Genomic DNA, 41,329 nt, shown 5'->3' with positions numbered 1-41,329 from the left:
GGACGTTTAGCTCAGCTGGGAGAGCACCTGCCTTACAAGCAGGGGGTCACAGGTTCGATCCCTGTAACGTCCATTGGGTCGTTAGCTCAGTTGGTAGAGCAGTGGACTTTTAATCCATGGGTCCTGGGTTCGAGCCCCAGACGACCCATTATATATTGCACCTATAGCGCAACTGGATAGAGTGTCTGACTACGAATCAGAAGGTTGAAGGTTCGAATCCTTCTAGGTGCATTAACAATAGAATAGTTGTTAAATTTTCGGGACGTAGCTCAGCTTGGTAGAGCACCTGGTTTGGGACCAGGGGGTCGCAGGTTCGAATCCTGTCGTCCCGATTATATGACATGTAGTTGTCATAGTTCGCGGTGTAGCTCAGCTGGCTAGAGCGTCCGGTTCATACCCGGGAGGTCGAGGGTTCGATCCCCCCCGCCGCGATATTATCATAATGCGGATGTAGTACAATGGCTAGTGCTCCAGCCTTCCAAGCTGGGAATGCGGGTTCGATTCCCGTCGTCCGCTTAGTTATGATTATCTCTAAAATTCTCTAATGGAGGATTTTAGAGATTTTTTTTACTTTAATTTAATATTAAAAACATTAAACTTGTTACTCAGATGCATGAATTTTATTAGTGTTATATAATGAGTAATATCAATTATTTTTTTGGGGGGATTATGAAAACAATTATTTTTGATGTCGATGGTACCTTATTGAGTACTGAAGCGATGTATATGCAATCTCTTATTCAAACATTTAAGGATAGAGGTATTGAAAAATCATATGAAGAAGTATATAGAGTTTTTGGATTACCATCATTAGATGGTCTGATTAAAATGAATGCTCCTGAACCCGAAAAAATGCAACTAGAGTGGCAAAGTCATTATAAAGATTTTTGGCATGAAGTAAAAGTGTTCAACGGTGTAGATGAGATGTTGGTAAATCTAAAAGCAAATAAATTTATACTAGGAATTGTAACATCTAATACAAAAGAAGAATTTAGGGATAATACGAGCCAATTTGATCTTGCTAAATATTTTGATCAGTTTGTGTTTGCTGGTGAAACACCTAAAATGAAACCTGCTGCTGATCCAATTTTAAAATCATTAAATGATTTACAAGCTGATCCGCAATTTGCAATGTATATTGGTGATTCGATCCATGATATGCAAGCAGCTCACAATGCTGGTATAAAATTTGGTATGGCTGCGTGGGGAGTACGTGATCAAATGATTTTTTATAATCAAGCTGATTATATTTTTAAAACGCCACAAGAATTATTTGATTTTGCGATGAGTAACAGATGATTTTTTAATAATTTTTTGAAAGAAGTGATTACAATGGATAACCGAGCAATAGGTTATATAGATTCTGGCATAGGTGGTTTGTCTGTTGTTAAAAAAGCATTAGAGCAATTACCAAATGAGCAAGTATATTATGTTGGTGACACTGCCAGAATGCCATATGGACCAAGACAACCTAAAGAAGTCAAAAAATTCACTTGGGAATTAGTTAATTTTTTGACAGACAAAAATATTAAATTGTTGGTGATAGCATGTAATACTGCAACAGCAGCAGCGTTAGATGAATTAACTGCTAACTTAGACATACCAGTAGTTGGTGTTATACAACCTGGTGTTCAGACGGCAAATAAGGTGACGAAAACACAGGAAATTGGTGTGATTGCAACACAGGGAACGGTGAATTCGCAAGCGTATTATAATGGGTTAAAGAAAGTAAATAAAGCTAACCATATTACACAATTAGCAGCGCCACGATTGGTTGAAATTGCTGAACAGCCTGTTAAAGATACAGGTGTAATACAACAGGAAATAATAAAAATATTATCGCCAATTAAACAAGGCAATGTTGATACATTAGTTCTTGGATGTACCCACTTTCCATTATTAGCATCATATATTCAACGGGCAGTGGGTGAACAAGTTAAACTTGTTGATGCTGGTGCAGCTGCAGTATCAGTTGTTGCCAATATTTTAAAAGAACAAGATATACAGCATGAATCATTAACAGTCACCCCACAAAAACATGATGAATATTATACAACGGGTAATCAAAAAACTTTTTTGAAGTTAGCACAAAGCTGGCTACAAACAAATAGTTTAGATGTCAAACATTTGGCTATACAAGATGGTTGTTTAATACTTAATAAGTAATCGATAATTAAATAGGAGTATTTAAAATGGCGAAAATTATTTTTGCATCTAAAAACAATGGTAAAATCCGTGAATTTCGTGAGTTTTTAACACCATTTGGCGTGGAAGTTATTTCATTGAATGATTTAAAAAATGTTCCTGAAATAGAAGAAAATGGCGCAACATTTGAAGAGAATGCAACGATTAAAGCACATACGATTGCCCAATTTTATCATTTACCCGTGGTCGCTGATGATTCTGGTTTGAGTGTGGATGCTTTGCATGGTGCTCCAGGAGTTCATTCTGCTAGGTATGCAGGAGACCATGATGATTTGGCTAATAATAAAAAATTACTTGCTGAATTAATTAATGTACCATTTCCTAAGCGGACAGCAACTTTCCACACTGTCATTGTTGGGTTAAAACCTTCTGGTGAAAAAATTGTTATCGATGGCGCAGTTAATGGGCATATTTTAACGGCATTTCGTGGTAATAATGATTTTGGTTATGATCCATTATTTTATTATGATGCTTTAGATAAAACCTTTGCCGAAATGACCCCGACAGAAAAGAATGATGTTTCACATCGTGGAAATGCCTTACGTAAGTTCATAACAGTCTTTAAAGAATGGTGGGAGGATTAAAAATGGATTATTTAATTATTTCTGATACACATGGTGATCGTCAAATTTTGGTGGATATCGTAAATCACTATCAAGGACATGTTAAGTCAATGTTTTACAATGGTGATTCAGAATTAAAGCGATCAGACGAATTATTTGATACTTTACTACCCGTTATTGGTAATATGGATACTGATCCAATGTTTCCTGATGACCGTGATTATCAAGATAAATATTTAAAACTTTATCAAACACATGGACATCTTGTGCATACTGAATTATCACTTAATCATTTAAGAGAAGTAGTTGCGCCAAAAGATGTTGATGTAGTTACTTCAGGTCATACACATATGTTAGGTGCTGAAATGATTGATGGTAAATTATTTGTTAACCCTGGATCAATTTCATTACCTAAAGGGACCTATGCTTATTTAAAAGGAACTTATGCTCTTTTGTCAGTTGAACCTGAACAATTTCATGTTCAGTTTTATACACGTGATATGCAACCAGTACCAGAATTGGTATTTGAATTTAATCGTTAAATAAAAATTACGTAGAGGACATGATAGCATGTTATCTACGTAATTTTTTTGAATGTTAATTACTGCCTTCTTCATAATTAATTAAATGAGGGGTAGAAGTTAAACCATTTGGTTGGTGAACCGGATTAAAAATGAGTGATAGTTCGTTAGTTGAAAAGTCTGACGTTTTAAACGCATATTTTTCTTGATTTGAGTCACAAACAATCATTGTTGGATAATTCGTAATATCCATAGTAGCTGCCATATTTTGATCTTGCTTTAGAGCTAACATGGTAGCAGGTGTATTATAGTCTTCTAAAAAAAGATTAGTATCTAAATTTAATTTAGCTAAAGTTGTGAGTACTAATGATTTAGAATATGGTGTGTTATTTAAGAGTAATTCCTGCATTTTTGCGTAGAACATTCTAGCTGCTTTTTTACCTTGCGACTGCACAGCTTTGGTATCTAATGCAAGTTGTGATAAATTTCGAGCCACAGTAGCATAGTCAACTTTTAATTGATTACGCCGCTTTAATTCTATATAAGTATCTCTGACTGATTGCATTGTGACGACGGGTATCATACGGTAAGAAACAAACTGTGAGGTTTGCTTAATATAATTAGTGACTTTCTTTTCTGACAGGATACTATCAGCTGAAAGCGGAGTTACGAAGTGGTACACTTCTAACATGACAAGCGATAACCTCCAAAAAACATTTTTTACATACCAAACAATGGTACGCTATTATTACTAGTGTGTCTATATAATTGCTTTATTCAATATAACATGATTAATTAAAAAAAGCGGGATATGATTATTATTTAAATAATACTGGTAAGAACCGCATACTAATTGTAAAATTAAGTCATTGTGTTATTTGTTATATCAAGCTAATTTGATTATATAATTTTTGGACTGAGTCCGACAATTTTTTTGCTTATAGCTTGTGCTTTCAGTATTAGTAGTTTGGTAGTATATATGACGGGATACGTATTTTGTAACGATTAGACACAAAGCAAATAATTGGGGGTTTGGAAATGACACGTGAAGAATGGGAAAAACTGTTGCAACCATATGTTCAGACAGTTGATGAATTGAAAGTGAAGTTACGGGGAATGCGTTCTGAGTTTGAAATAGAAGGTATTCACACACCCATTGAATTTGTAACTGGGCGTGTCAAAGAAATTTCAGCCATTGAAGAAAAGCTTGTTCGTCGTCATATTAGTGTGGATCGTATTGAACAAGATATGGAAGATTTAGCCGGCGTGCGTATTATGACGCAGTTTACTGAAGATATTTATAAGGTAGTTGACTTATTACGTCAACGTAAGGATATCGTTATTTTAGAAGAACGAGACTACGTTACTAATGAAAAGCCATCAGGATATCGCTCATATCATATTGTCATTGAATATCCAGTACAATTAAGTAGTGGTGAAAAGAAATTATTAGCTGAAATTCAAGTTCGAACGATGCAAATGAATGTTTGGGCAACGATTGAGCATGCTATTAATTATAAATACGATGGTGAATATACACCAGAGATGTCAGAAAAATTAAAAAAGGCTGCTACATTAAGTATGGAAGTCGATAAATTATTTTCACAATTACATAATGGTCTGGCCAATACGTCAGATAAACCGCAAGATAGTTAAAAATAAAGGATGGACTACTATATGAAGATTTCTATATATAGTAATAATGTGCCACATTCACGTGCTGTTGTCTCGTTGTTAAAAGACAAATTATCAGTACGGAGTAATGGTAAAGTAATATTTGATGATGAAAATCCGGAAGTGGTTATTACTGTTGGTGGTGATGGTACTTTGTTAGGTGCCTTTCATCATTATACAAATCAATTAGATAAAATTAGATTCATTGGTGTGCATACTGGTCATTTAGGCTTTTATGCAGATTGGCAATATTTCGAACTGGATGACTTAGTCGAAAGTTTAATTAACCAAGAAACTACGGCTAAAACAGTGAAGTATCCGCTATTAAATGCAACTTTGCATTACACAGATGGACACGAAGAAACAGTGTTAGCGTTAAATGAAGCAGCAATTAAGCGACCACTTGGTACGTTAGTTGCAGATGTTTATATTCAAAATGAATTGTTTGAACGCTTTCGTGGTGACGGGTTAACAGCCTCAACGCCAACTGGTTCAACCGCCTATAATAAAGCCATTGGTGGTGCAGTGATGCACCCAAGCTTACAAGCTATTCAATTAGCAGAAATTGCTTCAATCAATAGTCGTGTATTTCGAACGTTGGGATCACCGTTAATTATTGGAAATCATGAAGTTATCAAAATTCAGTTAGAAAATGATGGTTCAGCGGTTACATTCAGTTATGATCATTTAAATAAAATTTCTTCTAATATTGATTGGATTTCATTTAAAGTTGCAAATCAAAAAATTCAATTTGCTGAGTATCGACACATGCATTTTTGGCATCGTGTGCAGGCTAGTTTTATTGGCACGGAGGTAAAATAAATTGGCCCATTTTAGTTGGCAAAATCAAAGTGATGAAACATTACGAATCAAAAACTTTTTGGCGCAGCGTGGTGTTTCACATCGTATGTTTTCAATCATTAAACGTGGTGGCGGACAAGTATTATTAAATAAAAAACCAGTTTTAACTTTGGATGAGGTTGCACCTGGCGATTTTGTTGAAATAAATATGCCACCAGAGACATCCAATGCTGTTGTTGCTGCATCTAATTTACCAATCAGAATTTTGTTTGAAGATGAAAATTGGTTGTTAGTAGATAAAGAAGCAGGTATGACATCTGTTCCTGGTAAAGCTGATCGTGAAACAACAATGGTTAATCGGGTTAAAGGATATCTGATTTCAACCGGGGCAGAGGATCTTGTACCACATGTTGTGACACGTTTGGATAGATTCACGTCAGGGGTCGCTTTGCTAGCGAAGCATCGTTTTGCCCACGGTTTATTAGATAAGCAACTACAAAAGCATACAGTTGATAAGCGCTACTATGCAATAGTTGATGGTGTTTTGGATGATGATCACGGCCTTATTGACGCCCCTATTGGTCGTATGGATGATGATTTCATTCGACGTGAGGTAAGAGAAGATGGGCGTTCATCACAAACAGAATATTGGGTTGTTAAAAGAATGCCTAATCAAACACTGGTCCGTGTCCAATTACATACTGGGAGAACGCATCAAATTAGAGTGCACTTTAAGTATCTTGGTCATCCATTAATTGGTGATGAAATTTATGGTGGACCAATGGATAGAGGGATTTCAAGACAAGCATTACATGCATATTGGTTAGAGTTTTATGATCCATTTATTCAAAGTAAATTACATGTAAACAGCGCTGTACCAGCAGATTTAAAAGAAGTTTTATTAAATGATATGTCAGAAGAGGAAATTGACAAATTGTAATAGTATGGGGAGAAGATGAAGGAAACATTACAGGATTTAACGATACGCGATGAATTATCAGAACAGGCTAATCATTTAGTATTTTATATTGAAAATAATGAAAAGAATGCTTTTTTAGATAGTTTTGATGAATTACACACATATGATCAAGCAGTTTTTTATATTTCACTAACAACTCAATTGCGTCATCAAATCATTAAATGGGTAACACCGACAGAATTAGCTGATATTTTTGATGAAATTGATCCAGAAGATGTTGATTTTGAAAATCTTTTGTCAGAAATGGCGCCTCGTTATGCAGCAAATATGCTATCTGATATGTATACTGATAATGCGGTTGATTTACTTTCACAGGTCGAACCAGAAGAATTGGCCATGTACTTATCTTTGATGCCCAAAGATAGTATGGATGAAATTAAACGCTTACTAAAGTATGAAGATGATACTGCCGGTTCTTTGATGAGTACAGAATTTATTTCTATTAATCAAAAGTTGACAATTGGCGAAGCGATGGTTGTTGTCAAAGAGGCTGCACAGGGTGCTGAACAAATCAATTATATTTATGTACTTGATGATGAGGGTGCCTTAGTTGGTGTTATTTCATTAAAGTCATTGATTATTTGGCCCGATGCAGCCAAAATATCTGAAGTCATGGACACCAATTTGATTACGGTTGGCCCTGTTGATGATCAAGAAGATGTTGCTAAAATTATGGCAGATTATAATTTCGTTGCATTACCGGTTGTCGCAAAGCATAATATGATTGGTATGATTACAGTTGACGATATTGTTGACGTTATTGATGCTGAGGCTGCCGAAGACTACTCTCGTCTAGCTGGTGTTGACGTGGTAACGTTAGAAGATAATCCTTTAAAGTCAGCGCTAAAACGTCTTCCTTGGTTAATCGGATTAATTTTTTTGGGGATGGGTACGGCTTCTGTTATTGATGGTTATAATTATTTAGTTGCTGAAACCTCAATTTTAGCAGTTTTTATTTCATTAATTACAGGAACTGCAGGAAATGCCGGTACGCAATCATTGGCCGTTGCAGTCAGAAGAATTGCTTTGAAAGAGAAAAAAACGTTAGCTAAATCATTGTTAGTGGAAATTCTGATTGGGTTAATGATTGGCATAATTGCAGGCGTAACCATTTTCTTAGTTATTTTGGTTTGGAAACATAATTTATTGTTAGGAATTGCGGTTGGTCTAGCAATGGGGGTTGCTATTTTGGTAGCCAATGTTGCAGGTGCATTTATTCCAATGATTATGGATAAAGTTGGTGTTGATCCAGCGGTTGCTTCAGGTCCATTTATTTCGACATTGTCTGATTTAACTTCTGTTATCATTTATTTTAATGTGGCAAAATTATTTATTGATAAATTTATGATGCACTAATTTGGCGTATAAGGCTGGTTGCTTGCCTACTTAGTGGATTCATGATAAAATTAAAATTGTTATTGAATATGCTCTTAATTGAGTGGCCGGATTTTTTCTCGGCCGCTCATTTTTTTAAGGAGTTTATTAAGTTAATTAGAAAAGATAAATGAAGGGAGGTTTAGAATGGCGAAAGTTATAGAGGATGTTCAAGCAATTTTAAAACCTGTATTAGTTAAAAAAGGTTTTGATTTATGGGATGTTCTGTATGAGAAACAAGAAGGTGATTTTGTTCTTCGTGTATTTGTAGATCGTGTTGAGGGTGAAATTAATATGGATGACTTGGTGATGTTAACTGAAGTCATTAGCGAGGAACTAGACAGTATTACGCCTGATCCATTCCCACAAGCATACCTTCTAGATGTCTCATCACCAGGGGCAGATCGTGAATTAAAACAACCACAAAATTATTTGTGGGCAATTGGAAAATTTATTGAGGTTGATTTATCAGTTGCGTCTTCGGGTGTTGATAATTATATTGGCCAATTAGTATCATTTGCCGATGATGAATTAACATTGGATGTATTTTCAAAGGCTAAACATCAGCTCATTAATGTACCACTTACCAATGTGAAATCTGCTCGACTTTCAGTGAGTCAAGATCGCATATTAGTAAGCGATGAAGATTATGATTGGGCACTTAATAAATTAGTACACGTCTCAACTTATCAAAAAATTGATGGTCAAAAAGAATTTTCGGGTGAACTAAGCCAAATAACAAATGATAATTTAATTGTTAAAAACGATGATGATAGTGAGTTTGTTATTCCACGTCGTGCAGTAGCCCAAGCAAGACAATCAAATGATTTTTAAAAATACGGAGAAACAAAATGAGTAAGGAATTAGTGTCAGCTCTTGATGCATTAGAAGAAGAGAAGGGAATTAAAGCAGAAGTTCTAATTGAAGCTCTTGAAGAAGCCTTGAAAAAGGCTTATGAGAAAAATTATGACGAATCACAAAATGTTGAAGTACAATTCGACAATAAAAAAGGAAACATTAAAGTTTACGCAGTAAAAACTGTTGTTGACGAAATTGATGAACCTTATGAACAAATCACTTTGGAAGACGCTCTTGATATTAACAAGGCTTATGAAGTTGGGGATGAAATCCGATTTGAAGTAACACCAAAAGACTTTGGTCGTTTAGCAGCTCAAACTGCTAAGCAAATTATTATGCAAAAAGTACGTGAAGCAGAGCGTGGTGCTGTCTATGATAATTTTGTTGGTTATGAAGATGAAATTGTTACTGGGGAAGTTGAACGTGAAGATTCTCGTTACCTATATATCATTTTGCCTGGAAATCAAATGGCTGCAATGAAGCCAACTGACCAAATGCCTAGTGAATCATACCAAATGGGTGATAAAATTAAGGTTTTGGTTGCACAAGTGCAAAATGAAAAGAAGGGGCCACAAGTATTTGTTTCACGTACGCACCCTGGTTTGGTTAAGCGTCTTTTTGAAGCCGAAGTACCTGAAGTTTTTGATGGCACTGTTGAAATTAAATCAATTGCCCGTGAAGCTGGTGACCGCTCAAAAATCGCTGTATATTCACACAATGAAAATCTAGATGCAGTTGGAACAATGGTTGGACAAGGTGGCGCCCGTGTCCAAACTGTTGTTACAGAATTGTCTGGTGAAAATATGGATATTGTGGAGTGGACGGAGGATCCAGCTGAATTTATTAAAAATTCATTGAATCCGGCTGAAGTTGTTGAAGTTATTTTTGATAAGAATAACGATCGTGCTGCTACGGTCCTTGTACCAGATTATCAACTATCATTGGCTATTGGAAAGCGTGGTCAAAATGCCCGTTTAGCTGCCCGTTTAACTGGTTTTAAGATTGACATTAAGCCTGAATCAGCTCGTGATGAAGTTATTGCGACACTCAATGAACAACCAGTTTTTAAAAAAGCTGATGATTACAATACAGGATTTGAATTAGACGACGATTCAGAAGAATAGGAGATACCGTTTATGAAACCACGTAAGATTCCAATGCGTAAAGATATTGTTACTGGGGAAATGGTACCCAAAAAGGAACTTGTTCGTATTGTGCGAACACCAGAAGGTGAAGTCACCTTAGATCCATCAAATCGAGCAAACGGTCGTGGTGCGTACATCTCTCTATCAGTTGAAGTAGCAGAAACTGCGAAGAAAAAGCGTATTTTTGATAAAGTATTTGAAACAAAACTTGATGACCAATTTTATGATGACTTAATTGCATACGTCGACCATCAAGCAGCACGTAAGGAGTTATTCGGTGATGCAAAATAGGCAAAAATTATTAAACTTATTGGGTCTTGCTAGGCGTGCAGGAAAATTAGTAACTGGTGAAGATTTAGTTTTGAATGCAATTCGTTCTGGCAAAGCAAGTTTAGTATTTTTTGCAGCTGATGGTGGTGAATCAAGTAAAAAGAAATTCACTGACAAGACAAACAGTTATAAAGTTGCGTTTTCAACGACATTTACACGCCAAGAATTGGGTGATGCAACAGGGTTAGCACGAACGGTTATTGCTGTTGCCGATCAAGGCTTTGCGAAAAAAATGCGAGAATACTTAGATAATTAGGAGGAAGTTATATGACCAAGCGAGTTTATGAGTTGGCAAAAGATTTAAATATTTCATCAAAGGATCTAGTGTCAATTGCAAATGGGGTTAATATACCAGTTAAAAATCATATGTCTACATTAGATGATAAGACGGTTAAAACATTGACAACTGCTGCAAAAAACAAGAAGAACAACCAATCACCAAAGTCACAATCAGGTGATCAAAATAAGAATGTAAAGCGTGAAGGTAACCAAACGCCACGCAATAAGGCAAATGGTTCTCAACCACGTACTACTAGCGACAGTAACAACGGTCGTAATAACACAAATAACAACCGTAATTCACAAAATAAGAACCGTCGTTTTAATAATAACAAAAATAACAACGGTAATCGTAACAATAATCGACGCGGTAAGAAAGGTCCTGGACGTAACCGTAATAATAATGAAAACCGTCCAGCACCAACTGTTCGTAAGGAACAACCATTACCAGAAACACTTATTTATTCAATTGGTATGAACGTACAAGATATTGCTAAGTTGATCCATCGTGATGCAACTGAGATTATCAAAAAGATGTTTATGTTGGGTGTGATGGTTAACCAAAATCAGTCATTAGATGCTGATACAATTGAATTGTTAGCAGCCGATTATGGTATTGAAGCTGAGCAAAAAGTTGAAGTTGATATTGCCGACTTAGACAAGTCTTTTGAGTCTGAAGACGATGATAAAGATAACATGTCACCACGTGCACCAGTGGTTACAATTATGGGACACGTTGATCATGGTAAAACAACTTTGCTTGATTACCTACGTAATTCACACGTCACTGATGGTGAAGCTGGTGGTATTACGCAACATATCGGTGCTTACCAAACTAAATTAAATGATCGTGTTGTAACATTTTTGGATACTCCTGGACACGCAGCCTTTACCGCAATGCGTGCACGTGGGGCAGATATTACCGATATTACTGTATTGGTTGTTGCAGCTGATGATGGTGTTATGCCACAAACAGTTGAAGCAATTAACCACGCCAAGGCTGCGGGTACGCCGATTATTGTTGCCGTTAACAAGATTGATAAGCCGGGAGCAAACCCAGAAAATGTTATTAATCAATTAATGCAATATGAATTGATCCCTGAAGCATTGGGTGGAGATACTATCTTTGTTAATATTTCAGCTAAGTTTGGTCAAAACATTGATGAATTATTAGAAATGATTCTATTAACGGCTGATGTTTTGGAACTTGAAGCAAACCCTAACAAGCAAGCCGCTGGATCAGTTGTTGAGGCACGTTTGGATAAGGGCCGTGGAACTGTTGCAACTGTGCTTGTTCAACAAGGAACAATGCATGTTGGTGACCCCATCGTTGTTGGTAACACGTATGGTCGTGTACGTACAATGACTAATGATCGTGGACGCCGTGTTAAGGAAGCTTTGCCATCTACGCCGGTTGAAATTACTGGATTAAATGATGTACCATCAGCTGGTGATCGTTTTGTTGTCTTTGCAGACGAGAAGACAGCGCGTGCAGCAGGTGAAGAGCGTGCAAAGCGTGCTGTTATTGCAGAACGAAACCGTAATAACATCGTTTCAGTTTCAGATCTATTTAACAAAATGGCTGAAAAGCAAATGAAGTCTGTGCCTGTTATTATTAAGGCAGATGTTCAAGGTTCAGTTGAAGCATTGGCAGGTTCATTTAATAAAATTGATGTTGAAGGTGTTAAGGTTGATATTATTCACACAGCCGTTGGAGCAATTAACGAGTCTGATGTGACGCTTGCTGAAGCATCAGGAGCTATCATTGTTGGATTTAATGTTCGTCCTACACCACAAGCTAAGCAACAAGCTGATTCAGATAAGGTAGAAATTCGTCTACACAGCGTTATCTATAACGCCATTGATGAAATTGAAGCTGCAATGAAGGGGCAATTAGACCCAGAGTTTGAAGAAAAGATTGTTGGTACTGCCGAGGTTCGTGACCTATTTAAGGTATCTAAGGTTGGTACAATTGTTGGTGGTATGGTGATGTCTGGTAAGATTACCCGTAATTCTTCAGTTCGTTTGATTCGTGATGGTATTGTTATCTTTGATGGTAAAATCGGTTCACTACGTCGTTACAAGGACGATGTTAAAGAAGTTAAGAACGGTTATGATTTCGGTCTAACTATTGAAAAGTACAATGACGAAAAGGTTGGCGATGTTATTGAAGCTTACGAAATGGTAGAAATTCCACGCTAATCCTCGTTATATAACAATATTGATAGGAGGAAGTTAATATGGCACGACAAAACTTTCGTGTTGGTCGGTTGGAACAAGAAATTCAACGTGAAGTCAATGACTTATTACTAAAGCGCATTCGTGATCCACGAGTAGAAGGTGTAACAGTAACCGGAGTTGAAGTAACCGGCGATTTACAACAAGCAAAGATATTTTATAGCGTGTTATCTGAATTGGCTTCTGTTAATAAGAAGGCTGCAGATGGACTTGATGCCGCAACTGGTTTAATTCGTAAAGAATTGGGTTCACGGTTGCGTATCTATAAAACGCCCGAGCTAAAATTTGTTAAAGACGAATCAGTACAGTATGGTGATAAAATTGATGATTTAATTCGTCAATTACATCGAGATTAATTGATTACACTTTAGCTAAGCCAAATAATTAATTAAAGGGTCTTTCTTTGCTACAAGATTGTGGTATGAGAGACCCTTTAATATACATATAGTTTTTAGGATAAAGGAGAATGATATGGACGGAATCTTACCAATCTATAAAGAAGCAGGCATGACTTCGCATGATGTCGTTTTTAAATTACGCCGTATTTTAAACATGAAAAAAATTGGTCATGCAGGAACTTTGGATCCGAATGTTGATGGTGTATTGCCAATTGCTTTAGGGAAAGCCACTAAAACGATCGAATTTTTACAAGAGGCAGGTAAAACTTATACTGGTTCAGTCACCTTAGGGTTTGCAACAACGACAGAGGATTTGGATGGGGAAGTTATTGAAACCAAAGCCTTAGAGTGTCCTTTTTCAGTTGATGAAATACAAACCGCTATGGCTTCATTAACTGGTGAAATTGTACAAATTCCGCCTATGTACTCAGCGGTAAAGGTTAATGGTCGTCGTTTATATGATTATGCACGTGCTGGAGAAATAGTTGAACGACCACACCGACAAGCAACAATATATGAGTTTAATTTAACATCAGAACCAGTTTTTGATGTTAAAAAACAGACGCAGTCATTTACATTTGTTGCGAAAGTTTCTAAGGGAACTTATATTCGAACTTTAGCCGTTGATTTAGGTAGACAATTAAAGGTACCTTCTGTTATGAGTCAACTGACCCGCGTTAACGCTGGTGGATATGAGATTAAACAGGCACATAGTCTAAATGATATCGCTAATCGAATGAAATTAGATAGTGAATTAGGTGAGTGGCTAATGCCTCTTTCAACAGCAGTTGAGCAATTTATACATGTTGAATTAAGTGATGAACAATGGGAACAAGTAAAGCATGGTATTGGACAACCAGCTAGTTTGTTAGAACCAATACAAGATAAAATTGTTTTGACGTATCATGGTGAGGTTAAATCGGTCTTCCATTGGCGAAAAGATAAAAATCAGTATCGGGCATATCGAACTTTCTCAATCGAGTAATGGTGCAATACCATATTATGTTATGATTGGTATATTGAATACAAAGAAAAGAAGGTCTTAGCGATGGAAGTTATTTATTTGCATCATCCATATAAACCTGATCAAATTAAAAAAGATCCAATTGTGTTAGCAATGGGTTTTTTTGACGGTGTGCATGCCGGACACCGGATGGTTATCAAAAAGGCAGCACAAGAAGCGAAAAAACGTGGCCTTAAATTAGCAGTGTTAACTTATGATCACCACCCATCTGTGGCATTTAAAACGTATACAACACCACTAACTTATTTAACAACTTTACCAAAAAAGCTGGAAATATTGGCATCGTTAGGGGTGGATATTGCTTATGTTGTGAGCTTTACATCTCAATTTTCAAAATTAGATCCACAAGATTTTGTTAACCAATATATGGTTGGGCTACACGCAGCTGCAGTTGTGGCAGGATTTGATCATACATATGGTCCTAAAAATGCTGACATGATGCATTTACCAGTCTATGCCGAGAATCGTTTTGACGTCATTGAAGTACAACAAGTTAACGTTGATGGTCAAGAGAGTGCTTCCACACGAACACGGCAATTGATTGATAATGGTGACTTGGATGAAGCGCAAAGATTATTGTTGCGTCCGTATGAAACAACGGGTCTAATTGTGCATGGTGAGGCTAGAGGTCGTGAATTAGGTTACCCTACCGCAAATGTTGAAACAACATCTGGTGAAAGATTACCAGGTATTGGTATTTACGTTGTAGAAATGAAAATTGGTGATACTTGGTATCCTGGAATGGCGTCAATTGGCTATAATGTTACTTTTGGTGAAAACCGACCAAAGACTGTTGAAATTAATTTATTTGATTTTCATAACGCCATCTATGGGGAAACAGTCCAAGTAAAGTGGCATCATTTCTTACGTGGTGAGGTGAAATTTGCTAATAAAGAAGAACTTATTAAGCAATTAGCAAAAGATGAACAACAATCACGATTATTCTTAAAAGACAATAAGTGAAAAGGAGGTAAGTAGCTAATATGTCATTTGATGGACTATTTACACACGCAATGGTTAAGGAGTTAAATGAGACGCTTTCAGGTGGACGGATAATGAAGATTCATCAGCCATATGCAAATGAAATTTTCTTAGTTATTCGTAGTAATCGAAAAAATTATCCGGTACTATTAAGTGCTCATCCGTCTTTTGCACGTGCTCAAATTTCCCGAATTAAATATACAAATCCACAGACTGCACCAAATTTTGCGATGATGTTGCGCAAACATTTGGAAGGATCAAGACTAATACGTGTGGAGCAAGTTGAAAACGACCGTATTATTCGTTTTGTGACTTCAGGACGTGATGAATTGGGGGATGAGGAGCAAACGACTTTAATTCTTGAAATGATGGGACGCCATTCTAATTTATTTTTAGTTAACGAAGCGACGCAGCAAATTATTGATTTAATTAAACATGTACCAGCAGATCAAAATCGTGTACGTACTTTAATGCCAGGTGGAACGTATGTTTTACCACCTAAACAAGATGTTATTAATCCGTTCAATAGTTTAGAGGGGTTGGCCAATTTAATTTTGGATAATCCTAAAGTTGGTGATTTGGCTAAAGAAATTCAGCATCATTTTCAAGGTTTTGCACATGATTCAGCCAATGAATTGGCAACAGTTTTACAAGAATCAGGAAATGCATTAGCAATGGCACAAGCTTGGTTAGATAAATTTAACCAGCCAAAACCACAGTTAATTACAACTGAAAGAAATATTGCATTTGCACCATTCGATTGGTTAACGCTTACTGGCAATACGGCAACTTTTGAGATGCTTAGTGAAATGTTGGACGCATATTTTTCAGAAAAATCTGAACATGATCGTGTACAACAACAAGCAACAATTGTTTTACGGACAGTGCGTAATGAATTGAAAAAGAACAAAAATAAAATTAAAAAACAACATGCAGAACTAGAAAATGCTGACCATGCTGATGAATTCCGAATTAAAGGGGAGTTATTAACGACTTACATGTCACAAATACAGCGTGGCACAACAGAAATCACATTACCTAATTATTATGATAATAATGCGATGATGGTTATTCCATTGTCTAACCAGATTGGGCCATCACAAAACGCACAAAAGTATTTTACTAAATATAATAAATTGAAAAATTCAGTAAAATATTTGAATTCACAGATAAATTTAGCACAAAAAGAAGTCGATTACTTTGAAACATTGATTGCGCAAATTGATATTGCCTCACCAAAAGATATTGCTGAAATTCGAGAAGAATTAACGCAAGAAGGCTATTTACGTGTTCAAAGTAAAAAGAAGCAAAAAACTAAGGTCAGCCAGCCAGAAAAATTTTATGCCACTGACGGTACGTTAATCGAAGTTGGTAAAAATAATCTACAAAATGAACGTTTATCAATGAAAACGGCGAATAAATCAGATATTTGGTTACATACTAAAGATATTCCAGGATCACACGTAATTATTCATAGTAGTGATCCTTCTCAAGATACATTATATGAGGGAGCTATGTTAGCAGCGTACTTTTCTAAAGCACGTGATTCAGCTAATGTACCAGTTGACTATCTACCAGTACGTCGTCTGAGAAAACCAAATGGCAGTAAACCAGGTTTTGTTATTTTTGAGGGACAAACGACAATCGCAGTAACTCCTGATAGTCAAATTGTTCAAAAATTACGCCAAAATAATTAATAAAACACTTAAGGTCGGACTAATCACGTGTATTAGTTGGCCTTTTTTAGTATCTTATAATAGATGAGTTATTAAATAAAAATTATATAACGGGGACGTTTCATGAAAAGAGAAATTGCATTGGGTGATATACCTACCATGAAATCAGCAATTGCTAGTGGTATAAATCGGGTTGAGTTAAATGCTCATTTAGAATTGGGGGGGTTAACGCCAGCGTGGCATATAGTCGCACAAGCTGTTGATATAGCACGGGCCGCTAAAGTTGAATTGGTTGTGATGATTAGACCACGAGCGGGTAATTTTAATTACAATTATGCTGAAATTGAAAATATGCGTCAATCAATTTTATTGTTTAAAAGTTTAGGGGTCAAAATGGTTACTTTTGGTATTGTTGATGTTAAAGGCCGGTTAGATAAACACAATATGATTAAATTAATTGAGGCAGCAAAACCAATGCGAGTTGTTTATCATATGGCATTTGATGCAATTGATAATGCATATCAAGGTCAAGCATTGCAATGGCTATATCAATATGGCGTTATTCGTATTTTAACGCATGGTGGTCAACTTGATAAGAAAATAGATGAAACTATCGACCACCTACAAGAAATCGTTGCTATGGCACCTGATAAGCTGATTATTATGCCAGGTGGTGGTGTGACATATCAAAATGCAGCTAATGTTGTTGAAAAATTGGGTGTTAAAGAGGTTCACGGATCTAAAATTATCGCATTATAGCAAATTTTATTAATGAATAATTATTTGGGAGAATTGATAGATGAAAACAATTTTTGAAGCGTTAAAGCAAGCAGAAGAACAGCATAAAATTGTGTTATTAACGATCACCAAAAATCATGGGATAACTATTGCTGAATGGAAATTACTTAATTTGTTAAAAAATAAGATTAATACACAAGACAAACTATCAGTTGAAACGGGATTAGATCATTCTACTTTATCGCGTCAATTACATTCATTACAGAAAAAGGGATTGATTATGAGTGGAGTAGTTGGCCATAGTAATCGTCAATTACGCTATGAATTAACATTGGCAGGAGATGACACACTTAAAGAAGCTAACGTTAAATATGCATCTTTTCAAGATAAAGTTTTTCAATTATGGTCTGATGAAGAACTTAATATGTTACAAATATTATTAAATCGGCTGCACAAATCAATGAAGAAACCGCTTTAAAATTTTAGTTTTAGAACTAAAATGAAAACATTTTTGATTTATGGTATGATTTACCGAGTAACTAAGTCGTTTTACATATTAAAATAATTTTTTACTGATTATAAAATATAGATATATTATCAGTAATTAATTGACGTTACGATAGACGTCAAATGGCTTCGAAAGGATTTAATTAAATGAAACTTGCAGTCGTAACTGACTCAACTGCTTATTTGAGTCAGGAAGAAATTGATAAATATGATATAAAAGTCGTCTCGATACCAGTTATTATTGATGGCGTGACTTACCGTGAAGGTGTGGATATCACAACTGAAGAGTTTTATGAAAAATTAACTACATCTTCAGAATTTCCGACAACTTCACAACCAGCAGTTGGTGTTTGGTTATCATTATTTGATAATTTAAAAGCAGAAGGCTATGATGCTGCCTTGGTCATTAATTTAGCATCAACTATTTCAGGGACTGTTAGCACAGTTGCTAGCCTGAATGATATGGTTGAGGACTTTGAAGTTTATGGCTATGATTCAAAGATTACAGTGCGTCTAATGGGGCATATGGTTATGAAGGCCGCTCAAATGGCACAAGCAGGACTAGATATTACTGAAATTATCAAAACAATAGATGTGTTGTCGACAACGGTTGATGAATGCTTTATTGTTGATGATTTACAAAATCTAGTGCGCGGAGGGCGTTTGTCAAATGCCTCAGCATTTATTGGTACGATGCTAAAAATAAAGCCACTTTTAACTTTTGATAATGAAACAAATCATATTGTGCCATTTGAAAAAGTAAGATCAATGAAAAAAGCAATGCAGCGCGCAGAAACTTTATTTGCAGAAGCTAAAAATCAAGCTGATTATCCATTGCGTGCTATTGTTATTCAAGGAAATGATGAAGTGACTGGTAAAGCTTGGCATGACGAATTACAAAAAAAGTATCCTGACATGCTGATTGAATATTCATATATTGGTCCTGTGATTGGTGCTCATTTAGGAAAAGGGGCACTTGTTTTAGCCTGGTTACGTGACCCAGACTCACTTTAAGATAAAGAAAGCTGTTGTTATCCAATAGATTATTGATTGCAGCTTTTTTTGTGTAGGATGTTGACTGTAATGTAGTTACAAAGACTAGATTATAGGTTTTTGTATATTAGTTAATTGAAAAAATAATATAAAAATGAGACAATTAAGTATATTGAATTAGAGAAAACGGGGAAGTAAAGATAATGGCCCAAGTAAAAATTGTAACTGACTCGACAGCGATGTTGTTGCCGGATGAAATTGAGAAATATCAAATAACAGTAGTGCCATTAACTATTGTTATTGATGGTGTTACGTACCAAGATGGTATTACAATATCACCAGTAGAATTCATGGATAAAATGGCAGTAGCTAAAAGTTTACCACAAACTTCACAACCAGCTTTAGGATTATTCACGGAGGTATATGAGCCTTTAGTTGCTGATGAATCATCAGTTATTTCAATTCATTTGACAAAGGGATTATCTGGATCAGTTGATGCTGCCTCTCAAGCAGCAATGATGGTAGATGGGGATGTTACTGTTATTGATTCTGATCTAATTGATCGTTCACTTGGCATGATTGTTTTGGCAGCAGCTAAAAAGGCAGCTCAAGGTGCTACACGTGATGAAGTACTAGCCGAAATTGAGGCTGTAAAGACCAAAACAGAACAATATTTGATGGTCTCAAAATTAGATAATTTAGTTGCGGGTGGTCGTTTATCAAAAACGGCAGGTCTCCTAGCTGGTATGTTGAATATTCGTATTGGTGCACATGTTGTTTCAGGTAATATTAACGTTGAAACAAAAGGTCGTGGTGCGAAATCAACGAAGGCTTATTTTAAAAAGATTACTGATATCTTGCAAGCAGCTCCTAATGGTGTACATGCTATTGGTATTTCAACGGCAGGGATTCCAGAAAAGCGTGAAGAACTCGGTGAACAGTTAAAAGCAATGTTTCCAGATACGCACATTGTGTTACAACAAACAACACCGATTGTTGCAACACATACTGGTGATGCAGCTATTGGTTTTAGTTATCAATTAAATTAATTAAAGTTAATGGTTATAAAATAGCGGGACGGTCATGTCCCGCTATTTTTCGTGTCTTGGTAAATATGGTAAAATAATACATTAGGTTATCTTGTTCAGAGAGGAGTTGCTGATATGTTTAAAAAAATAATATGCTGTTTAATAGCCATGTGTGCTGTGTTTTTATTGAATACAGGGATAATTCATGCAGCTGATAAAAAAACAATTAATTTTATTGCAGTAGGCGATTCTTTAACTGAAGGAGTGGGCGATACAACTACACAACAAGGTTACACAAAAAGAACTGCACAAATTATTGCTGATAAATATGATGTTAAAGTTAAAACTGCCAATTATGGTAAAGCTGGCGATCGGTCTGACCAAATTCTAAAACGAATTAAAGCTAATCCAAAGGCAATTAAACAATTAAAAAAAGCAGATGTTATTGCTTTGACGGTGGGTGGTAATGATTTACAGCAGACACTGTTCAAAGGTATTTTTTCTAAATCTGAACAAGATGTTACGAAATATGTTGCACAAGCAATGCCGAATTATACTGAAAATTTGATAGCTTTAGTTAATTTTATCGAAAAACAAAATAACAATGCACCTATCTATTTGTTCGGTAATTATAATCCGTTATATGTTTACTTAGCTAATCGTGATGACTTAAATGCAGATGTTAAGATTTATAATGATATTAATGCTAATTTAGCATCTGCTGATCAACGAGTTTACTATGTTTCAACTTTTAAAACATTAACTTACGGTCAATATACAACAAAAATAGCACGTGAAAAATTACGGGCATCTGCTAAGCTAGCTAATCGTGGCTCGCTAAATAACAGCATGGTGACAAAAGCCTTGCAAGTAAAGGCCCAAAACGAACGTAATCATTACATAACAACGCAGGATCATTACCATCCAAATGATACGGGTTATGATAAAATGAGTGCTCTGTTAGCCCAGAAAATGGCAGCTACGAAACAGGAATGGTTAAAAATCAATGACAAAAAATAATATGCGACCAGGTGCTGACGTACGTATTAAAATGGCACGTCGGCAAGGGGCTTTTAAAGGTATTTTAGGAACATTGTTAGTGTTGGTTATCATTAGCATTGGATTAATGTTAATGCCACAAAGTCATAAGCATGTAACTGATACGAGACCAGAAATTGGACAAGCCTCATTTGAGGTCAGTATTAGTCGTAAAGAACTAAATGCTTTAGTTGAAAAATATATCAATGCAGATCCGTCATTACGTAAGCAATTTCGTTTTGAAATGCAAAAAAAAGGCATGATGGTTTATGGTACGTATCGTTTATTTGGTCAATCTGTTGATTTCGGGATGCAAATGACGCCAGAAGTAACCAAAAATGGTGGGATTTTATTACACGCAGATTCAGTTGCTGTTGGTCAATTACCATTACCGGTAAAATTTATTATGACTTATTTTGGCAAAAAAGTTGATTTACCTAAGTGGTTGATACTAGACTCGCATAAGCAAACTTTATTGATTGATTTAGGTAAAGCGCCAAAAGTACAAGGGGTACGTGTTAAAGCAGTTCAAATTGATCCCAAAAACGATAAATTTGTATTTAAAGGAGGCTTTTCAGATAAATGAGACGTTCATTTTTTCAATGGCTAATGACACAACGTAATCCAGTAACCAGTGACGAAGTTGAAAATTTTGCCAATGCAGCATTTTATGATACACAATTTCCTAAACATACGGATGATTTTGATTTTGTATCTCGGTATTTAGAAGAAAATGCGACGTATTTACACAGTATGTCGATTTTTGATCAAGCATGGTCACAATATTTGATATCAGAATCATAATGACAAATAGAGGAGTTTAATATGTCTCAAATTATACAATGGTTCCCAGGGCACATGGCGAAAGCATTTCGATTGATGCGCGAAAATTTAAAGCACGTGGATATTGTGTTTGAGTTAGTAGATGCCCGCATTCCATTATCATCACGAAACCCAGAATTAGATGAAGTTTTAGGCGACAAGCCAAGACTAATCGTAATGACTAAAACAGATCTCGCTGACCCAGAAAGAACAAGTATTTGGCGTACTTATTTTGAATCACAAGGGTTATCAGTTGTATCTTTAGATACTCGTGGCCATAAAACACCACAAATTATCACCAAAGCAGCTCGCCTAGTTTTGGCAGATAAATGGGCAAATTTGGCAGAAAAAGGAGTGCAAGATAAGGCAATCCGTGCTTTAGTAGCTGGTATTCCTAATGTTGGTAAGTCGACACTATTGAATCATTTGGTAACTAAAAACGTGGCTATCACAGGTGATCGTCCAGGAGTTACGAAAAAATTACAATGGTTAAAAACACCAACAAATTTAGAATTACTAGATACCCCAGGAGTGTTGTGGCCTAAGTTTGTTGATCAAAGAGTTGGTCAACATTTGGCGATGACTGGCGCTATCAAAGATCAATTAATTAATTTGGATGATATTGCGTTGGCTGTTTTAAAATTCTTTAGAGAATATAACTCAGAAGCGATTATAACGAGATATCATCTAAGTGAAAACATTTGGGAAACGCAATCAGATGTCGATATCCTATTAACAATTACACAAAAATTAGGATTTAAAGATGATTACAATCGTGCCGCTGAAAGGATGCTCCTTGATTTAAGACGAGGTAAAATAGGGCGTTATACGCTTGAATTACCTAGTGATAATATTGGTGAAGTAATTGATGAATCGTAAAGAAACAATTGGGTTAATAAAAGGTTTATTAAAGGGCGATCCAACTGCAGATGATTTGATACGTTGGCGACAAGACCAACGAATTGGTGTGAAAAAATTATTAGTGCAGTATGATAAACAGCAAGAAAAAGAACGGCATCAAAACCAAGCATTTGAAAACCGTCTAGTATTTGAAAAACAAGCTTGGCAACGAGGTGCACAGTTGGCCGGTGTCGATGAAGTTGGTCGGGGACCATTAGCTGGTCCTGTTGTTGCTGCAGCAGTTGTTATTGATGAGTCATTTGATATGACGATTGTGCATGATTCTAAACAATTAACTGAAAAAACACGTTTGAAATTAGATCAAGAATTACGTGAAAAGGTTGTTGATTTTGCATTTGGGATTGTTGATGCTGAACAAATTGATTCTTTAAACATCTATGAAGCTTCACGAGTTGCTATGCGTCTAGCAATTGAATCGTTACATGTACCTCTAGATGGTTTGTTGATTGATGCGATGACTGTTGACTTACCATTGCCCCAAGAAAAATTAATTAAAGGTGATGACCGGAGTATTTCTATTGGTGCAGCATCTATTTTGGCTAAAAATTATCGTGATACATTAATGAAAGACTTTGCTATGCAGTATCCTGGCTATGGCTTTGAGCGTAATGCAGGGTATGGTACTGCTGAACATTTGGCTGGCTTAGCAACTCTGGGAGTGACGCCTATTCATCGAAAAACGTTTTCACCAGTAAAAAAACATTTAAAATAATACACAAATCACGCTGTCACACGTCTCTTTTATAGTAGGAGGATGTTAGATGAAACAACGTGATTTTTTATTGTGGTTAATGTTAGTGCCAGGATTGACGATTAAAGGGCGTTATCGTATCTGGCAATATTTGGATAAAAATAAGCTAGCTAACATTAGCCTGAAATTGATTTTACAATTGAGCCGTCTCAATCAGGAAAAACAGCAATATATTTATGATTGGTATCAGCAAAAAGTTTGGCAAAGGCAATTTCAATGGCTTAAACAATGTCCTTTTATCACAATATGTGATGATCAGTATCCAAAATATTTATTATTTTGTATAGATGCCCCCATTTGTTTATTTTATCAAGGTGATTTGAAGCTATTAGACCAGCCATTGGTTGCAATTGTTGGTGCCCGTCAAGCCACGGACTACGGTAAAAAAATATTACATGCATGGATACCTTATCTGGTAAAATCAGGATTAACAACTGTTTCTGGATTAGCTTTAGGTATCGATGAATTGACACATCGTACGACATTAGCTGCCGGTGGCAAAACAATTGGTATCATTACAACGGGACTTGATTGTACCTATCCGCAACGTGATGATTTATTGCAAGAAAAGATTGCTGCCAATGGATTATTACTGTCTGAGTATTTACCTTGGCAGGGGCCTAAACGAAAAAATTTTCCGGAACGTAATCGGATTATTGCAGGTTTAAGCCATGTTTGTATCGTGGTTGAAGCTAAAAAACGTTCGGGTTCTTTGATAACAGCGATGATCGCTTTAGAACAAAATAGAACCGTAATGGCTGTACCAGGCCGTATTGATGAACAAATTTCTAAAGGGACTAATGCATTAATTTTGGCTGGAGCTACGCCTATTCTAGTGCCGCAACAAATTGTACTAGAATTCAAAAATTTTTATTAATTAGTGTAGATTTTAAACAATGAGCATTTGGCAAATCTCAGGTTGATAGTGTATAGTACAATACTGTTAGGTATAAAGACTAATTAAAATAAAAATAAATTATAAGAAAAGAGGTGCACGCAAATGGTTTCACAAACTGCTGTTAAAGAAAAAAAGGCGCGTGCGGTGAAAAAAACGACAACTAAAACTAAAACTCGTGCGAAGAGTAAAGCGAAAGTTCAAAAGAACTTAGTTATTGTTGAATCACCATCTAAAGCAAAAACAATTGAAAAATACTTGGGCAAAAGTTATAAAGTTGTTGCAAGTATTGGTCATATTCGTGATTTACCCAAGTCGACGATGGGGGTAGATATTGAAAATGATTATCAGCCAAAATACATCAATATTCGAGGTAAGGGGGATGTCATTAAATCCTTGAAAAAGGATGCAAAGGCATCTAAACATGTCTATCTAGCTTCCGACCCGGATCGCGAAGGAGAGGCCATTGCTTGGCATTTAGCGCATATTTTAGATTTGAATTTAGATGATAGTGATAATCGGGTTGTCTTTAACGAAATTACCAAGGATGCTGTTAAAGAGGCTTTCAAACATCCACGAAAGATTGATATGGATTTGGTGGATGCGCAACAAGCTCGTCGTATTTTAGATAGACTTGTTGGTTATTCATTGTCACCTATACTATGGAAGAAAGTTAAAAAAGGATTATCAGCTGGTCGTGTACAGTCAATTGCGTTAGGACTAGTGATTAAACGTGAACAAGAAATTCAAAGGTTTGAACCAGATGAGTACTGGTCATTAGACACTATGTTTAAAAAGGGTCGAACTAAATTTAAATCGTCGTTTTATGGTCTTGGTAATAAAAAAATGGCGTTGCCTGATAATGACGCTGTCCAGGATATTTTAAAGAAAATTGATAAAACCCAACCGTTTGATGTTGTCAATTTGGTTACTAAGGAACGTAAACGAAATCCGCAACCGCCGTTTACGACATCAACGATGCAGCAAACTGCTAATACGCAATTAAATTTTAAAACTCGTAAAACGATGATGGCAGCACAACAATTATATGAGGGTATTAATTTAGGTGGTAAAAATGGTACGGTTGGATTAATTACCTATATGCGTACTGATTCAACACGATTGTCAGACACTGCTAAATCAGAAGCGACAACATTTATTCATGATGAGTATGGTGAAGAATTTGTTTCTGCTAAACCAATTCAAGGTAAGAAACAAGAAGGTGCTCAGGATGCCCATGAAGCTATTCGACCAACTTCAGTTTTCAGAACACCTTCGTCGGTAAAAGATAAGTTGACTAACGAACAGTTTAAGCTTTATCAACTAATATGGTCTCGTTTTGTAGCTAGTCAAATGACACCAGAAATTTTGGAAACAATGGCAGTTACAATTGAACAAAATGGTGTTACTTTTAAAGCGAATGGTTCACAGACAAAATTTGCTGGTTTTACAAAGGCATACCCGGCTGCTAAAAGTAAAGATAATAAGTTACCAGCACTTGAGATAGGCGACGTATTAGATATGGTGACAATGTCACCTGAACAGCACTTCACGCAACCACCGGCTCGTTATACTGAAGCAACGTTAGTTAGAGCTTTAGAGGAAAATGGTGTGGGGCGTCCTTCAACGTATGCAGCAACAATTGAAACAATTCAACGCAGAGCTTATGTGCGGTTAGATACAAAAAAATTTGTCCCAACTGAATTAGGTGAACTAGTTCAAAATACTGTACAAGAATTTTTCCCTGATGTGACGAATATAAAGTTTACTGCCCAGGTTGAAACAGATTTGGACAATGTTGAATCTGGTAAAAAGTATTGGGTAAAGGTTGTTGATGATTTCTTTACGCCATTTTCTAAAGAATTAGAAGTAGCTGAAAAAGAAATGGAAAAGGTTGTTTTAAAGGATGAATTAGCTGGATATGATTGTGATATTTGTGGTGCGCCAATGTTAACAAAACTAGGGCGGTATGGTAAATTCCATGCTTGTTCACGCTTCCCAGACTGTCGTAATACACAAACAATCGTAGAAGAAATTGGTTTGTTATGCCCTAAGTGTAAAACCGGCCAAATTGTTGAACGTAAAACTAAGCGTGGTCGCACATTTTATGGTTGTTCACGTTATCCTGAATGTGATTTTGTTTCTTGGGATAAGCCCAATGAAAAAACATTACCAGATGGTACAACACCTAAAGAAGATAAGTCAGAACAAACAAATAAAGAAAATCAAGTAAGTTTAGTTGAATCTTCTGATTAAAGGAGACAATAATGGATGCAAAAGATGCGGAAAATGTTAAACAACTTTTTTTAGATTATTTACGTATTGAAAGACAGTATTCTGTTGAAACACAAAAAGCTTATAAAAGTGATATGACAGAGTTCTTAAGTTTTTTGACGAAAACGCAAACGAATCAAGAAATTGATTTAAATAAAATTACAACGTTTGATGTCCGCGTGTTTTTATCTGAACTATATGAAAAAGGTGATGACGCCAGAACGATTGCTCGTAAAGTAAGTTCGTTACGGAGCTTTTATCGTTTTTTAATTAATAATGAACTAGTTAATGATAATCCATTTGTGGGGATTACGCTTCAAAAGTTTGGTAAACATTTACCACGTTACTTTTATCAAAAAGAACTAAATAGTATGTTTGACGTGGTGCTTGCTGACCATTCAATTCTAGGTATTCGTAATTGGTTGTTGCTAGAAATGCTGTATGGAACTGGTGCTCGTGTTTCAGAAATTGTAAATATGACCCGTCAGTCCGTTGATCAACGTGCTCGAGTAGTTACAATAACTGGAAAAGGAAATAAGATGCGAATTGTGCCATTTGGTCAATATGCATTAGATGCGCTAGAACAGTACCTAACAGCCAGTCGACCATTATTGGTGCAAAAACAACAATTACCAAATGAGTATTTATTTTTGAATCAACGAGGAAACCAATTGACGACGGCGGGTGTGGAGTATATTTTAAAACAAATTGGTAAACAGGCAGGTTTAACACAAGATGTTACTGCTCATATGTTTCGGCATACATTTGCAACTGACTTGCTAAACAATCAAGCTGATTTACGAACCGTACAACAGTTACTAGGACATAGTAGTTTAAGTACAACGCAAATATATACCCATGTCACAACTGATGCATTGCAGCAAAGTTATCGCAATTTTTTTCCCAGGGCTTCAGAGTAATTTACGATGATAAAATTGGTAAAGACCAATTTTGTTTGGTATTATTAACATAACGTTATTGAAACTTTGGAGGGCTTATGTCAGTAAAATTAGAAAATGAAAACATTAGTGTTATTATTTCTGAGTTAGGGGCAGAATTGTCTAGTGTTACGAACCGTGAATCTGGTTTAGAGTACATGTGGACAGCAGATCCTAATTTTTGGGGAAGACATGCGCCTAACTTATTTCCAATTGTTGGTCGTCTTAAAGGGGATCGTTACAAATATCGAGATAAGACTTATTTTATGACGCAGCATGGATTTGCCCGAGATAATGAATTTGATCTAGTAGAAAAAACAGCGACCTATGCACGTTTACGATTGGTTGATACAGAAGAAACACATTCAATTTATCCATTTCACTTTCAATTTGATGTTATTTATAGATTAACAGATCAGGATACCTTAGGTGTGACTTATGTTGTAGCAAATACTGATTCGCATGAAATTTATTTTTCAGTTGGTGGTCATCCAGGGTTTAGAGTGCCATTGGCAGAAAATGAAAAATTTACAGACTACTATGTCAATATTGAACCTAATCGTATTTACAATCGCTCAAAGTTGGTTGGACCATACCTTGATAACAATTTAGATACAACGTTTAATTCATCAATTCCATTAAGATTACGTCGTGACGATTATAAAAATGATGCGATTATTTTACGTTTAGATGGTAATCCTGTATCTGTTGTTTTAGCTAGATTAGGGGAGTCTAATGGGGTGACAATGCATATTCAAGATGCACAATACGTAGGTATTTGGACACCCTATGGTAAAGAAGCGCCATTTGTTTGTTTAGAACCATGGTGGGGTGTTGCAGATACAGTTAACGCTGATGGCATCATTAATCATAAATATGGCATCAATGAACTTGCGCCTGCTCAAACATTTACTGGTTCATATTCGTTATCATTCTTTTAATTACAAAATAAAGATTATAACTAACTGTTTTTTAATTAATTAACGGTAAAAATATTATTGAACAAAAAAACTCTCCCATATAAAATTGGGAGAGTTTTTGTATATTATTTTTTTGACAACCAATGACCAAAACCAAATGGCACTTTAGACTCAGTACCGTTCAAAATACGATTAATATTACCACGGTGACGGTAAAATACAAAAATAGTTAAAATAAGTGCAATTATTGTTAATAGCCAATCATGTAACCAAAATGCAGATAATACAGTGACAACGGTAAAACCAAGCATTGACCCAATAGATACCATACTTGTTAATAAGATAGATGACAAAAAAGTAATAACGGCTGCTGTAAACATTGATGGGCTGTATAATAAGAGGACACCCACTGATGTTGCTACTGCCTTACCACCTTTAAATCCAATCCAAAACGAAAAAGTATGGCCTAAAATAGCGCCCAACCCAATAACCATATATGCCCAATGTGGCGTAGAGCCCCAAATAGTTGCCATTGAGGCGCCTAAAATACCTTTGCATAAATCAATAATCAAAACCATTGTACCAGGAATGACACCTAAGGTACGAAAAGTATTAGTAGTGCCAATGTTACCAGATCCTAATTGTAAAATATCTTTTTTGAAAAAAATTTTACCAATCCAATATCCAGAAGGAATAGACCCTAATAAGTAGGCTAACCCAAAACTAATGATAAAATGAAAAATCGTCACGACGATAGCTCCTTATATTTTTTAATAATCGTATGTTTATAATCTATTACAAAACCTTACCTATTTTAGCATGTTTCTCAACTTTAGAACTTTAATTTTTTTTAATAGTGTTGCGTCAAGGGTTAGTTTTGAGATATTATGAAATTTGAAACGCGTTAAAACGCAAGTTAACATAAATGAAAGGAAAACATCCATGGTAAAGAAAAATAATTATTCGGATGATTCCATTACAGTTTTAGAAGGGCTTGAAGCTGTTCGAAAACGACCGGGGATGTATATTGGTTCGACAGATGGTAAAGGTTTGCACCATCTAGTGTATGAAATCTTTGATAACGCAGTTGATGAGGCATTAGCTGGGTATGGTGATGAGATTAATGTTACGATTCATGAAAACAACGCAATTACTGTCGTTGATCATGGACGTGGTATGCCGGTTGGAATGCACGCTTCCGGAAAACCAACTCCTGAAGTCATACTGACTGTTTTACATGCAGGTGGTAAGTTTGGTCAAGGTGGTTATAAAACGTCTGGTGGACTGCATGGTGTGGGTTCTTCAGTTGTTAATGCATTATCAAGTGATTTAATGGTGACAATTGTTCGTGATGGTGCCAAGTATCAAGAACACTTTGTTAATGGTGGTCATCCAGATGGAACATTAAAGAAGATAGGCAGAACAAAAGAAAAGTCTGGTACAACGGTCACATTTAAACCAGACCCGACAATTTTTTCAACAACGATTTACAATTTTAATACTTTAGCTGAGCGGTTACGCGAATCAGCATTTTTATTACGTGATGTTAAAATTACGTTAACTGATGAGAGGCCGGATCAAGAGCAAAGCGAGGTTTACCACTACTCTGAAGGAATTAAGGCGTTTGTATCTTATTTAAACGAAGATAAAGATACACTCGGTGACATCATGTATTTTGATGGTACGGCTCAAGGTGTTGAAGTTGAAGTCGCTGCACAATATAATGATGGTTTTTCAGAAACAATGATGTCATTTGTCAATAATGTACGTACGCCTGATGGTGGGACTCATGAAGCGGGATTACGCGCAGCTTGGACAAAGGCTTTTAATGAATACGCTCGTAAAGTAAATCTTTTAAAGGACAAAGATAAGAATTTAGAGGGTTCAGACGTTCGAGAGGGACTTTCGGTAGTTATTTCTTTGAGAATTCCTGAAAATATTTTACAGTTTGAGGGCCAGACAAAAGAAAAGTTGGGAACACCAGAAGCTCGGACCATTGTTGATAATATTATTACGGAACAACTAGGCTTCTACCTGATGGAAAATGGAGAATTCTCACAAGGACTTATCCGTAAGTCATTACGAGCTCGAGAAGCCCGCGAGGCGGCCCGTAAGGCACGTGATGAGGCCCGTACAGGGAAGAAAAAGGGTAAAACCGATCGATTACTCTCTGGTAAGCTGACGCCTGCCCAATCTAAAAATGCTAGTCAAAACGAGTTATTCTTAGTTGAGGGAGATTCTGCCGGCGGTTCTGCCAAGCAAGGCCGAAATCGTAAATTTCAAGCAATTTTGCCTTTACGTGGTAAAGTTTTGAATACTGAAAAAGCTAAACTAGCTGATATTATGAAAAACGAAGAAATTGCCACTATTATTTATACGATTGGTGCTGGTGTTGGACCTGAATTTAATGTTGTTGATTCGCATTACGATAAAATTATTATTATGACTGATGCGGATGATGATGGGGCACATATTCAAACATTGCTGTTGACGTTCTTTTATAAGTACATGCGACCATTGATTGATGCTGGTATGGTTTATATCGCATTACCACCGTTATATATGCTGCGTCGTGGTAAAGGCAAACAACAACGAGTTGCGTATGCTTGGACTGATGCACAATTATCATCAGCTGAACAGGAAATTGGCCGCGGTTATACTTTGCAACGCTTTAAAGGACTAGGTGAAATGAATGCTGAGCAACTTTGGTCGACAACAATGGATCCAAGTCAGCGGACGCTTATCCGTGTCAAAATTGATGATGCGATGTTAGCTGAAAAGCGTGTTACAACTTTGATGGGTGATAAGGTTGAACCACGTCGTAAGTGGATTGAGAGTAATGTTGCCTTTAACCTAGTTGAGGAAGGTGACACCTTACTTGATGAAGCGGAACAATCTGAAGAATTAAATACTCAAAATCAAGAATTTGTGGCGCCGATTATTGAAAGTTGGCAAGACAAAAAGGAGTAAAGTTGAATGGCAGAATCTGGAAATATTCAAGAATTAAGCCTTGAAGCGGTAATGGGTGATCGTTTCGGACGATACTCAAAATATATTATTCAAGAACGCGCATTGCCTGACATTCGTGATGGCTTAAAGCCGGTACAACGACGTATTTTGTACGCTATGAATAAAGATGGTAATACCTATGATAAGCAATTTCGTAAGTCGGCTAAATCAGTCGGAAATGTCATGGGTAACTTTCACCCACATGGTGATTCATCAATCTATGAAGCACTGGTGCGTATGTCGCAAGATTGGAAATTACGTGCACCATTAATTGAGATGCATGGTAATAATGGATCGATTGATAATGATCCTGCTGCTGCGATGCGTTATACTGAAGCCCGCTTATCAAAATTAGCAGGTGAAATGTTACGAGATCTTGATAAAGAAACTGTTGATATGGTTCTTAACTTTGATGATACGGAGTATGAACCGACAGTATTACCAGCTCATTTTCCCAATCTGTTAGTGAACGGTGCTACTGGAATTTCAGCAGGGTACGCAACAGACATTCCACCACATAATTTAGGTGAAGTTATTGATGCGTTGATTTATTTACTATCACATCCTAAAGCCAGCTTAGATGATTTGATGGGTTTTGTGAAAGGTCCAGATTTTCCGACTGGCGGTATTATTCAAGGTGTTGATGGCATTAAGGCAGCATACAAAAACGGTCGTGGACGGATAGTTGTTCGTTCAAAAACTGAAATTTTGAAACTAAAGGGTGGCAAATCACAAATTCAAGTTAGTGAAATCCCTTATGAAGTGAATAAAGCCAGTCTAGTTAAAAAGATTGATGAAATTCGCTTGAATAAGGATGTGCCAGGAATTGTTGAAGTACGTGATGAATCTGATCGTGATGGTCTATCAATTGCTATTGAATTAAGCAAAGATGCAAATGTAAATGGTATTCTAGCCTATTTGTTAAAAAAGACTGATTTGCAAGTTACGTATAATTTTAATATGGTTGCAATTCATAATCTTAGACCAGAACGTGTTGGCTTAAAGACGGCTCTTGAAGCATTTTTGGAGCATCAAGTTGCTATTATTACAAAACGAACGACCTATGATTTACGCAAAGCACAAGAACGTCAACATATTGTGACTGGGTTAATTAAAGCACTTTCAATCTTGGACGAGGTTATTACGACAATTCGAGGCTCTAAGGATCGCAAAGATGCGAAACAAAATTTGGTTGACCAATTTGATTTTACGTTAGCACAAGCAGAAGCCATCGTGACTTTGCAATTGTATCGTTTGACAAATACTGATGTTACACAATTACAAGCTGAATTTGAAGAACTATCAAAACAGATTGAACATTTTAATTCTGTTCTGTCTGACCCTAAGGTTTTACGTCAGGAATTGCGTCAAGAATTGAAATTAATTAAGAAAAATTATAGTACACCACGTTTGACAGAAATTCAGGCCGATGTGCAAGAACTAAAATATGATGCAACGGTAACGGTTGCTGACGAAGATGTTGCAGTATTAGTTTCAAAAATGGGATACGTTAAACGATCATCGCTACGCTCGCATAAAGCATCTGGGGATGATAACGGATTGCGTGAAGATGACAGTACTATTTTTGTTGGCCATGTTAACACGTTACAACATATTTTTATGTTTACAAATAAGGGTCATGTTATTTATCGACCAATCCATGAATTATCAGAATTTAAATGGAAAGAAGCCGGTGAACATTTATCACAATCGATTAATGGTTTCTTACCTGATGAAGAGATTATTCATGTTGAGATCGTGTCCGATATTGATAAGTTAGCTGGCACTTGGTTAACTGCAACGAGTGATGGCTATATTAAACAGTTTAAATTTGCCGATCTTGTACCACGTAATACTTATAAAAAACGTAGTATGATTTTTATGAAACTAAAAGTGAGTTCAGCAACTATTATTGGGTTAGAAAAATTACAATTGGGTGATAATGCTAATCGTACAGTTATTTTGGTATCTCGTAAGGCACTGGGATTACGTTATGATTTGGCGGAAGTGCCATTATCTGGTAATCGAACAGCCGGTGTTAAGTCTATGAACTTGGCAAATGATGATGAGATTATTAGTATGGCATCCGTAACGGACGATCAAGCTTTAGCAGTGATTACCCATCGAGGTGCTTTTAAGTGGATGGCAGTTACTGAAATATCAGTTACAAGTCGTGCTCGAAAGGGCGTACTTATGATGCGTGAATTGAAAAAAGATTCACATGAAATTATTGCAACACAGATCGTTGAACGACATTCACCAAAGCCATTATCAATTTATACGACCCGTGGTAAGCAGTTTGATGTGATACCAAGTGACCATAATTTAAGTCAACGATATAGTAATGGTAGTTTTATTATTGATGTCTCGACAGCCGGTCAGCCTGTGGCTATGCAGCTATATGATGTGACAAAGGTACTTAATTAAGACATTTTCTATGGCTCAAAACCTAAAAAATGGTGTATGATTAACATGATAAAAAATAATGAATTGGAGAATTATCTGATGGCTAAGACATTGGTTTTTGGACACCAAAATCCTGATACGGATACAATTGCATCTGCAATTTCTGCATCATACTTCTTGAACAAAGCGTACAAATTGGATACGGAAGCAGTTGCGTTAGGGACACCTAATGCAGAAACTGAATACGCATTAAATTACTTTAAGGTTGAAGCACCACGTGTAATTGAAAATGCAGATACAAAGGAAGTTATTCTGGTTGATCATAATGAAGCGAGTCAATCAGTTGCCAACTTGGCTGATGTAACGGTTGCAGGTGTTTACGACCACCATAAGATTAACTTTACTTCTGCTGCGCCATTATGGTTTATTAATAAGCCATTAGGTTCAGTTGCAACAGTTTTGTATTATGAATATCAAACAGCTGGGATTGAGATACCAGCTGCTGTAGCTGGTATGATGCTTTCTGCCATCATTTCGGATACACTTTTGCTAAAGAGCCCAACGACAACACCAATGGATAAGCCAGCATTAGAAGGACTAGCAAAAATTGCTGGATTATCTGATTACGAGGCTTATGGATTAGAGATGTTGAAGGCTGGAACAGATCTATCAACTAAGACGGCTAAAGAATTAATTGACGGGGATGCTAAGTCATTTGAATTGGGTGGTCAAACATTGCGTATTGGTCAAGTAAATACAGTGGATGTTAATGATGTATTTGCTCGACGTGATGACATTGTGGCTGCCATAGCAGATGAATTATCAAGTGAAAACTATGATACATTTGTCTTCGTTGTAACAAATATTTTAGATTCAAACTCAGATATTTTGGTATTGGGTGATAATCAAGATAAGATTGCTACAGCGTTTGATGTTACATTGGTTGATGGTCGCGCCTCATTGCCTGGTGTTGTGTCACGTAAGAAGCAAGTTGTACCACCGTTGACAACGGTATTTGAAGGATAAAAAAATTGCTGAACAATTACCTAATTGGGTTATTGTTCAGCAATTTTTTTGTTTTAAAGTCTTAAAACAGAATTTAATGATGATCATATGATAAAATAAATACTGGAAGGACTTGTTTGATATAATTAAACAATTATTCATAAAATAAATTGTAAACATTTTGGAAACTGAGTTCATTACCAACAAAATATAGCGTATCATTCTGATAAATTTTTGCATATGGTCCGGGTGAAAGGGTTAAATGATTTTCATGAAGAATACCAACTAAGGTCGTACCAGTTCTATGCCAAAAGTTGAGCTCACTAATAGTTTGATCAAAAATAGGTGAATCATTAACTAGTTTTAATTCATAAGGGGTAAAAGGATTGTGCTGCTTATAGTACTGTGTTTGCTCAATAAACGTGTTTAGCGATTGTGTGAGTTTGACTAGGCCAACTTGTTGTTCTGCGATTTGGTTGGTTAATGCTGTTTGCATATTCTGTAAATCTTGCGTATCACTTTCAGAATTAACAAATTCTTGTGCTTTTTCACGTGAAATAATGATAGCACCACTACCATGACGTGTTTCTACAATGTCTAGGTCTTCTAAGATGCTGATAGCCCGGCGTGCTGTTTCTGATGAAACACCAAAATTAGTGGCCAGTGTTGAACGAGCATGAATTTTGGTGCCCACTTGCAACTGACCACTGCTAATTTGTTTGGCAATCCTTAGTGCAATGATACGATATCGGGGTTGTTTAATTGCTGTCATAACGTCCTCCTAAAATCAGCCATATACTTTTAAGAATACCACAGATTAGTGCATATGTGCGTTTTAAAGTATTTTTAAAATAAATTGGTACTGTATTAAAATGCGCTTTTTATTTGACTTTTATACTGTTTAACAATTATTGGTATAGTAGTTTTTATTTGACCAAAGTGACAACTTTATGTTTACAATAGAATTGTCACTTAGCGAAAGCATAAGAACTTTCGAACAAGTAGGAGGAGAAAATGTATGTCAAAGGTAAAAATTGAACACCTGACTAAGATTTTCGGAAAACGTGTCAAGCCAGCTTTACAAATGGTTGAGCAACACGAATCAAAAACTGATATCTTAAAGAAAACGGGTGCAACAGTTGGTGTATACGATGCTAACTTAGCCGTTGAAGAGGGTGAAATATTCGTTATCATGGGACTTTCTGGTTCTGGTAAGTCAACTTTAATTCGGTTGTTAAATCGATTGATTGAGCCTACTTCAGGTCAAATCTATATTGATGATGATGATATATCTAAATTGAATAAGGAAAAGTTACTTGAAGTTCGTCGTAAGAAGATGAGCATGGTATTTCAAAGTTTCGGACTTTTCCCTCATCGTACGATTTTGCAAAATACTGAGTATGGGTTGGAAGTACAAGGAGTTGCTAAGTCAGAACGTCGTGAAAAGGCAGAAAAAGCATTAGATAATGCCAATCTATTAGCATTTAAGGATCAATATCCTAACCAGTTATCTGGTGGTATGCAGCAACGTGTTGGTCTTGCTCGTGCATTAGCAAATGATCCTGAAATTTTGCTAATGGATGAGGCGTTCTCAGCGCTTGATCCATTAATTCGTCGTGATATGCAAGATGAATTATTGGATTTGCAAGAACAGTATAAAAAGACAATTATTTTTATTTCTCACGATTTGAATGAAGCCCTACGTATTGGTGATCGTATCGCTATTATGAAGGATGGGGAAGTTGTTCAAGTTGGAACTGGTGAAGAAATTGTGACACAACCAGCCAATGATTACGTTCGCGCCTTCGTTGAAGATGTTGATCGTTCAAAGGTGTTGACTGCTGAAAACATTATGATTCCACCATTCTTTACAAACATCGAAGTGGATGGTCCTAACGTTGCTTTGAAGAAGATGCGTACTGAAGAAGTGTCTGGACTAATTGCAGTCGATCGTAAGCGTCAATTCAGAGGTTTCATTACCAGTGAGGATGCTATTCGAGCTCGAACTGAAGGTCTATCATTAATTGATGTGGCAACAGATATACCAACTGTTTCACCGGATATGTTGGTGATGGATATTATGCCATTAATTTATGATTCACCAACACCACTAGCTGTGGTTGATGAGGATGGCCGTTTACGCGGAACATTAATTCGTGGTCGTGTTCTTCAAGCGCTAGCTGAAAATGGTGAAATCAGTGATGAAGAATCAGTTGCTAAAAACGTTGTCGCAGATCAAGCTGAATCCGAAACAGCTCAATTAGAGTCAAAGGAGGAGGTATAAGATGTTGGTCTTAGCAGATTTGTTTCCTAAATTACCATTAGGACCATGGGTAGATAGTGGTGTTGATTGGTTAACCGACCACCTAGGTGGATTATTTGATGCATTACAAAGTGCTGGAAATACTGTTATGAATACCATGACTAGTGGATTGATGACAATCCCGGTTTGGTTATTCATTATTGGTATGACGGTCTTTTCAATTTTAATGTTTGGTAAGAAGTGGGGAATCCCACTATTTACATTCGTTGGTTTAATAATTGTTGAAAATCAGAACTTATGGTCTGATTTGATGAATACATTTACGTTAGTTATTATTTCTAGTTTGATTTCAGTTATTATCGGAGTTCCACTAGGAATTTGGATGGCGAAAAATGAAACAGTTAATAAAATTATTCAACCGATTCTAGATTTCATGCAAACAATGCCAGCCTTTGTTTATTTGATTCCAGCCGTTGCCTTCTTTGGTATTGGTGTGGTTCCAGGTGTGTTCGCCTCTGTTATCTTCTCGTTACCACCAACAGTGCGTATGTCAAACTTAGGTATTCGTCAAGTGCCTAATGACTTAGTTGAAGCAGCTGATTCATTTGGTTCAACTGGAAAACAAAAATTGTTTAAGGTTGAATTGCCTTTGGCTAAGGGAACTATCTTTTCAGGTATTAATCAAACCTTGATGTTATCATTGTCAATGGTTGTTATTGCCTCAATGATTGGTGCTCCTGGATTAGGTCGTGGTGTTCTATCTGCTGTGCAAAATGCCGATATTGGTAAAGGTTTCGTTAACGGTCTTGCTTTGGTTATTTTGGCCATTATTATTGATCGTTTTACACAACAACTTAACCGAACACCAGCTGAAAAATCAGAAACTGCAAAGCCAAAGCATCATTGGAAGGGTTGGACAGCTATTGTTGTTGCCGTAGCTATGATTGGTGGTGGTGTGGTTAACTCAGTAACTTCAGCAAATTCACAAAAAGAATCAATTAAGTTGGTTTATGTCCAATGGGATTCTGAAGTTGCATCAAGTAACGTATTAGCACAAGCCATGAAACAACATGGTTACGATGTTGAATTGACACCGTTGGACAATTCAATTATGTGGCAATCAATTGCTAATGGACAAGCTGATGCTTCTGTATCTGCTTGGTTACCACTAACTCATAAGGCACAGTATAATAAGTATAAGTCTGATATTGATCTCGTGGGTTCTAATTTGAAGGGTGCCAAAACTGGTTTGGTTGTACCAAAGTATATGGATGTAAATTCTATTGCTGATTTGCAAGACCAAGCTGGTAAGAAGGTTACTGCTATTGAACCTGGTGCTGGTGTAACTAGCTCAGCCGAAAAAGCTATGAAGGACTACGGTTTGGATGGTAAGGGTTGGCAAGTGACCCCATCATCATCTGGTGCAATGGCTGTTGCTTTAGGTAAGGCGATTAAAGCAAAACAAGATATTGTTGTTACTGGCTGGGAGCCACACTGGATGTTCCAAAAGTATGACTTAAAGTATTTGGCAGATCCAAAAAAGACATTTGGTGATGCTGAAACACTTAATACGATGGCTCGTAAGGGATTGAAAGAAGACAAGCCTGATGCATACAAGGTTCTTAAGAATTTTAAGTGGACCAAGGATGATATGGGTAAGGTTATGCTGGATATTCAAAATGGTAAGTCAGCTACCGAAGCAGCAAATGATTGGATTAAGGATAATCAATCAAAGGTTGATGCCTGGTTCAAGTAAGGAAAGTATATAATATAATGTTAACCGAACAAATTGAAGATGCTTGTATATATATCATTGTGCTCCTAATTGTAATTACAATTAGTGTCACCGTGATGGCAGACAAGTCGTTATTCGCTCAAATTATCATGGCGTTAGGTGCTATGACTGGATCAGTAATGATTGTGAGAGCATGGCGGCACAATTAATGAGGTTTTAAAGTCATAGAGATTGATAACAGTCTCTATGACTTTTTTATTTTATAATTGTGAATTTTGGTTGACATTATTGTGAAATATTATACAATATAAGTATATTAAATTGTTTTTTTATTTAAAAGGGTTAATAAATGGGGTATTTAATTTTTAAAACATTGTGAATAATAGTTTAATACATTTATTAAAATGGTATCTACGACTAGAAAGTATACGAGGAAAACTAAAATGGTTAAAATCGCAGTAATCGGTAGTACACATGCAGGAACTTTATCAGCTACACAAATTAAGCAACAAAATCCAGACGCCGAAATAATAGTTTATGAAAAAGAAACGACTGTCTCGTTTTTATCATGTGGTATAGCGCTATGGTTAGGTAATCATGTATCGGATGAGCAGCGAATGTTTTATGAAACCCCAGAATCAATGACTAAACAAGGCATTACAATGAAAATGCAACATGAAGTTGTTGAAGCTAATTTAGTTAATAAAACCGTACGAGCTAAAAATATTGTAACATCAGAGATGGCGACTGAAAGTTTTGATAAAATTGTGATCGCCACAGGTTCAAAGCCATTGATTCCGGATATTCCAGGTATCGATAGTGAAAATATCTATATGATTAAATCTTGGGAAGATGCAAAACGTATTAAAGCAGTAGCAGATGATATTTCACGAGCAATTGTGATTGGTGCCGGTTATATTGGCGCTGAAATAGCTGAACAATTCTCAGTTACAGGCAAAGAGGTGACTTTGATTGATGAAGCTGAGCGCGTATTGCCGAATAATTTTAGTCCAGTGTTTACTGATCGCATAACTGACGCATTTGTTGAAAATGATGTTAAGCTGGCCTTGTCACAAAGAGTTACTGGGTTTGAAGATTTACCTGACGGTGGCATTCGTGTTAAGACAAATAAAGGCAGTTATGAGGCCGATATAGCTGTACTAGGGATTGGTTTCTTGCCTAATACTGATCTATTTACTGATCAAGTTGAAATGCTATCAAACGGTGCGATAGTAACGAATGAATATATGAAAACTAGTGTACCAGGTGTGTTTGCAGCAGGAGATGCCTCAACCATTTTTTATAATCCAACACAACAGCACGATTACATTCCGTTAGCAACGAATGCAATTCGTCAAGGTATGTTGATTGGTCGTAATATTAATGGTCATAACTTAGCTTATAATGGGACACAAGCAACTTCAGCAGTTGAGTTATATGGTTACGCCATGTCAGCAACTGGTATGAATAAAATAGGGGCACAATCTCGTGAGATTGATGTTGTTGAAACAACGTATGAAGAAGATTATCGACCTGATTTTATGTTATCAACCACATCAGTATTATCAACAATAACTTGGGAAAAGGAAACTCGTCGCATTGTTGGTGCTGCGTTTATGTCAAAGCATGACACGTCACAGGCAGCTAATGTGGTGTCAGTGGCAATTCAGAATAAAATGACAATCGATGATTTAGCAATGGCTGATTTCTTTTTCCAACCAAACTTTACGCAACCAATCAATTTCGTTGGTGCAGTTGCTCTGAAGGCTGTTAATGAAAATATGAAATAACGATTATTAAACTATTGACTTAAAAATAAGAATCATCTAATATGAGTACTATAGATTTTAAACAAAGTGATCAGGAAAGTACATGTTAGATTGAAATTTAGAGAGCTACAATTTGGTGCAATGTAGTATGAAGCTGACATAGAAAATGGCCTGTGATTGGGTATTATGAATGGCAAGACTATGAATAATACACGGGTTGGTCTTCGTTATTAGGCACACGTATAAATAAAGCATCATATCGCTCCCTGTT

At 36.3% G+C, this 41,329-nt stretch carries 40 protein-coding genes, 6 tRNA genes and 1 other annotated feature (1 of these 47 running past the window's edge); of the genes, 43 read left to right on the top strand and 3 right to left on the bottom strand.

Going from position 1 to position 41,329, the window contains the following annotated elements:
- From FFM61_RS04305 to FFM61_RS04260, 10 genes are all read left to right on the top strand, one after another.
- Window positions 1-73 (top strand) — tRNA-Val (locus FFM61_RS04305).
- Between the two features lie 2 nt (window positions 74-75).
- Window positions 76-148 (top strand) — tRNA-Lys (locus FFM61_RS04300).
- 9 nt (window positions 149-157) lie between these two features.
- Window positions 158-231, top strand: a tRNA-Arg gene (locus tag FFM61_RS04295).
- A gap of 27 nt (window positions 232-258) precedes the next feature.
- A tRNA-Pro gene (locus FFM61_RS04290) sits at window positions 259-332 on the top strand.
- A 26-nt stretch (window positions 333-358) separates the two neighbouring features.
- Window positions 359-432: transfer RNA gene (locus tag FFM61_RS04285), tRNA-Met, on the top strand.
- A 12-nt stretch (window positions 433-444) separates the two neighbouring features.
- Window positions 445-516: transfer RNA gene (locus FFM61_RS04280), tRNA-Gly, on the top strand.
- Between the two features lie 153 nt (window positions 517-669).
- On the top strand, window positions 670-1,299 hold the full coding sequence (locus tag FFM61_RS04275) for an HAD family hydrolase (RefSeq protein ID WP_074427325.1): 630 nt from the start codon (window positions 670-672) through the stop codon (window positions 1,297-1,299).
- Window positions 1,300-1,332: 33 nt separating this feature from the next.
- Entirely contained in the window at window positions 1,333-2,166 is an 834-nt protein-coding gene (gene murI / locus FFM61_RS04270) for a glutamate racemase (protein WP_074427326.1), read from the top strand.
- 26 nt (window positions 2,167-2,192) lie between these two features.
- Window positions 2,193-2,789 carry an XTP/dITP diphosphatase gene (locus tag FFM61_RS04265; RefSeq protein ID WP_074427327.1) on the top strand — a complete coding sequence of 199 codons (597 nt, stop codon included), beginning with the start codon at window positions 2,193-2,195 and terminating at the stop codon, window positions 2,787-2,789.
- 2 nt (window positions 2,790-2,791) lie between these two features.
- Window positions 2,792-3,310: a YfcE family phosphodiesterase gene (locus FFM61_RS04260; RefSeq protein WP_074427328.1), complete on the top strand. Its 519-nt coding sequence runs from the start codon at window positions 2,792-2,794 to the stop codon at window positions 3,308-3,310.
- Window positions 3,311-3,365: 55 nt separating this feature from the next.
- Here FFM61_RS04260 and FFM61_RS04255 read toward each other — a convergent pair whose 3' ends face one another.
- Window positions 3,366-3,980 (bottom strand): DsbA family protein, encoded by a 615-nt coding sequence (locus FFM61_RS04255; RefSeq protein WP_074427329.1) that lies wholly within the window; start codon window positions 3,978-3,980, stop codon window positions 3,366-3,368.
- 347 nt (window positions 3,981-4,327) lie between these two features.
- On the opposite strand from FFM61_RS04255, the gene FFM61_RS04250 reads away from it, so the two are divergent.
- The 26 genes from FFM61_RS04250 to FFM61_RS04125 all read left to right on the top strand — a co-directional run bounded on the left by FFM61_RS04250 (window position 4,328) and on the right by FFM61_RS04125 (window position 28,892).
- Window positions 4,328-4,945 (top strand): GTP pyrophosphokinase, encoded by a 618-nt coding sequence (locus FFM61_RS04250; RefSeq protein ID WP_074427330.1) that lies wholly within the window; start codon window positions 4,328-4,330, stop codon window positions 4,943-4,945.
- Window positions 4,946-4,966: 21 nt separating this feature from the next.
- Window positions 4,967-5,785, top strand: a complete 819-nt coding sequence (locus FFM61_RS04245; protein WP_074427331.1) for an NAD kinase — start codon at window positions 4,967-4,969, stop codon at window positions 5,783-5,785.
- Between the two features lies 1 nt (window position 5,786).
- Window positions 5,787-6,704: an RluA family pseudouridine synthase gene (locus FFM61_RS04240; RefSeq protein WP_074427332.1), complete on the top strand. Its 918-nt coding sequence runs from the start codon at window positions 5,787-5,789 to the stop codon at window positions 6,702-6,704.
- 15 nt (window positions 6,705-6,719) lie between these two features.
- Entirely contained in the window at window positions 6,720-8,099 is a 1,380-nt protein-coding gene (gene mgtE / locus FFM61_RS04235) for a magnesium transporter (RefSeq protein WP_074427333.1), read from the top strand.
- 165 nt (window positions 8,100-8,264) lie between these two features.
- Complete coding sequence (locus FFM61_RS04230; protein WP_074427334.1) at window positions 8,265-8,951, top strand: ribosome maturation factor RimP; 687 nt, start codon at window positions 8,265-8,267, stop codon at window positions 8,949-8,951.
- 17 nt (window positions 8,952-8,968) lie between these two features.
- The gene (gene nusA, locus FFM61_RS04225) at window positions 8,969-10,099 is read left to right on the top strand and encodes a transcription termination factor NusA (protein ID WP_074427335.1); all 1,131 of its coding nucleotides are present in this window, start codon (window positions 8,969-8,971) and stop codon (window positions 10,097-10,099) included.
- Between the two features lie 12 nt (window positions 10,100-10,111).
- Window positions 10,112-10,411, top strand: coding sequence for an RNase P modulator RnpM (rnpM, locus tag FFM61_RS04220; protein ID WP_074427336.1), 300 nt, complete (start codon window positions 10,112-10,114; stop codon window positions 10,409-10,411).
- On the top strand, window positions 10,401-10,706 hold the full coding sequence (locus tag FFM61_RS04215; protein ID WP_074427337.1) for a YlxQ-related RNA-binding protein: 306 nt from the start codon (window positions 10,401-10,403) through the stop codon (window positions 10,704-10,706). The genes rnpM and FFM61_RS04215 overlap by 11 nt, the downstream gene beginning before the upstream one ends.
- An 11-nt stretch (window positions 10,707-10,717) precedes the next feature.
- Window positions 10,718-12,931 (top strand): translation initiation factor IF-2, encoded by a 2,214-nt coding sequence (infB, locus tag FFM61_RS04210; RefSeq protein ID WP_074427338.1) that lies wholly within the window; start codon window positions 10,718-10,720, stop codon window positions 12,929-12,931.
- Between the two features lie 38 nt (window positions 12,932-12,969).
- Entirely contained in the window at window positions 12,970-13,323 is a 354-nt protein-coding gene (rbfA, locus tag FFM61_RS04205; RefSeq protein ID WP_074427339.1) for a 30S ribosome-binding factor RbfA, read from the top strand.
- A gap of 115 nt (window positions 13,324-13,438) precedes the next feature.
- Window positions 13,439-14,350: a tRNA pseudouridine(55) synthase TruB gene (gene truB, locus FFM61_RS04200; RefSeq protein WP_074427340.1), complete on the top strand. Its 912-nt coding sequence runs from the start codon at window positions 13,439-13,441 to the stop codon at window positions 14,348-14,350.
- A gap of 63 nt (window positions 14,351-14,413) precedes the next feature.
- On the top strand, window positions 14,414-15,352 hold the full coding sequence (ribF, locus tag FFM61_RS04195) for a riboflavin biosynthesis protein RibF (RefSeq protein ID WP_074427341.1): 939 nt from the start codon (window positions 14,414-14,416) through the stop codon (window positions 15,350-15,352).
- Between the two features lie 20 nt (window positions 15,353-15,372).
- Window positions 15,373-17,067, top strand: coding sequence for an NFACT RNA binding domain-containing protein (locus FFM61_RS04190; RefSeq protein WP_074427342.1), 1,695 nt, complete (start codon window positions 15,373-15,375; stop codon window positions 17,065-17,067).
- 102 nt (window positions 17,068-17,169) lie between these two features.
- Entirely contained in the window at window positions 17,170-17,805 is a 636-nt protein-coding gene (locus tag FFM61_RS04185; protein WP_074427343.1) for a copper homeostasis protein CutC, read from the top strand.
- Window positions 17,806-17,845: 40 nt separating this feature from the next.
- Complete coding sequence (locus FFM61_RS04180; RefSeq protein ID WP_074427344.1) at window positions 17,846-18,262, top strand: MarR family winged helix-turn-helix transcriptional regulator; 417 nt, start codon at window positions 17,846-17,848, stop codon at window positions 18,260-18,262.
- A 176-nt stretch (window positions 18,263-18,438) separates the two neighbouring features.
- Window positions 18,439-19,305, top strand: a complete 867-nt coding sequence (locus FFM61_RS04175) for a DegV family protein (RefSeq protein ID WP_074427345.1) — start codon at window positions 18,439-18,441, stop codon at window positions 19,303-19,305.
- 182 nt (window positions 19,306-19,487) lie between these two features.
- Window positions 19,488-20,333 (top strand): DegV family protein, encoded by an 846-nt coding sequence (locus tag FFM61_RS04170; RefSeq protein ID WP_074427346.1) that lies wholly within the window; start codon window positions 19,488-19,490, stop codon window positions 20,331-20,333.
- Between the two features lie 114 nt (window positions 20,334-20,447).
- A complete protein-coding gene (locus FFM61_RS04165; RefSeq protein ID WP_074427347.1) occupies window positions 20,448-21,332 on the top strand; it encodes a GDSL-type esterase/lipase family protein in 885 nt (294 codons plus the stop codon).
- Entirely contained in the window at window positions 21,319-21,936 is a 618-nt protein-coding gene (locus FFM61_RS04160) for a YpmS family protein (RefSeq protein WP_083194468.1), read from the top strand. Before FFM61_RS04165 ends, FFM61_RS04160 begins: the two co-directional genes overlap by 14 nt.
- Entirely contained in the window at window positions 21,933-22,154 is a 222-nt protein-coding gene (locus FFM61_RS04155; RefSeq protein WP_042492488.1) for a YozE family protein, read from the top strand. Before FFM61_RS04160 ends, FFM61_RS04155 begins: the two co-directional genes overlap by 4 nt.
- Window positions 22,155-22,175: 21 nt before the next feature.
- Window positions 22,176-23,051: a ribosome biogenesis GTPase YlqF gene (ylqF, locus tag FFM61_RS04150; protein ID WP_074427348.1), complete on the top strand. Its 876-nt coding sequence runs from the start codon at window positions 22,176-22,178 to the stop codon at window positions 23,049-23,051.
- On the top strand, window positions 23,041-23,805 hold the full coding sequence (gene rnhB, locus FFM61_RS04145; RefSeq protein ID WP_074427349.1) for a ribonuclease HII: 765 nt from the start codon (window positions 23,041-23,043) through the stop codon (window positions 23,803-23,805). The genes ylqF and rnhB overlap by 11 nt, the downstream gene beginning before the upstream one ends.
- Window positions 23,806-23,854: 49 nt before the next feature.
- Window positions 23,855-24,721, top strand: a complete 867-nt coding sequence (dprA, locus tag FFM61_RS04140) for a DNA-processing protein DprA (RefSeq protein ID WP_074427350.1) — start codon at window positions 23,855-23,857, stop codon at window positions 24,719-24,721.
- Window positions 24,722-24,844: 123 nt separating this feature from the next.
- A complete protein-coding gene (gene topA / locus FFM61_RS04135) occupies window positions 24,845-26,995 on the top strand; it encodes a type I DNA topoisomerase (RefSeq protein WP_074427351.1) in 2,151 nt (716 codons plus the stop codon).
- Between the two features lie 11 nt (window positions 26,996-27,006).
- On the top strand, window positions 27,007-27,933 hold the full coding sequence (gene xerC / locus FFM61_RS04130) for a tyrosine recombinase XerC (RefSeq protein WP_074427352.1): 927 nt from the start codon (window positions 27,007-27,009) through the stop codon (window positions 27,931-27,933).
- Between the two features lie 77 nt (window positions 27,934-28,010).
- Window positions 28,011-28,892 carry an aldose 1-epimerase family protein gene (locus FFM61_RS04125; protein WP_074427353.1) on the top strand — a complete coding sequence of 294 codons (882 nt, stop codon included), beginning with the start codon at window positions 28,011-28,013 and terminating at the stop codon, window positions 28,890-28,892.
- 104 nt (window positions 28,893-28,996) lie between these two features.
- Here the strand turns inward: FFM61_RS04125 and plsY are convergent, their stop codons facing one another.
- Window positions 28,997-29,620 (bottom strand): glycerol-3-phosphate 1-O-acyltransferase PlsY, encoded by a 624-nt coding sequence (gene plsY / locus FFM61_RS04120; RefSeq protein WP_074427354.1) that lies wholly within the window; start codon window positions 29,618-29,620, stop codon window positions 28,997-28,999.
- Window positions 29,621-29,813: 193 nt separating this feature from the next.
- Between plsY and parE the strand changes: the two genes are divergently transcribed.
- From parE to FFM61_RS04105, 3 genes are all read left to right on the top strand, one after another.
- Window positions 29,814-31,841 (top strand): DNA topoisomerase IV subunit B, encoded by a 2,028-nt coding sequence (parE, locus tag FFM61_RS04115; RefSeq protein WP_074427355.1) that lies wholly within the window; start codon window positions 29,814-29,816, stop codon window positions 31,839-31,841.
- 6 nt (window positions 31,842-31,847) lie between these two features.
- Window positions 31,848-34,307 (top strand): DNA topoisomerase IV subunit A, encoded by a 2,460-nt coding sequence (parC, locus tag FFM61_RS04110; protein ID WP_074427356.1) that lies wholly within the window; start codon window positions 31,848-31,850, stop codon window positions 34,305-34,307.
- A gap of 78 nt (window positions 34,308-34,385) precedes the next feature.
- Window positions 34,386-35,312 carry a manganese-dependent inorganic pyrophosphatase gene (locus FFM61_RS04105; protein WP_074427357.1) on the top strand — a complete coding sequence of 309 codons (927 nt, stop codon included), beginning with the start codon at window positions 34,386-34,388 and terminating at the stop codon, window positions 35,310-35,312.
- A gap of 133 nt (window positions 35,313-35,445) precedes the next feature.
- On the opposite strand, the gene FFM61_RS04100 is transcribed toward FFM61_RS04105, so the two are convergent.
- Window positions 35,446-36,063 carry a GntR family transcriptional regulator gene (locus FFM61_RS04100; RefSeq protein WP_074427358.1) on the bottom strand — a complete coding sequence of 206 codons (618 nt, stop codon included), beginning with the start codon at window positions 36,061-36,063 and terminating at the stop codon, window positions 35,446-35,448.
- 246 nt (window positions 36,064-36,309) lie between these two features.
- On the opposite strand from FFM61_RS04100, the gene FFM61_RS04095 reads away from it, so the two are divergent.
- The 4 genes from FFM61_RS04095 to FFM61_RS04085 all read left to right on the top strand — a co-directional run bounded on the left by FFM61_RS04095 (window position 36,310) and on the right by FFM61_RS04085 (window position 41,079).
- Entirely contained in the window at window positions 36,310-37,575 is a 1,266-nt protein-coding gene (locus tag FFM61_RS04095; protein ID WP_074427359.1) for a quaternary amine ABC transporter ATP-binding protein, read from the top strand.
- 1 nt (window position 37,576) lies between these two features.
- A complete protein-coding gene (locus FFM61_RS04090; RefSeq protein ID WP_074427360.1) occupies window positions 37,577-39,310 on the top strand; it encodes an ABC transporter permease/substrate binding protein in 1,734 nt (577 codons plus the stop codon).
- 17 nt (window positions 39,311-39,327) lie between these two features.
- Window positions 39,328-39,498, top strand: coding sequence for a hypothetical protein (locus tag FFM61_RS08945; protein ID WP_168388702.1), 171 nt, complete (start codon window positions 39,328-39,330; stop codon window positions 39,496-39,498).
- 234 nt (window positions 39,499-39,732) lie between these two features.
- Complete coding sequence (locus FFM61_RS04085) at window positions 39,733-41,079, top strand: FAD-dependent oxidoreductase (RefSeq protein ID WP_074427362.1); 1,347 nt, start codon at window positions 39,733-39,735, stop codon at window positions 41,077-41,079.
- A 57-nt stretch (window positions 41,080-41,136) separates the two neighbouring features.
- Window positions 41,137-41,329: a binding site (T-box leader), on the top strand (it continues 72 nt past the right edge of the window).

Origin of the sequence: Weissella hellenica (assembly GCF_005405545.1) — a bacterium.
Classification (GTDB): Bacteria; Bacillota; Bacilli; order Lactobacillales; family Lactobacillaceae; genus Weissella; species Weissella hellenica.
The sequence above is the reverse complement of the archived record's forward strand: the minus strand, read 5'-3'. Positions and strand labels throughout refer to the sequence as shown.

What these genes read in the sequence shown, in the direction of transcription:
- FFM61_RS04275 (WP_074427325.1), top strand. Translation starts at nt 670, where the DNA reads ATGAAAACAATTATTTTTGATGTCGATGGTACCTTATTGAGTACTGAA.
- murI (WP_074427326.1), top strand. Translation starts at nt 1,333, where the DNA reads ATGGATAACCGAGCAATAGGTTATATAGATTCTGGCATAGGTGGTTTG.
- FFM61_RS04265 (WP_074427327.1), top strand. Translation starts at nt 2,193, where the DNA reads ATGGCGAAAATTATTTTTGCATCTAAAAACAATGGTAAAATCCGTGAA.
- FFM61_RS04260 (WP_074427328.1), top strand. Translation starts at nt 2,792, where the DNA reads ATGGATTATTTAATTATTTCTGATACACATGGTGATCGTCAAATTTTG.
- FFM61_RS04255 (WP_074427329.1), bottom strand. Translation starts at nt 3,980, where the DNA reads ATGTTAGAAGTGTACCACTTCGTAACTCCGCTTTCAGCTGATAGTATC.
- FFM61_RS04250 (WP_074427330.1), top strand. Translation starts at nt 4,328, where the DNA reads ATGACACGTGAAGAATGGGAAAAACTGTTGCAACCATATGTTCAGACA.
- FFM61_RS04245 (WP_074427331.1), top strand. Translation starts at nt 4,967, where the DNA reads ATGAAGATTTCTATATATAGTAATAATGTGCCACATTCACGTGCTGTT.
- mgtE (WP_074427333.1), top strand. Translation starts at nt 6,720, where the DNA reads ATGAAGGAAACATTACAGGATTTAACGATACGCGATGAATTATCAGAA.
- FFM61_RS04230 (WP_074427334.1), top strand. Translation starts at nt 8,265, where the DNA reads ATGGCGAAAGTTATAGAGGATGTTCAAGCAATTTTAAAACCTGTATTA.
- nusA (WP_074427335.1), top strand. Translation starts at nt 8,969, where the DNA reads ATGAGTAAGGAATTAGTGTCAGCTCTTGATGCATTAGAAGAAGAGAAG.
- rnpM (WP_074427336.1), top strand. Translation starts at nt 10,112, where the DNA reads ATGAAACCACGTAAGATTCCAATGCGTAAAGATATTGTTACTGGGGAA.
- FFM61_RS04215 (WP_074427337.1), top strand. Translation starts at nt 10,401, where the DNA reads ATGCAAAATAGGCAAAAATTATTAAACTTATTGGGTCTTGCTAGGCGT.
- infB (WP_074427338.1), top strand. Translation starts at nt 10,718, where the DNA reads ATGACCAAGCGAGTTTATGAGTTGGCAAAAGATTTAAATATTTCATCA.
- rbfA (WP_074427339.1), top strand. Translation starts at nt 12,970, where the DNA reads ATGGCACGACAAAACTTTCGTGTTGGTCGGTTGGAACAAGAAATTCAA.
- truB (WP_074427340.1), top strand. Translation starts at nt 13,439, where the DNA reads ATGGACGGAATCTTACCAATCTATAAAGAAGCAGGCATGACTTCGCAT.
- ribF (WP_074427341.1), top strand. Translation starts at nt 14,414, where the DNA reads ATGGAAGTTATTTATTTGCATCATCCATATAAACCTGATCAAATTAAA.
- FFM61_RS04190 (WP_074427342.1), top strand. Translation starts at nt 15,373, where the DNA reads ATGTCATTTGATGGACTATTTACACACGCAATGGTTAAGGAGTTAAAT.
- FFM61_RS04185 (WP_074427343.1), top strand. Translation starts at nt 17,170, where the DNA reads ATGAAAAGAGAAATTGCATTGGGTGATATACCTACCATGAAATCAGCA.
- FFM61_RS04180 (WP_074427344.1), top strand. Translation starts at nt 17,846, where the DNA reads ATGAAAACAATTTTTGAAGCGTTAAAGCAAGCAGAAGAACAGCATAAA.
- FFM61_RS04175 (WP_074427345.1), top strand. Translation starts at nt 18,439, where the DNA reads ATGAAACTTGCAGTCGTAACTGACTCAACTGCTTATTTGAGTCAGGAA.
- FFM61_RS04170 (WP_074427346.1), top strand. Translation starts at nt 19,488, where the DNA reads ATGGCCCAAGTAAAAATTGTAACTGACTCGACAGCGATGTTGTTGCCG.
- FFM61_RS04165 (WP_074427347.1), top strand. Translation starts at nt 20,448, where the DNA reads ATGTTTAAAAAAATAATATGCTGTTTAATAGCCATGTGTGCTGTGTTT.
- FFM61_RS04160 (WP_083194468.1), top strand. Translation starts at nt 21,319, where the DNA reads ATGACAAAAAATAATATGCGACCAGGTGCTGACGTACGTATTAAAATG.
- FFM61_RS04155 (WP_042492488.1), top strand. Translation starts at nt 21,933, where the DNA reads ATGAGACGTTCATTTTTTCAATGGCTAATGACACAACGTAATCCAGTA.
- ylqF (WP_074427348.1), top strand. Translation starts at nt 22,176, where the DNA reads ATGTCTCAAATTATACAATGGTTCCCAGGGCACATGGCGAAAGCATTT.
- rnhB (WP_074427349.1), top strand. Translation starts at nt 23,041, where the DNA reads ATGAATCGTAAAGAAACAATTGGGTTAATAAAAGGTTTATTAAAGGGC.
- dprA (WP_074427350.1), top strand. Translation starts at nt 23,855, where the DNA reads ATGAAACAACGTGATTTTTTATTGTGGTTAATGTTAGTGCCAGGATTG.
- topA (WP_074427351.1), top strand. Translation starts at nt 24,845, where the DNA reads ATGGTTTCACAAACTGCTGTTAAAGAAAAAAAGGCGCGTGCGGTGAAA.
- xerC (WP_074427352.1), top strand. Translation starts at nt 27,007, where the DNA reads ATGGATGCAAAAGATGCGGAAAATGTTAAACAACTTTTTTTAGATTAT.
- FFM61_RS04125 (WP_074427353.1), top strand. Translation starts at nt 28,011, where the DNA reads ATGTCAGTAAAATTAGAAAATGAAAACATTAGTGTTATTATTTCTGAG.
- parE (WP_074427355.1), top strand. Translation starts at nt 29,814, where the DNA reads ATGGTAAAGAAAAATAATTATTCGGATGATTCCATTACAGTTTTAGAA.
- parC (WP_074427356.1), top strand. Translation starts at nt 31,848, where the DNA reads ATGGCAGAATCTGGAAATATTCAAGAATTAAGCCTTGAAGCGGTAATG.
- FFM61_RS04105 (WP_074427357.1), top strand. Translation starts at nt 34,386, where the DNA reads ATGGCTAAGACATTGGTTTTTGGACACCAAAATCCTGATACGGATACA.
- FFM61_RS04100 (WP_074427358.1), bottom strand. Translation starts at nt 36,063, where the DNA reads ATGACAGCAATTAAACAACCCCGATATCGTATCATTGCACTAAGGATT.
- FFM61_RS04095 (WP_074427359.1), top strand. Translation starts at nt 36,310, where the DNA reads ATGTCAAAGGTAAAAATTGAACACCTGACTAAGATTTTCGGAAAACGT.
- FFM61_RS04090 (WP_074427360.1), top strand. Translation starts at nt 37,577, where the DNA reads ATGTTGGTCTTAGCAGATTTGTTTCCTAAATTACCATTAGGACCATGG.
- FFM61_RS08945 (WP_168388702.1), top strand. Translation starts at nt 39,328, where the DNA reads ATGTTAACCGAACAAATTGAAGATGCTTGTATATATATCATTGTGCTC.
- FFM61_RS04085 (WP_074427362.1), top strand. Translation starts at nt 39,733, where the DNA reads ATGGTTAAAATCGCAGTAATCGGTAGTACACATGCAGGAACTTTATCA.